Genomic DNA, 48,745 nt, shown 5'->3' on the forward strand with positions numbered 1-48,745 from the left:
TTATTTTTCCATTGTTGAAAGTAGTGAAAAGCAATCCAGTAGAATTGGGAACTAGAATTGGGACTTATTTAGTCGAAAATTTAGCTGAAGTAGACCGTTTTAATGTGGTTTCGGGTTTTTTGAATATTGTTATTTCAGATGACTATTATTTGAATTTTTTCGGAGGTATAAAGGATGATGTTTCGTTTGGTTTCGTTACTCCAGATCCAGAAGCTAAGGCGGTGATGGTTGAATATTCTTCACCAAATACTAATAAACCATTGCATTTAGGTCATGTCCGTAATAATCTTTTGGGATACTCAGTGGCGGAAATCATTAAAGCTTCGGGTAAAAAAGTATATAAAACTCAAATCATTAATGATAGAGGAATTCATATTTGTAAATCGATGTTGGCATGGCAAAAATTCGGAAACGGACAAACACCGGAATCAACGGGTTTAAAAGGAGACAAATTAGTTGGAAATTTTTATGTCGCTTTTGATAAAGCATACAAAGAAGAAATAGCGCAGTTAATGAGCGCGGGCAAAACAGAAGAAGAAGCCAAAAAACAAGCGCCAATCATTATGGAAGCGCAGGAAATGTTGCTGAAATGGGAAGCTGGTGATGCGGAAGTGATTGATCTTTGGAAAACCATGAATCAATGGGTTTATAACGGTTTTGACAGCACCTATAAAAATCTTGGTGTTGATTTCGATTGTTTTTATTACGAAAGTAATACCTATTTATTGGGGAAAGATGTGGTGCAGATTGGTTTAGAAAAAGGAGTATTCGAAAAAGACCCTGACGGTTCCGTTTGGATTGATTTGACGGATGAAGGTTTAGACCGCAAAATTGTACTTCGTTCTGACGGTACGGCGGTGTACATGACTCAGGATATTGGCACAGCGATACAACGTGTAAAAGATTATCCGGATGTAGGCGGAATGGTTTATACGGTTGGTAACGAACAGGATTATCACTTTAAAGTATTGTTTCTTATTCTTAAAAAACTAGGTTTTGACTGGTCTGAAAATCTATTTCATTTGTCGTACGGAATGGTGGATTTGCCTTCCGGGAAAATGAAAAGTCGTGAAGGAACGGTTGTCGATGCTGATGATCTGATGCAGGAAATGACAGCTACAGCCCAAAAAATTGCAGAGGATTTAGGAAAATTAGATACCTATTCTGCTGAAGAAAAAGCAAAATTATACAAAACCATAGGTCTGGGTGCTTTGAAATATTATATTTTGAAAGTAGATCCTAAAAAAAGAATCCTTTTTAATCCCGAAGAATCAGTTGATTTTGCAGGAAATACAGGTCCGTTTATTCAATATACCTACGCCAGAATTCAGTCGATTATTCGTAAAGCTAATTTTGATTTTTCAAATAAATCAAAAATGGCAACGCTTCATGAAAAGGAAAAAGAGTTAGTAAAACAACTGGAACTTTTCCCGGAGGTTATTCAAAATGCAGCACAGCATCACAGTCCTGCGTTGATTGCTAATTTTACCTATGATTTGGTTCGGGAATACAATTCATTTTATCAGGCGGTTCCTATTTTGGGCGAAGAGGATTCAGAAAAGAAAATTTTCAGGGTTCAGTTGTCTAAAAAAGTGGCAGACACTATTGCATCAGCTTTCAGGTTACTTGGGATTAGTGTTCCGGAAAGAATGTAAAAGCAAATATAAAACGACTTCAAATAGAAGTCGTTTTTTTTTTGTTAAAACAAACCTCAAAATGAGATGTCAATATTCTAAATATCTAATTGCCTAATTATCTAATTAGTTTATCTTTGCATTTCAAAATAAATCAATACTATGTTCGACAATTTAAGCGATAAACTAGACAAAGCCTTTCACATACTTAAAGGTCACGGAAAAATCACCGAAATAAATGTAGCCGAAACTTTAAAAGAAGTTCGTAGAGCCTTGCTTGACGCTGATGTCAACTTTAAAATTGCCAAAGATTTTACCACCAAAGTAAAAGAAAAAGCACTTGGACAAGATGTATTGACTACGTTGCAGCCAGGTCAGCTTTTGGTGAAATTAGTTAAAGATGAACTGACGGAATTAATGGGTGGTGATGTTGCCGGAATCAATCTTTCCGGAAATCCAACAGTTATTTTGATGGCTGGTTTACAAGGATCAGGGAAAACTACTTTCTCAGGAAAGCTGGCAAATTATCTTCTTACAAAAAAGAATAAGAAACCACTATTGGTTGCATGTGATATATATCGTCCGGCGGCAATTCAGCAATTATATGTTGTTGGAGATTCCATAGGAGTTGAGGTGTATTCGGAACCCGAAAATAAAAATCCGGTAGAAATTGCTCAAAATGCAATCAAACATGCGAAAGCAAACGGATTCAATGTAGTAATTGTCGATACAGCGGGTCGTTTGGCAGTTGACGAGGAAATGATGAACGAGATCGAACGCGTTCATAAAGCCATTGAGCCGCAAGAAACGTTATTTGTTGTAGATGCTATGACTGGTCAGGATGCCGTTAATACAGCAAAAACCTTCAACGAAAGATTAAATTTTGATGGTGTTATCTTAACCAAATTAGATGGAGATACGCGCGGTGGAGCGGCAATTTCGATAAAATCGGTTGTTAATAAACCAATTAAATTCGTAGGTACAGGCGAAAAAATGGACGCAATTGATGTGTTCTATCCTATTCGTATGGCCGAAAGAATTTTGGGAATGGGAGACGTTGTGTCTTTGGTAGAAAGAGCACAAGAGCAATTTGATGAAGAAGAAGCACGTAAAATTCAAAAGAAAATTGCCAAAAACGAATTCGGTTTTGATGATTTCCTTTCTCAAATACAACAAGTGAAGAAAATGGGTAATATGAAAGACTTGGTTGGAATGATACCAGGTGCTTCCAAAGCCATGAAAGATGTTGAAATTGAAGACGATGCTTTCAAACATATTGAAGCCATTATTCACTCGATGACTCCAATCGAAAGAAGTAAACCGGCACTTATCGATGTAAAAAGAAAAGCCCGAATTGCAAAAGGTTCCGGTACCAAAATTGAGCAGGTCAATCAATTGATGAAACAGTTTGAGCAAATGAGCAAGATGATGAAAATGATGCAGGGACCTGGAGGTAAAAATTTGATGAAGATGATGGGCGGAATGAAAAGTATGCCAGGAATGAAATAAAATAAGTCAAAAGTCGAAAGTCTTAAAGTTGTAATGACTTTAAGATTTTCTGCTTTAATACATTAAATTAAATAACAATGCAACTACTAGACGGAAAAAAAACAGCCGAAGACATTAAGAGTGAAATCGCTGCTGAGGTTCAAAAAATAAAAAACAATGGTGGCAAAGTACCTCATTTAGCAGCAGTTATTGTAGGGAATGACGGGGCAAGTTTAACCTATGTAGGCAGTAAAGTAAAAGCTTGCGAAAGGGTGGGTTTTGAATCGACTTTAGTAAAAATGCCAAGTACAACCACTGAAATCGAGTTGTTGAAAAAAATTAAGGAACTGAATGAAAACGATGATATCGATGGTTTTATCGTTCAGTTACCGCTGCCAGAGCAAATAGACGAGCAAAAAGTATTAATGGCTGTGGATCCAAGCAAAGATGTTGACGGATTTCATCCTGAAAATTTCGGAAAAATGGCTTTAGACATGAGCACTTTTATTCCGGCTACGCCTTTTGGAATTTTAGAATTGTTAGAACGTTACGAAGTAGAAACCAAAGGAAAACATACAGTAGTGATCGGCCGCAGTCATATCGTGGGAAGACCCATGAGTATTTTAATGGGAAGAAAAGGTTTTCCGGGAAACTCAACAGTTACATTAACACACAGTTATACTAAAAATATTGAAGAAATTACAATTCAGGCTGATATTATTATAACAGCTTTAGGTGTTCCCAATTACCTGAAGGCAAATATGGTGAAAGATGGTGTTGTGGTGATTGATGTCGGAATCACGAGAGTTGCTGATGAATCAACAGACAAGGGCTACGTTATTACCGGCGATGTCGATTTTGAAGAAGTAAGTAAAAAAGCTTCTTACATTACTCCGGTTCCGGGTGGAGTAGGACCTATGACTATTGCGATGCTGTTAAAAAATACACTATTGGCTAGAGAAATGAAAATAAATAAGTAGAGAGAAAAATAATTTTGAATGGAAGCCTTAAATGTAAGTTTAAGGCTTTTTTTTATTGTAAAAACTGTATAAAATTCCGATGGGTCCAACATTAAAGTGCGGTTGGACTGGGATGAACGTTCCCCACAATTCACAAGGTAATTGCTATGGAATCTGGATTGTGATTTCTGTTTGCTTTTTATTACCAGCTTTTAGTGTTTTTTGTTCAAAAAAAAACGATGGTTTTGATACTTTATACTTTGGACAAATAATATTTATTAAAAATAATTCATTTTCTATTTTGAAATTTAAAAATATTAAATAACTTTGTAACTCAAAGTACTTTATATATGAGTCAAAAACTTCAAGAAGATTTATCGCATATTCGTTCCATGATGGAGCGCTCTTCCAGATTTATTTCGTTAAGTGGCCTTTCAGGAGTTTTTGCGGGGTTATTTGCTTTAGCAGGATCAATTTATGCGTATCAATTGTTTAAAAATAATGATATTGAATATTTTGACGATACGCAAAAGATATACAGCTCTGATTTAATTATCGAATTAGTTTTCATTGCTTTTGCAATTTTAATTTTAGCATTGGGATCGGGTGTGTTTTTTACTTTGAGAAAAAGTAAAAAGTTTGATTTGCCGGTTTGGACTAATACCACTAAAAAAATGTTACTGAATCTAGCGATTCCTTTATTGGTTGGAGGCGTGTTTTGCATGGCACTCTTATATCACCATTTATTTGCTCTAATTGCTCCTGTTACTTTGTTATTTTATGGTTTAGCACTTATTAATGCAGGGAAATATACTTTTTCGGATATTAGATATTTAGGTGCATGTGAGATTATTTTAGGATGTATTTCCCTTTTTTATCTTGGTTTTGGACTCGTTTTTTGGGCAATAGGATTCGGAATTTTGCATATCCTGTACGGAATAATTGTGTTCAAAAAATACAAATAGAAATGGGAATCATTGACAAATTAAATAAAGATTTCGAAAGTCGGGTCAGATTAGGCATTATGTCTGTTCTGATGGTAAACGACTGGATTGATTTTACTGAAATGAAATCTTTATTGAATATCACTGATGGAAATTTAGCAAGTCATTCTTCGGCGTTAGAAAAATCTGGATACATAGAAGTAAAAAAAGAATTTGTTGGTAAAAAACCAAAAACGTCGTATCGAGTTACCAATATTGGCAGAACTGCTTTTATTTCCCACTTGAATAGTCTTGAAAAATTAATCAAATCGAAATAACCCTTTTTTTTAACTTTATACTTTGAAATACAAAGTACTTTTAAATTATTAATTATGAAAAAACTACATTTTATTTTAGTCAGCAGTTTGGTTTTTACACTGCTTTTTTACAACCAAGATTTGGGTCTCAATTGGGCCATTTTCGGGATGATGCAAACCGCCTTAATATGTTATTTCTTTCAAGAGAAAATTACCAGTAGGGCACATCTGATTTTAGTTGTTACATCGGTTCTGTCATGCTTTGCATTTGCTTGGTACGGAGATTTTCCATCTTTTTTTGCCATGGTTTTGTCGATTATCTTTTTACAATTCAAAACCCAGGAACCAAAACTTAAATTGTTACAAGCTCTTCCTTTAGTATTAATGAACGGTATCGCTTCGTTAGGTCGTATATTGATGTTTAGTCAATATCTTCCGAAGCGAAAAGTCAACAGCGGTTTTGCTAAAAAATTGATTGCTTATTTCGTTATTCCAGTTGTTTTTCTTGGGTTGTTTTTAACTGTATATTCTTTTGGAAGCGATCATTTTTCGTCTTTGTTTACCGGTTATTATTTAGATATTGATGCGTGGCAAGCATTTGTACTTACCGCTTTAGGATTTTTCATTTCATTCACTTTTTGGAATTATTGGATTCCTGAGGTTTGTTATGAAAAGAATAATTTACTGGACAATGACTTTAAGGATGAAGCCAAAACGCAAAATCAAAATTCATTTTCGTTTTTGGATATTGATTTTGAAAGAAGAAGTGGCGAGATTACGTTGTTTCTTTTAAATACATTGCTTTTGATTTTCATTGCAACTTATAACTACGAACAGTTTTTTGAAGTGGTCAAAAAATCTAACTTAAGTTCTGATACACACGAAAGAGTAACTGCTGTTATTTTTTCAATCATAATGGCGGTTGGTGTTATTTTATTCTATTTTAAAGGAGGGTTTAATTTTGATGAAAAAGCTAAAAATCTTAAAAAATTAGCTAAGATTTGGATTCTTTTAAACGGAATTTTAATACTGTCTGCCATCATCAAAAACTCAGAATATGTTTCGTTTTTCGGATTGACTTATAAAAGGTTAGGTGTTTATGCTTTCTTGATTCTGGCCATAATTGGATTGGTTATTTCTTTTATAAAAATTACCAAGCAAAAAACGAATGCTTTTCTTTTCAATCAAATGATTTGGTATTTCTACGGAACAATTTTACTATGCAGTTTTGTTAACTGGGGAAATCTGATTACCAATTATAATATTTCTGTAAATAAAGGGGTGGAGCCTAAATTTTTATCCGGACTAAATTTTAATGATGAAGTACTCAGAGACTATTTTTTAAAAAATAAATTAGATGGTCAATACAGTGAAATTTCAAGAGATCAGCAGATTAGTCGAATGCAAGCAAAGTCCTTTTTGTCAAAAGCTTTGTATTATGAATTTTTACCTGGTAAATAAAAGCAAAATCCCATTCATTTCTGAATGGGATTTGTATTTTTCAATAATCGCCTCTTCCTTTAAATCTGGGATCATCTCTCTTGATGAATTCGGTTTTTCTTTTTGGCGCTTCCGTTTTGGGTAAACTGGCTTCTTCTGTTTTACTGGAAGGTTCGATCAATTCGTTTAATTCTTTGATTTCTGCATCAGTCAAATCACGATAACGTCCCACAGGAATATCCAGCGAAATATTAATAATTCGGATGCGTTTTAGCGCTGTAACATCATACCCTAAATATTCTGTCATTCGACGGATTTGACGGTTTAAACCTTGCGTCAAGATAATTTTGAAAGTAAATTTGCTGATTTGTTCCACCTTACATTTTCGGGTAATAGTGTCTAAAATTGGGATTCCATTTCCCATTCTTTCGATAAAACGATCGGTGATGGGTTTGTTTACGGTTACCGTATATTCTTTTTCATGATTGTTTCGGGCTCTTAATATTTTATTGACGATATCGCCGTCATTAGTCATGAAAATCAATCCTTCACTGGCTTTGTCCAATCGTCCGATAGGGAAAATACGTTTAGGATAATTGATGTAATCTACAATATTATTACGAACATCAAGGTTAGTAGTACATTCGATTCCAACGGGTTTGTAGAAAGCAAGATAAACGGGTTTCTCATTTTTCTCACGGATTAATTTACCGTCAATACGCACTTCGTCATTTGGGGAAACTTTTGTGCCCAATTCCGGAACAATTCCATTGATGGTTACTCGACCTTCTTCAATGATTTTATCAGCTTCGCGGCGGGAACAATACCCAGTTTCTCCTATGAATTTATTGAGGCGTTTTAGATTTTCTTCCATACTGCAAAAGTAATGAATTTGTTTGTTAGATTTTAGACTTCTTAGATTTTTGGATTGTGGGAAAGGTTATTTTTGATGTATTGCATTAAGTCTTCTTGGATTTAATACGCAAGTTTATATCATCTAAGAATTCTGAAAATTTAAGGCGTCTATTATTCTTCAAATAAAAAATGAGATACTTTTTTATACAACTCATCGTCATGCATGCTATGGCCTAAGCCTTTGGTCTCAATGAAAATCACATTTTTCCAAGCTCCTGCAATTTTTTTTCCTTCTTCAAATAGAACCACGGAGTCGTCAATATCATGAGCAATTAATCCTTTTATATTTAGTTTTGAAGCAAATGTTTTACCAGAAAACTGCTCGAGACTTAGTTTGAAATTATTAAGATAGTACGCCTCTAAAGATTTAGAGATTTTTACATTTAAGCTTAATAATGTAATGTAGTTGTTCAGGATAATTTTGAAATCACTTGGCGCTCCCAAAATCACCATTTTTTTTACCGCATCATTTTGATAAACGGATTGATAATACAAACAGGTTTTCCCACCTATAGAATGACCGATGAGATATTGTGGTTTGAATTTTTGCACAGCAACATGAATAAATTCTGCGTATTGCGGAATGTTGAATTCTTTTCCGCTAGACAATCCATGTGCAGGACCGTCAATAGCAATGATAGTGCTTCCTGATTTTTTTAGATATGGCAATAAATTTTCCCAGCGAGAAGCATTGCTTTCCCAGCCGTGAACCAGAAGTATTACGGTATTATTTCCTTTCCAAGTATAGGTGTGAAAGGAATTTTTTTCAAGTTGAAACATTTCGGACTGTGCTTCCTGCAGGATTATCGGAAGTTTATTTTTAGATAATTTCCCTTCTCGGGGTTCACTAAAAAAACCATACGCCAGTTGCGATGCTTTTTTTGGAAATACAAAACTCAAAAGGTTAATATATAAACCAATTGATTTAGTGAATATAAAAAATATTGTTTTTTTCATAAAAAAAAAGTCCCGATTTGTATCGGGACTTAAATGTAATTAGAATTTAGAAAACAATTGTTCCATTTTCTCTTTTTCTTCGTCGGCCAATGAACTGTCGACTAATATTCTTCCGGAATGTTCATCAGTAATGATTTTCTTTCTGGAAGCAATTTCTACTTGTGTCTGTGGTGGAATAGTGAAAAATGATCCTGCAGAAGCTCCTCTTTCGATAGAAACTACAGCTAAACCATTGCGAACGCTACTTCTGATTCTTGTGTAAGCTTTCAATAATCTTTCTTCAATTAAAGCTTGGAATTCTGCTGATTTCTCAGATAAGAACGCTTCTTCTTTAGCAGTTTCAGCCATGATAGCGTCTAACTCAGATTTTTTGTGCTTTAAGTGATTTGATTTTGCTTCTAATCTTTCTTTAGAACTTGAAATTACTTCTTTCTTGTGTTCGATAGAAGCTTTCATTTCTTTAATTTGTTTTTCTGACAATTGAATTTCTAATTCTTGAAATTCAATTTCTTTAGTCAACGAATTAAATTCTCTGTTGTTACGAACAGTTTCTTGTTGCTTAGTATATTTTTTGATAGCTTCTTTGTGCTCATCAATTGCATTCTTTTTTGATTTGATTAGATCCTCGATAACTTCAAGTTCTCCTTTCAATTTTTCTGAACGTGTGCTTAAACCAGCCACTTCATCTTCTAAATCTTCTACTTCTAAAGGAAGTTCTCCTCTTACGTTTCTGATTTCGTCAATTCTAGAGTCAATAAGTTGTAAATCGTAAATTGCTCTTAACTTGTCCTCAACACTTAATTCTTTCGTATTCGCCATATTCTATAAGTACTTAACTGGATTTGAATTTTCTTCTGATAAAATAACTGCAAAATTAAGGATTTTTTTCCGAAGATACTCAACAATATAATTTTTTGTATAACGTTCACTCTCAAAATGTCCAATATCGGCTAAAAGTAACTTGTTTTCGGCTTCATAAAACTGATGGTATTTCAAATCGGCAGTCAAGTAAGCATCGGCTCCCGCCTGAATCGCATTTTTTATTGCAAAACTTCCAGCTCCGCCAAGAACTGCTACTTTTTTTATTTCTTTTCCTATAAAGTTCGAATGTCGAATCCCGCCACATTGCATTTTTTCTTTGGCAAAAAGCAAAAACTCTTTTTCATTCATGGGATTTTTCAATTCGCCAATCATTCCCAGACCAATATTTTGATGTTGGTTTTGCAACTCATAAATTTCATGAGCCACTTCTTCATAAGCGTGGCTTTTGAATAATGCTTTCAGGATTTTGTTTTGCAAATGTTTTTCGAAAGTGACTTCGATTTTGATTTCGTCGCCTTGCACAAATTCAAATCGTTCTCCAATTTGTGGATTGCTATGCTCATTTCCCATGTAGGTTCCAATTCCTTTCGAATTAAAACTGCAATTTTCATAGTTGCCAATGGTTCCCGCGCCAGCATCAAATAGTGCATTTCGCACTTCTTCTGCGTTTTCAGGAATGGTAAAAGTCACTAATTTCCGAATGAAGTTTTGCTTCGGAATTAGGATTTTAGTATTTACTAATCCTAATGCGTCGCTGAATATTTTATTCACGCCTTCCTGATGGTTGTCCAAAGCGGTGTGAACGGCGTAAATTGCAATGTCATTTTTTATGGCTTTAATAACTGCGCGTTCCACGTAGTTTTTTCCGGTAATTTTTTTCAAACCAGAAAATAATATCGGATGAAAACAAACCACTAGATTACAATTTTTTGCAATCGCTTCGTCTATTATATTTTCTAAAGCATCATGACAAACCAAAATTCCAGTGGCTTCCATATCTTGGTCTCCAACCAATAATCCGACATTGTCAAAATCTTCAGCATAGGCAAGTGGCGCCATTTCTTCGAGTACAGAAATTATTTCTTTGATTTTCATGTTTTTTTAGTTTAAAGTCTAAGGTTTAAAGTTTAATGTTGATCAACTTTAAACATTAAACAAAAGAAACAAAATTTTAAATCAAAGATAATTTATTCTACTTTCGTAAAATGAATTTACTTCGAAAATTACTGTCTCCGTTTGCCATTTTATATGGTCTCATAGCGAGTATTCGTAATTTTCTTTTCGATAAAGGAGTTTTGAAATCCTACTCTTTTGATTTGCCAATTATTGCTGTCGGGAATCTGAGCGTTGGCGGAACCGGAAAAACGCCCCAAATCGAATATTTGATTCGGTTGCTTTCTGATAAATATAAAATTGCCACGTTAAGCAGAGGTTATAAAAGGCAATCTAAAGGTTTTATTTTGGCCGATGCCAATTCAAATGCCGCAACTATTGGAGACGAACCATTTCAATTTTTTCAGAAATTCCCATCGATACAAGTTGCAGTTGATGCCGACAGAAAAAACGGGATAGAACAATTGCTTTCGCAAACAGAAAAACCAGAAATTATCTTACTTGATGACGCTTTTCAACATCGAAAAGTAAAAGCAGGTTTTTATATTTTGTTGACATCCTACGGCGATTTGTATTCGGATGATTTTATGTTGCCAACCGGAAATTTGCGCGAAAGCAGTAGCGGTGCAGAAAGAGCGAATATAATTATAGTAACCAAATGTCCTTTTAATCTTTCATTTGAGGAACAGGACGACATTAAAAATCGATTAAATCTTTCGAAAAATCAAGATTTATACTTTACATTTATAGCATACGATGATTGTATTTATGGTGAAATTCGTAATGTAAAGGTTGAAGAAATTCAACATGCTGCTAAAGTATTGGTGGCAGGAATTGCAAAACCGGAATCATTTTTTTCCTATTTACAAAACCCAAATGATGTTTGTTTGTCTTTTCCAGACCATCATAATTTTACCGATAAAGACATTTTAGAAATTAAAAGTTTAGCTCAAAACAACATTATTATCACTACCGAAAAAGATTTTGCGCGGTTAAAGGGAAGTTTGCCTAATAATCAACTTTTCTATTTGCCAATACAAAGCTCTTTCGTTTCGGGAAGTAAAAATTTTGATAAAACAATTATAGATTATGTGGGAACAAGTACAAGAAACAGTTAGTTATATTCAAGAAAAAATTAATTTCACACCAGAATACGGTGTAATTTTAGGTTCAGGATTAGGGAGTTTTACGGACGAAATGAAAGTAGAATATACGTTGCCTTATCATGAAATTCCAAATTTCCCGGTTTCGACAGTGCAAGGTCACAAAGGCGCATTAGTTTTTGGAACAATAGGAGCTAAGAGAGTTGTTGCTATGCAAGGACGTTTTCATTTTTATGAAGGTTATTCGATGACAGAAGTAACTTTTCCGGTGCGAGTGATGAAGTTTTTGGGTGTCGAGAAATTAGTAGTTTCAAATGCATCAGGCGGTGTAAATTCAAGTTACAAAGTAGGATCTGTTGTGATGATTACAGATCACATCAATATGACTCCTGAACATCCTTTGCGTGGAAAAAATGACGAACGTTTTGGACCTCGTTTTGTAAATATGAGCGAACCGTATTCGAGAAAAATGATTGCGAAAGCTACTGAATTAGCTAAAGAATTGAACATCGAGGTTCATGAAGGAATTTATCTTGGTTTACAAGGTCCAACTTTTGAAACTTTAGCTGAATACAAAATGGTGAAAATTTTGGGCGCCGATTGTGTGGGAATGTCAACCGTTCCCGAAGTTATTGTAGCGCGTCACATGGATTTGGAAACATTTGGAATTTCAGTAATTACCGATATGGGTAACGAAGAAAGTATTGGAACAATCTCTCATGACGAGGTTTTAGAGGCCGCTAAAGAAGCAGAGCCAAAAGTGCGAAGCCTGATCAAAGAATTGATTTTGAAGTATTAGTTTTTAAATATATTCTGCAATGACGGTGTAAAATTCCTCTGGTATGAACGGTTTAGTAATTACATCGTTCATGCCAAATGATAATAACATGTCGCGGTTTTCATCCAATGAAATTGCGGTAAGCGCTATAATTGGTGTTATGTTATCAAATGTTCTGATCTCTTGTGTAGCAATTGTTCCGTTTATGCCCGGTAAATGTACATCCATCAAAATGAGATCAAATGTGTTACTTTTTGCTATTTCAATTGCATCTTCACCGCTATCGATTATAGTACAATAAATGCCTTTTTTCTCCAACATTTTTTTGGAAATCATTTGATTGATTTTATTATCCTCTACTAAAAGAATTTTTTTATTTACTAATTTTGAATCGTAGTTCACTTTTGGTTTAATTTCAAGTTCCAAGGGCTCTGAACTCACCAAGAACTGAAGTTTAAATGAAAACGTTGAGCCTTCTCCTACAATACTTTTTAGTTTTATTTGACCGCCTAAGATCTCAATTAATTTTTTTACAATAGTCAATCCTAGGCCAGTTCCTCCGTATTTGCGATTGACTTCGATGGAGCCTTGAGAAAAACTATCAAAGACGCTCAGTAACTTGTCCTCGGATATTCCTATTCCGGTGTCTGTGACCTCAAAATATAAAGTTGCTTTTTCATCTGTTACTTTTTTCAAATTGGCAATCACTGTGACGGCACCATCCGATGTGAATTTCAACGCATTGTTGATCAGATTTAATATAATCTGCGATAATTTTGTAGGGTCACCAATCAAGTAATCTGGAATAGTTTCGTCAATTTCGAGTTTGAAACTGTTGTTATTCGCTGAAGCCAATTCCTTTAATGAGTTCTGAATATTTCGTAATAATTTTTTAAGATGAAAACGAGTATATTCTATTTCAACTTTTTCTGAATCAATTTTATTAATTTCTAATATCTCATTGATGAATTTTGTTAAATATTCTGCCGAAAATTGCAACGAAGAGAGATAATCCATTTGTGTTTTCTTTGGCTTTTCTTCAAGTAATAAATGGGTAATCCCATTAATAGCGTTTAATGGAGTTCGCAATTCGTGACTTACTGTAGATAAAAATTCAGATCTTGCTTTTGACGCTTTTTCTGCTTTATCTTTTGCTATTTCTAATTCATTATTTTTTTCTTTCAGCAACAAATTAGATTGATTTCTGATGATATTATTTTTGTACAATGACAAACTTAACAATGATAAAATTGAAATTAAGGCAATGGCAAAAACACTGATTAGTTTAGAAAATTTATTGGCCTTTTCCTGTTCTTTACTGTCATAATTGGTTTGGGCAATTTCTTTTAACCGCTGCGAATCTTTGAATTTTTTATAGTCATCAATCCCCAGTTTTTCGTTGTCTAAAATGCTGATTCTTTCTTTAAGGTTGAGATGCTGCTTCAAATACGAATAGGCAGTGTTTTTATCTAACATTTTTTCATAAACAGAACTTAGCGCCAATAAAATATTTGATTTTTGAACTAGATTTTCATTTTTGCTGTTTAATTCTAATGCTTTAGTAAAATAATTTAATGCTAAATTATTTCTGTTTTTCAGTGCTTCAATATTACCCATATGATAAAGCGCCTCCGTTTTCGTATTTAACAAAGCAGGGTTGTCCTCTTTTGCAATGATAATTTTGTAGATGGATGATGCTAGCTCAAATTTATTCTTTGATTGGTAAATGAGCGCTTTTTGCAAATTGAACAACTCTGCATTATCCGGAATTTTTAAGCTGTTATTGATGGTTTTCGCTCTTTCAAAATAAATGGCTGCGCGGTCAAAATTTCCTTTTTCCATGTAGCATAAACCAATGTGATAGTATGTTAGAGCATGATCTTTGCTGCTTTCAAAATTGGAAAATATTGCAGCAGTTTTTAGAAAAGTTTCGATGGCATCATCGTACTTTCGTATGTCAAAATAAATTTTACCAAGGTTGAAGGTTTGCAGTGCCTGGTCTTTACTGTTCTTGATTTTTATCGCATAAAGTATTGCTTGCTGAGTGTGCAACAGTGCGTCTTTGTAGTTGTTGTTTTGAATTTCCGAGTTGCTTAAACTGCTGTAATAAGCAATGCTGTCTGTTTTCTCATTGGGCTGAGAATACAGTAACATATTAAAAAAAAGTACGTAAACGAAAAAATATTTCATTTGTTACCGATTTTTTTAGTGGTGTTGTTTCATATTTGTCAAAAGAATTAAATCAATTATTCTTGAGGAATATCCTATTTCATTATCGTACCAACCCACCACTTTCACCATTTTATCGATGACAGAAGTTAGCTGTGCGTCAAATATACATGAATTTTTATTGCCAATTACATCAACTGAAACAATTGGATCTTCGGTATAATCTAAAATTCCTTTTAAAGTAGTTTGTGCTGCCGCTTTAAAAGCCGCGTTTATTTCATTTATCGTAACGGCACGCTTAACATTGAACGTAATGTCAGTCAACGATCCATCAGGCACCGGAACACGAATACCGCAACCGCCTATTTTTCCTTCAAACTCGGGGAATATTTTTGTCAATGCTTTTGCAGCACCGGTGGTTGTAGGAACGATAGATTGACTGGCACCGCGAGCCCTGCGTAAGTCTTTGTGTGGTTGATCGTGTAAACTTTGGTCTGTCGTGTAGGAGTGAATTGTGGTGATATAAGCCTGTTCTATCCCACAAAGTTCATTGATTACTTTGATCATTGGTGCAGCATTATTCGTCGTGCAACTGGCATTTGAAATAATAGTTTCCGTACCGTCAAGAATAAAATCATTAACTCCGAGCACAACCGTTTTTATGGTGTCAACTTCCGAAGGTGCGGAAAGAATTACTTTTTTGGCGCCAGCAATAATATGGGAGTTTAGTTCTTCAAAAGTTTTGTGTTTTCCAGTAGATTCCACTACATAATCAATGTCTAGAATTTTCCAGTCCAGGTTTGAAATATTTTTTTCGTGAAAAAATAAAAAATGCTTTCCATCAACTACAATTCCATTCTCATCATCGCTTACTGCAAAAGGTAGAACACCGTGAATACTATCGTATTTTACTAAATGGGCCATTGTTTTTTTGTCGGCGATATCATTTATGGCTACCACTTCTATCAAGGGATGGTTTAAAAGTAATCGGAATAAATTCCTGCCAATTCTTCCAAAACCATTTATTGCAATTCTTGTTTTCAAATGTATTAGTTTAATCATTTATTTGGTTAACCGACTAACCGATTAAACAAATTACCTATTTATAATATATGTTTTTGTGCTTTGTAAGAGGAACGAACTAATGGTCCGCTTTCAACGTGGCGGAAACCTAATTCCAAACCAAATTGCTCATATTTAGCAAACTGTTCAGGGGTTATAAATTCTTTTACTGGCAAGTGTTTTTTACTTGGTTGCAAGTATTGACCTATTGTTACAATATCAACATTAACTTCACGCAAATCTCTCATGGTTTGGTAAACTTCTTCTTCTTGTTCACCTAAACCAAGCATAATTCCCGACTTAGTTCTGTTAATTCCTTTTTCTTTCAAATAACGCAAGACTTCCAGACTTCGGTCGTATTTTGCCTGAATTCGTACTTCACGTGTCAATCGGCGAACGGTTTCCACATTATGCGAAACCACTTCAGGATTTGCTTCCACAATTCTATCAATATTTCTTTCAATACCTTGAAAGTCCGGAATCAACGTTTCCAATGTCGTATTAGGGTTCATCCTGCGGATGGCTTTAACGGTTTCGATCCAAATTATTGATCCACCATCTTTCAAATCATCTCTGTCAACGCTTGTAACAACCGCATGTTTGATATTCATAATTTTGATAGAACGTGCCACTTTTTCCGGTTCATCCCAATCGACGGTTTCCGGTCTTCCAGTTTTTACACCGCAAAAACCGCAAGAACGGGTACATATATTTCCTAAAATCATGAATGTAGCTGTTCCTTCGCCCCAGCATTCGCCCATATTTGGGCAACTCCCGGAAGTGCAAATCGTGTTCAAACTATATTTATCAACTAAGCTGCGAAGCTCTGTATATTTTTGGCCAATTGGGAGTTTTACCTTCAACCATTTCGGCTTTCCTACAGGTAAAGTATTTTCTAAAACAGTTTCCATATATCAATTTTCAGAGCACAAAGATAAGGAATGTAGTTTATTTGTTGATTCGTTTATTTGTTTATTTGAGGAAAGAATAACAGATGTTGAAGGAGCACAATATTGGTGTTTTACGAGAGAATATCAAAAAAATAGAATACCTGAAAAGAAAAGCTCCAAAATTAATTGAAGCTTTTTTTAAAATTAATTCATCTGTACCGTGATTGGAAGATTATACGCGGTTCGCACTGCTCTTCCGTCCATCATTCCCGGTGACCATTTTGTTTTTAGTGATTTCAAAACTCTTATAGCTTCTTTGGCTAATCCGTAACCTGGATCTCTTTTTACCTGAATGTCAGTCATACTGCCGTCTCTTTCAATTACAAAAGAAACATAGACCCGTATTGGGCTGTTGCTTTCTATTTCTTGTTTTTCGAAATTATTGCCCACATAGCGGTAGAACTTATTAATTCCGCCGGGAAACTCAGGGAGTTTATCTAATGAAGCGCTGTTGACTATCGTATTCCCTGTGTCAACAACTGTTGTGATTTCAGTTCCTGTTGCGGGAGATGAAGTCGGATTTATACCCACAACTCCAGTTCCTTCTGTGATTGTATTTGTTACATTAGTGATGTCCGCATTTTTTGCAATGTCCTGAATGGCTTGTGAAGCCTGAACAATCACTGGATTTACCAAATTGGCACTTTTTACGAGAACTTCAGCATTGGTGGTTTTTACCTCAGGAAGAGCTTTTTTTGGCTCAGTTCGATTCGGGATTATTTCAGTAAGCTGCACTATTGTATTTGTAAATTCAGGAATGGCTATGGTTACAGTTTTTTCGGGATAAAGATAATTATTGATTATTGGAATACTTAGAGCTCCAAATAGAAATAATACACCGATAAAAAGGGCCGTTACTGCCGTTTTAGTGCTCTGCTGACGCAACTGATAAGCACCATATTCTTTGTTTCGGTCTTGGAAAACAATATTAATCCAGCTAGTTTCGTAAATGCTTAGTTTTGACATAATTTATGGATTTAGAGGTTAAGTACAATTAAATCATAAGCGAAGTATGTTTTTACTGATAAAACAAAAAAGAGAAATTTTATTTTATAAATTTAACAATAATTTTTGATAATTATTACTTTAATTTTATTTATTTAACTTATCTATTGTTTAATTAATTGCTATACAGATTTTAGGTTGTAATATTCGCAAAAAAAAAACGCATTCAAACTAAGGAATGCGCTTTGTTGTCTATCAAAATTGATTTACTATTTTGTTTGAGAATGCTATCTTCTGTTTTGAATAATTTCTGCCAGAAGTTTTTTGGCGCGAAGTAATTTAATTTTCACGTTGCTCAACGGTTCGTCAATTTTATTGGCGATTTCCTGATAACTCATTTCCTGAAAGTAACGCAGTTGAATGACTTCTTGGTAATGCGGTTTCAGTTCTTTGATGAATTGCAGCAATTGAGATAGATTTTGCTCGGTAATCAATTCATCTTCCGCAGATGGAGTAGTGTCGGCAATATTATAAGCTTGTAAGTCTTCTTTCTCCGTAATCTCAACAAAAAGACTTGATTTTTTTTTTCGCAACAAATCGATATGTACGTTTTTTGCAATAGCAATAAGCCAGGTGTTGAACTGGAACTCGGAATTGTAAGTGGCTATTTTGTCAAAAGCTTTCGAGAACGTTTCTATGGTAATGTCCTCAGCATTAGTTTCGTTTTCGGTGCGTTTCAGCATGAAACTGTAAACTTCATTCCAGTAGTGATTCAATAGAAAAGTAAAGGCAACTTGATCGCCTTGTTTTGCTTTTTCTATTTGTTTGTTTATTTCCAATGGACGGGTTTTGAGAATGTATTGGTCATAAAGATATTGATTTGTGTGACTATAAGTACTATTTCGACTATAGGAAACCATAATTTTATGTCATTTTCTTTTAATTTGCCTGCTGAAAAGCCAACAACTGTCCAAGCAACAAGATATCGAAGTGCAATTAAACTCACGACGGCGATCCAGTTAAATTGGAAAGCTAGTAGAATTATTGGCAATAAAATAAACAGAAATTGCGAACAGTAAAAAATCCCCAACTGCATTTTGTCAAAAGGTTTATAATAATTTGCCGTTGCAACATGCCTTCTTTTTTGTAAAATCCAATCTTTGTATCTGGTTTTTGGTTTCGAAATTGTGAAACTTTCAGGCGTGTAAGCGATCGTTGTATTTTTTGCAACTGCAGCTTGATTCACAAACAAATCATCATCGCCTGACCGAATTTGCATGTGGTCGATGAAGCCATTTACATTGAAAAACATTTCTTTTTTATATGCCAAATTTCTTCCTACACCCATATAAGGATGTCCGATTTTTGCCCATGAAAAATATTGAATTGCTGTAAGCAATGTTTCATAACGGATTATTTTATTCAGAAATGAATTTGGTATTTTTTCATATTTACCGTAACCCAAAACGATCGTTTTTTGCATCGTAAATTGAGAACTCATTGCTGTTATCCAATCCTTAGAAGTTGGATAACAATCAGCATCGGTGAATAATAAATACTCTTTTTTGGCCGCTTTTATGCCTAAAGTCAATGCGTATTTTTTATTTCCCCAAAAAGCTTCATTGTTCTCCACTTTTACCAAACGAATGTTTGGATATTGCTTTTCAAATCCTTCAAAAATAGCTAAAGTGGTATCGCTTGACGCATCATCAATTAGCACGATCTCAAAATCCGGGTAGTTTTGTTCTGCAAGTAGCGGAATAAAGTTTACTACATTTTCTGCTTCGTTTTTGGCGCAAACGATCACAGAAATCGGAATTTTTTTCGGTGTTATCGTTTGAACTTTTGCGAAAGCAAATTTCCCGAAAACACCTAAATAATATAAAATTTGAACGGCAACAATAAAAATAAAAAAGTAAAAAATTAGTATAAGCATCAGAGTTTAGTGAGTTTTTAATTCCGATTCCGAAGTTTCGGGACAGTATAGCGCAAAGGTATGAATACAATTATGAATTGTAAATTATAAATTATAAAATTTGATAGAATTTAGAATGGACATTTTTTCATCTCCTTTGCGATAGCGATGGACTGATTGTTATTGGTTTTTTCTAATTCAGAAATAATGTTTTGATGATTTTTTTCGTCCCTATTTTGAGACAGTTTTTTTGTGGCCTGGATTTCGGTTATTTCAATTTCAAATGCGACAATACCGCGACTTTGCATCATGGTTACTTTTGATAAATCTTCTACGCGAACTGGATTCTCAGAATTTTGCTCATACTTGTCCACGAGTTTTTTTAAAGATTGGATCACTGCCTCGCCTTCGATAATTTTGATTTTTCCATACACATGAACGGCAATGTAGTTCCATGTTGGTACATTTTCATGATCGTACCAAGAAGAAGAAACATAGGAATGCGGTCCGGAAAAAACAGCTAAAATTTGGTCGTTATCCGTAAAACCTTTCCACTGCAGGTTTTCTTTGGAAATATGTCCCCACAAAATATCGTTGCCATTTTCATTTGTGTCCAGTTCCAATGGAATATGTGTTGCCCATAATTTCCCATTGGTTTGGTTGATTAAAATACCAAAACTATTTTCTTGCAGAAATTTTCTGATTTCTTTTTGATTCTCGTTTTTGTAGATTTCGGGAGTGTACATTTTTAATTTAAAAATTAGGTTTTAGGAGTTGTAAAATATTATTTAGGTGTTGACAATCTGAAAGCAATAGGTAATTCCGTTTTTTCTAGCGCTGAACATTGCCACGGAACTGCAAGCTGAAATCTATATCACGTTCACTTCAGCCTCGATATGGATACCAAACGTTTTAAAAATAGTCTGTTGGATATTCTTTGAAACATTCAAAATGTCCTGACCCGTCGCATTGCCATAATTCACTAAAACCAATGCCTGATTGATATGAATTCCGGCATCACCAAAACGTTTTCCTTTGAATCCGGCTTGTTCAATTAACCAGCCAGCGGGAACTTTCACTTCGGTTTCAGAAACATTATAGTATTTCATTTCAGGAAATTGTTGATGAATTTTTTCGAAATCGGATTTCAACAAAATTGGATTTTTAAAGAAACTACCGCTGTTTCCCAACTCTTTTGGATCGGGTAATTTGCTCTGTCGAATCGCAATCACGGCATTACTGACTTCCTTTAAAGTTGGATTGCTAATATTATTTTTTTCTAATTCACTCGTAATATCTCCGTATGAAGTATTGATTTTATGGTTCTTTTTGGTCAATTTAAAAACAACCGATGTGATAATATATTGGTCTTTTGCTTCGTTTTTGAAAATACTTTCTCGGTATCCAAAATGACATTCCTCTTTTAAAAACGTTTTTACCTCCTGATTTTCAATCGTAATGGCTTCGCAGGATACGAAAGTATCTTTGATCTCCGTTCCGTATGCACCAATATTTTGAACTGGTGTTGTGCCAACATTTCCCGGAATGAGTGACATGTTTTCCAGTCCGCCAAAATTTTGGTCGATCGTCCATAGCACAAATGCATGCCAGCTTTCACCAGCCTGACTTTCTACCCAGACAAATTCTTCATTTTCTTCAATAATTTTCTTGCCTTTCAAATCGATATGAATCACAAGAGCATCAATATCTTTTGTCAAAAGCATATTGCTGCCGCCGCCCAAAATAAATTTTCTATATGATTTATGTTCTTTTAAAATAGTTTTCAACTCGGCGTTAGAATGAACGGCGACAAATTGTTTTGCTTTAGCTTCAATGCCAAATGTATTGTATTTTTTTAAAGAGAAATTATGTAGTATTTCCATAAAAGAAAGTGCTTTTTTATCATTTAATCCAGCTTCAAAAGTACTGATTAAAATTTACTTGTAGATCCGCTTAACGAGATCCATTCGCATTGATTAAATCGTGGTATTTGCTGGCGATGATTTTCATGTTAGTACTGTAATCAGCATTTTGTTCAACAAACTCTCTGTTTTTCAAAACTGCGTTTTCTCGATATTCCCTATTTTTAAATGCCCAGATTAATTCCTCTGCGAGCATTTCAAAATCATCTACGGAAACCAATTGTCCATTTTTTTGGTGTTTAATCCAGCTTTGGTTTCCTCCAATATCGCTAACAATTGGATAGCAATTTGTTGCCATCGCTTCAAATAAAGATGCCGAAACTCCTTCTGTAATTGGCATACTGATATAGATGTTCGCTTGTTGCAATAGTTTTGGTAATTCAGTATTTGGGATTCTACCTGTAAAGTGAACTTTATTTTCGATGCTTAATATTTTTGCTAAATGCTTCAAGTATAATAGTTGTGACCCATCGCCAATAATTGTCAGTTCGAAATCTATTCCCTTCTCATTTAAGATTCCAAACGATTGTAGAATAATAGCATGACGGTATTCCGGCAATAAAGAACGCGTCACGATTGCACAAATTTTTTCGGGATTTGCATTGTTTTCATTCCCAAATTTCACCAAATTAATTCCTTTTGGTAAAACCAAAACTTTAGTCATATCGACCTTGGCCTGAATCATAGAAATAGTCATCACAGGACCCCAAGCGTGAATTAAATCGGCTTTTTTGAAAGCATATTTTTGAATCAGTTTTTTTAAAGGAACCGAAAATGATTTTTCCGGCCACAAATCCGTTCGGCCTTGCTGCGCAATGGCCACAGGTTTTATTCCTGATAATGCGGCAAGAAAACCGTAACTGGTAGTTCTTTCGGCGATAACCATATCCGGGTGATATGTTTTTGTTAATTTTCTAATTTTAGACAATGCGAATGCAAATTCCAAAATTCGTAGCACACGGTTTTTGAAACCAATACTGGGTGTTTTTAATTCCCAGGTAATTATTTCAAAATAACCAAATTCCCTGAGACCGTTCATCCAAGTGATCGCATCGGCTCTGTAGGATTCGCCAAGAAAAAGTATTTTCTTTTTTTGCATCGGTTTAAATTGGAATTACTCGGAAGTTAAAGCACGATTTATAAAATCATTCAGAGGCTTTAGTACGATTAATTTTTTACTGATTGCGGCGACAAAGTCCTTTTTTGTGGCTTCTGAAATATCAATTCTTACAGAAGATTCAAAGCTTTTTAATTTTAATAATTCAATCGCCGGATGTTCTTTTTCGTATCCTCGAGGTGGGTTTTTGAGCGTATTTTTTTCATTACGATCAAAATCTTTAAATTCTTTTTTGAAATTTTTTTCGTCCAGGATTGCTTCTAAATCATCGTGAAAAAAAGCAATTTCTTTTCGCATTTTTTTTAAATCCTCCGCTTCGGGACAATATAATCCTCCAGCAATAAAACTGGATCCTTTTTCTAAATGAATATAATATCCGGAACGATTCTGACCTTTGGCTCCCGAAGAAAGCCAGATGCCTAAATGTGATTTGTAAGGAGTTTTGTCCTTGGAAAATCGGATGTCACGATTGATTCTGAATGTGCAATTTTTGACTTCAAGCATTTCCAGAGAGGCATCCAGCGGTTTCATCACGTTTAATAAATCAGCAACTAATTGCTGGTAATCCGTTTTGAATGTTTCATAACGTTTTTTATTTTCCAAAAACCAATCTCTATTGTTATTGGCCTTTAAATCATCCAGAAATTGTAAGGTGTCTTTTGAAAGCATCGTGAAGCTATTATAGTTGTTTTTTCAAATCGACTTCACTAATAAAGCCAGAATGTTTCCATTTCAATTCTTTATTTTCATACAATAATAAGGTAGGAAGTTCGCTGATTTTCATTTCTGTCATCAACGTTTTGTTTTTGTCAGCATCCAGTCGAATAATCACAACAGAATCAGTCATTTCTTTTGTCATTTTTGAAAGGTACGGTTCCATTTTTTTGCAAGGAGCACACCATTCCGCATAAAAATCAATTAGAACTTTTTTGTCTGAAATTAGTAATTTGTTGTATTCCGCAACGGAAAGGCCAATTGTTTTGTTACTTGGATTAGACAATCCTGCAGCGTCCCATTTTAATATTCCGCCTTGCAATTGATAAATCGTTGTAAAACCTAATTCTTCCAATTTTTCAGCTGCTTTTTGACTTCTCGCGCCACTTTTGCAATACACAAAAACAGGTTTTGATTTATCTAATTTTTCTGCGCCTGCAACAAAATTGTCACCCAGCCAATTTACATTTCCGGCATTATCTATATGTCCTGCTGTAAATTCTTCCGGCGTGCGTACATCAAGGATTTGCGGATTTGGAGTTGCTGCAATTTTTTCAGCGAAAGCCTGAGCTTCAATAGTTTCAATAGTTTCTGTTTTTTTTGAAGTTTGTCCGTTACAGGATAAAATGACAAAAGAAACGATTGTAAGTAATATGGGGTGAAATCTCATAGTGATCTTATTTAGATTAGAATTTGCTAAATTAGGTATTTTTTGAATTTTTGAATCTTTTTAAATACTAATAAAAAGTTATAAATTGAAAATTTTATAAGTTTGATGCGTTGATTTTACAATGGCTTCGGTGCGTTCGGGATGAGTATCTGAAATGAAGAGTTGTCCAAAAATATCGCTGTTGACCATTTCTATTATTTTGCCAACGCGACTTTCGTCCAATTTGTCAAAGATGTCATCAAAAAGTAAAAGAGGTTTAACGCCGCTTTGTTTTTTAAGAAATTCGAACTGCGCTAATTTTAGTGCAATTAGAAACGATTTCTGTTGTCCCTGCGATCCAAATTTTTTAATAGGATGCTGGTCTATTTCAAATGCCAAATCGTCTTTATGAGTGCCAACACTGGTGTAATGTAAAATTCGATCTTTATTGATGTTTTCCTGCAAAAGTGTCAGTAAATCTTTTTCAAATAAATGACTTTCATACACGAGTTGAACGGTTTCCTGTGAACCCGTTATAGCTTGATGATGCACGTTAAAAATAGGAAGAAAGGCCTCGATAAATTCTTTCCTTTTTTCGAAAATATATGTTCCAAAGCCATTGAGTTGCTCATTATATATAGAAAGTGTATCGTTGTCAAAAACATGATTCAATGCAAAATATTTTAACAAAGCATTGCGCTGACTCATTACTTTTTGGTACTGAATAAGTTGCTGTAAATAATGGGAATCCAGTTGCGAAATGACGCTGTCCATGAATTTCCTCCTAGTTTCGCTGCCTTCCACAATTAAATCCCGATCCGCGGGAGAAATAATAACTAAAGGAATAAAGCCAATATGGTCCGAAAATTTATCGTACGCTTTACTGTTGCGTTTTAATATTTTCTTCAGTCCTTTTTTTAGACTGCAAACAATTTGTTCCGTCCTTCCGTTTTTTTCAAATTCGCCATCAATCACAAAAAATTCTTCGCCATGTTTAATGTTTTGAACCGCTAACGGATTGAAGTAGCTTTTTCCGTATGCTAAATGGTAAATTGCATCGAGTACATTGGTTTTTCCGATGCCATTTTTGCCTACAAAACAATTTATTTTGCTGTCAAAATCGAAAGTTACTTCGGAAAAATTCTTATAATTGAATAACGAGATTTTTTTTAAATACATCTGTAAGGCTTGCTGGTATTGAGAACTTTGGTGTTTTTGGAACGGTTTTTCAAAGTGGGTGCAAATTATTGAAAAATATCGATAAAAATGGCTTTTCATGCTTTTCAATCGGAATTATTTTGTCTTTGGAAAGAAAGAGCCTCTCATAATATTTTTTTTGAATATAAAAGCATATTTTTTGTGTCGGTTTGAATAAAAATTTTATTTTTGCGGCTCACTAAATTAAAAATAAATGGCGACTTACAATAAAAGAGGATATAAAGTACCAAAAGAAAAGGAAGTTAAAGACGATGCAGTTGAAGCAGTAATTATTGATGAGAAAGACAGCACAACTGCTGAGGTGTTCTCAAAATTAGATGAATCAGCTACAATAACGGAGACCTGGGTAGCTAAAAATCAAAAAATCATTATTGGATTAGTTGCCGTTGCCGCTGTGGTTACCATAGGTTATTTAGCGTATCAACGCTTTATTGCCGCACCAAGAGAAGACGAGGCCGCCAATGAAATGTTTGTTGCGCAACAAAATTTTCAAAAAGCAACGGAAGGAGTAGCAAGTGATTCTTTATATAAGCTGTCATTGAATGGTTCTGAAGGGAAATTTGGATTTTTGAAAATAGCCGATGAATATTCTGGAACTGATGCCGGAAATTTAGCGAATTATTACGCGGGTGTTGCTTATTTGAATACAGGAAAATATACGGAGGCTATTGACTATTTAAATAAATTTAAGTCAGACGACATTGTTTTAAGTGCTTTGGCAAAAGGAGCAATCGGAGATGCTTATTCTCAAAAAAATCAGCCGAAAGAAGCTTTAGAAAATTACGTGAAAGCTGCTGGAACAAATAAAAATGATTTCACAACGCCACGTTTCTTATTAAAAGCTGGAAAAACGGCTTTGGCATTAGGAAATAAAGCTGATGCTTTGAAATATTTTACAGATATTAAAGAGAATTATGAAGGAACTCCAGAAGGTGTTTCTGTTGATGTTTTGATAGGATTAGCACAATAGTGAAAAATGATTTAAGATTACTGATTTGAGAATGTAGTTTTTTTGATTTCAAAATCCTATCTTTAATATCTGAATTGAAACTCTAAGATCAAAAATTTAAAATCAAATGGCTACCGAAAATAAAAATTTATCCGAGTACGATAAAAATGCTGTCCCGGATGCGAAAAAATTTCGTTTTGGAATTGTAGTTGCTGAATGGAACGAGACCATCACTGAGGGACTTTTTGAAGGTGCAATTACAGCATTGTTAGAAAATGACGTTCCCTCTGCAAACATTATTCGTTGGAATGTTCCGGGAAGCTTTGAGCTTATTTACGGCTCGAAGAAAATGTTGCAAACTCAAAATGTAGATGCAGTAATTGCGATAGGCTGTGTAATTCAAGGTCAGACGAAACATTTTGATTTTGTGTGTGAAGCGGTTTCTCAAGGGATAAAAGACTTAAATGTACAAACTGATATTCCTGTGATATTTTGTGTTCTTACGGATAATACCATGCAACAATCTATCGATAGAAGTGGAGGAATCCATGGAAATAAAGGTACTGAAGCTGCCATTGCTGCTATAAAAATGGCTTTTATTCGTCAGCAATCGTCATTTTCACATCAAATAGGGAATCACCACTTATTGACTGCAGGCTCTATTCAACTAGAAGAGGGATCGCCCTTAGAGTTGAAAGAATAAACAGCAATACTGTTTTTTAAAATAAAATAAAAACCTACTTTTTTTGAGTAGGTTTTTTTTTGCGGTTTCAGTCAATACTCAAAACTGTACTGTTTTAAATAAAACACTTCATAAAAAAAACCTGAATAAACAGGTTTTTTTAAATTACAAATCATTGTTGTCCTATGAAAACTTTTTAAAATTGATTATACCTGATAGATTTAGTCCTTATGGGACATTTCTTAGCGGCATGTCTATTTTATTCACTACCACTATTTTGCTCCTAACGGAGCATTCCTCAATGAGGTTATATTTTGGTAGTAAGATAGTTCGAAATATGAAATTTGTCCCGTAAGGACTATACTTATTTAAACCGTACAATAATGATTACAATTCATTAACTGATAAGACTATTTTTCATCTGCATGCGCAGCTTCAATATTAATGTCAGCCAAAGCAATTTCTGTTAGAGTGACATCAGCCTTTTTCTCTTCTTCCAGAGTTCTAGCCAGCAGTATTGCTGCTTTATTCTCGCCCAAGGTCACTGCATATGCTCTCAAAGTACCATAAGTTGCTATTTCATAATGTTCTACTTTTTGTGCGGCGGCAATCATTGCAGCATCGCGTACAACTCCTATTTCCGTTTCTGCCATAATCCCGTCGGCTTCTTTTAGAAGACCTTCCATTGCATCACATTTTTTTCCAACAGCTTTTAGATCTAAAGATTCAAATATTTTTTCTAAACGAGCAATATGCTCCTCTGTTTCTTTAAGATGATGTTCAAAAGCATGTATTAGTTTTGAAGAGGTAGCGTTTTTTGCCATTTTAGGTAAGGCTTTCGTCAATGCATGCTCAGCCCATAAGATGTCTTTCAATCCGTCTTCAAAAAAATCTCTTAATCCTTGCGCTGCATTTGGTTTAGCTTTTACAGCTCCTTTTTTGGTTTCCACTTTTTGGTTTTCTTCTTTTTCTTTGGTCGTTTTCATAGTGCTTGTTTTTTAAATATTGCTATATGTTGATTAACAAATTTAAGTCTTAAATCTGTATATCATTTGTAAAATTTTATTAAATAATTTCAAAATTCATACGTTAGAGCCTTATTATGAAATAGTTATATGCTTATGTTCCTCAATATAATTATTTGTTTTTTAAGGCTGTTTCACTGTCTAAACGAATTGGTTTACAACACTGTAGAGAACAGGAGTAAGTTTGCTGGAAATAATTGGTCAACTATCAAATAAAAATTGATCGTTGGTTTATGAAGTTTTCTGTTTTAAAAAGCATATTAGTAATAAAACCCACTAGAATTTTATTAAATTTGTATTTCTTGGTTTTGTAAAAAACTATTGTCACCCTGAACGCAGTTGAAGGGTTAAACTTTAACCTAAATTTTTTAATGTCGAGTATAATTCAATTACTTCCTGATCATGTCGCCAATCAAATTGCTGCTGGAGAAGTCGTTCAACGTCCAGCCTCAGTAGTCAAAGAATTGCTTGAAAACGCAGTTGATGCTCGAGCAACAGACATCAAATTAATTCTTAAAGATGCCGGGAAGGCTTTGGTGCAGGTTATTGACAATGGTTTAGGAATGAGCGTCACTGATGCACGCTTGTGTTTTGAACGTCATGCGACATCCAAAATTCGCCAAGCCGAAGATTTATTTTCGTTGCACACCAAAGGGTTTCGTGGAGAAGCATTAGCATCTATAGCGGCGATTGCTCATGTAGAAATGAAGACCAAACAGGATCAGGAGGAGCTGGGAACGCACATTATCATTGAAGGCAGTAAATTTGTATCTCAGGATGTAGCGGTTTTACCTACTGGTACTTCATTTGCTGTCAAAAGTTTATTTTTTAATATTCCCGCGCGACGCAATTTTCTGAAGTCAGATACGGTGGAATACCGTCATATTATTGATGAATTTCAACGTGTCGCTTTGGCACATTCCAATATACATTTTACATTTTATCACAATGGCAGCGAAATGTTCAATTTGCCGCCTTCAACTTTGAGACAACGCATTGTCACTATTTTTTCAGGTAAAACCAATGAGAAATTAGTGCCGGTTCAGGAAGAAACAGAAATAGTGACGATTCAGGGATTTGTCAGCAAACCAGAATTTGCCAAAAAAAATCGAGGGGAACAGTTTTTCTTCGTCAATGACCGTTTTATAAAAAGTGGTTACCTGCACCATGCGGTTATGGCTGCTTATGATGGAATCTTGAAAGACGGCGCGCAGCCCAGTTATTTTCTATATTTAACAGTGCCGCCAAACACAATTGATATCAATATTCATCCTACTAAAACAGAGATTAAATTTGATGATGAACATGCGTTGTATGCTATTTTGAGAGCTTCGATAAAACACAGTTTGGGTCAGTTTAATGTGGCTCCAGTTTTGGATTTTGACCGGGATTCTAATTTAGACACGCCGTATCATTATAAAGATTTAGTGGGAGCTACGCCAACGATACAGGTTGATGGGAATTTTAACCCGTTTTCTGAAGATACACCCAGCAAGCAGTTTTCCAGTTACAGAAAACCGGAACCAACGGCGAATTGGGAGAGTTTATACGTAGGTTTAAAACAAGATACGGATGAAATAGGACACCTAACTTTCGAAAATGAAGAAGTAACTTCGTCTTTATTCAGTGATGAAGAAGTAGAGCATTCCGTTCATAAAACCTATCAAATCCATAAAAAATACATCGTTTCATCAATCAAATCAGGAATGGTTATTGTTGATCAGCAGCGGGCACATCAGCGTGTTTTGTATGAGCAGCTTTTGGTAAACATGACTGTTCATCAGGCTTCCAGTCAGCAGTTATTATTTCCTCTTAATTTGTTTTTTTCGTCAAGCGAAATGGAACTCATCTCAGATTTACAGCTATCGTTGCGGAATACCGGATTTGTTTTTGAAGAAAATAATACAGATCACATCGTCATTTCAGGAATTCCAGTGAATGTAACCGAGAGTGAAGTTTCATTGGTTTTAGAACAGTTATTAAGCGATTTGCAAGATGGTATCCCTGAAAGTAGTTTCAGTCAGAACGATACCATTGCGAAATCGATGGCCAAAAGTCTGGCGGTAAAAACAGGAACGCACCTTACAGAAAAAGAGCAGGAAAATTTGGTGAACGGTCTTTTTGCCTGTAAAGACCCTAATGTTTCCCCATTTCAAAAACCCACTTTCATTACCATGCGTGTGGAAGATATAGATAAAAAATTTGCATTATGAGAAACGTTACTGAAACGGTTAAGCAATTAATCATTATTAATATTTTATTTTTTGTTGGTACATTGGCTTTAGGTGATATAGCCTATAAATATTTGGCGTTATATTTTCCTGAAAACCCTAGTTTTCAACTTTGGCAGCCTGTTTCTCATATGTTTATGCATGGAGGATTTATGCATATTTTATTTAATATGTTTGCACTGTTTTCTTTTGGATCTGCTTTAGAGCAAATGTGGGGAGGTAAGAAATTCTTGTTTTTCTATATTTCATGCGGATTAGGTTCCGCCCTATTGCACACCGGCGTGAATTATTATCATTTTCAGGAGGGTTTGAATACGCTGATCGCAAACGGATTTCCTGAGCAAGAAATTTTGCAAATTTTGAATGAAGGTAAAATCAACACAAAATGGCAGGAAATTATGACAGTGTCCGATTTTCAAAGTTTCACTAGCGCATACATGGGAACAGCTGTTGGCGCTTCAGGAGCAATTTATGGGGTGATTGTAGCTTTTGCTTTTATGTTTCCTAATGCTGAATTGGCTCTGATGTTTATTCCTGTTCCAATAAAAGCAAAATACTTTGTTCCCGGTTTAGTATTAGTAGATTTGTATTTAGGTATTTCAGGAAAGTCTATATTTGGAGGCGGAGGAATAGCCCATTTTGCTCATGTTGGTGGTGCGTTGTTTGGTTTTATTATTATGTGGTATTGGAAAAAAAATCAGTTTAATGAGAATCGTTGGAATTAAAGCAGTAAACGCTACACACTTTATTGCGAACAAAAAACAAGACCATATAAAAAATACGTTATGAATATCATTGATGACCTTAAATTGCAGTACAGTACGGGAGGAATAGTAATCAAGCTGCTCTTCTTGAATGTGTTTTGCTTTTTGGTCTCCTTACTATTTTTTTTTCAGTTTAAGACCGGTGCATTTGATTTTCCAACATGGATTGCTCTTTCTTCTGAGCCCTCTACCTTTATATTTACACCGTGGACCTTTCTGACCTATGCTTTTTTTCACGATGGATTTTGGCATTTGTTTTTTAATATGGTTGTGCTGAATTTTTCAAGCAATTTGTTTTTAATATTTTTTACTCCCAAACAATATTTAGGGTTGTATATTTTGAGCGCTATCTTTGCCGGAATCGCCTTTGTTTTAGGATATTATTTTTTGGATTTAAGCTCTTCAATTGTCGGCGCTTCGGCTGCAATTATGGCAATTTTGGTAGCGACAACAACCTATCGCCCGCTGATGGAAATTCGGTTATTGTTTATCGGTAACGTTAAGTTGTGGCATATTTCGGCGGTAATCATTATCCTTGATTTAATGCAATTTCGTCTAGGAAATACCGGAGGCCATATTTCTCACCTTTCTGGAGCTTTTTTTGGATTTATATTCATGAAGATGCTTCAAAATGGAACTGATTTAAGTATCTTAGTAACTCGTTGCTTAGACTTTCTTGTAAATCTATTCAAGAAAAAAGATAAAAAACCATTCAAAAAAGTACACAAAAATTTCAGTCGCCCTATTGAAAAAAGTGTCTCTTCAAGAATAATCGTGAAAGACAAATCGCAGCAGCAGATTGATGAAATACTAGATAAGATCAGTCAGTCGGGTTATGACAGCTTAACCAAAGAAGAAAAAGAATTTTTGTTCAAAGCGGGGAAATAATCACTTAACGGTTTGTTGAAATTAAAACACATAAAAAAATGAAAAATCTTTCATGGTTTAACAAAGGCATGTTTTTTTTGAATATACTGCTCGTTCTACTGACTTTTATTGCCTATTTGTTGCCTTTTTTAGCACCAAAATCCTTCCCGATTTTGTCTGTTTTAACACTTTTCATGCCTCTTTTCTTTTTATTGAATGCATTGTTTTTTATTTATTGGGCCATACAATTCAAAAAGCAATTAATAGTTTCGGGACTGGTTTTACTGCTGGGAATTACATTTATAAACAAATTTTACAAATTTTCTCAAAAGGATTTTTCAAAAGAGGAGAAGGATTTTACTGTAATGAGTTATAACGTCCGTTTGTTTAATGTTTTCAAATGGATTGACAGAGATGATGTTCCTACAGATATTTTAACGTTTATAAATGACAAAAATCCTGATATTCTTTGCATTCAGGAATATTCCACTTCCGCAAATATTGATTTGAAGATCTATCCGCACCGCTACATTTTTACCGGCGGTGATCAGATAAAAACCGGTCAGGCTATTTTTTCAAAATTTCCGATAATAGATCAAGGGAATATTGTTTTTCCAAATTCAAGCAATAATGTGGTTTTTGCTGATATAAAAAAAGGAAAAGATATTATCAGAGTTTACAATATGCATTTGCAATCGATCAAGATTTCACCGGATGTTAACGAAATTGATGAAAATATCGATGCTATCAATCAACAGAAATCGCAAAAGCTTATCATTCGGATTAGTAAAGCATTCAAACAGCAGCAGCAACAGGCGGAATTGTTCAAGGAACATAAAATGAAATCGATTTATCCAACTATCATTTGTGGAGATATGAATAACAGCGCTTTTTCCTATGTGTACAGAAATATAAAAGGAAAAATGAAAGACAGTTTTGAAGAAGCGGGAACAGGTTTTGGAGAGACCTACAAATTCAGGTACTATCCAGCCAGAATCGATTATATTTTTGCAGATGAAAAAATGAAGGTGAAAAAATTTGAAAATTTCCCTGCATTTTTTAATTCAGACCACTTTCCTATCATGGCGAGATTGACGCTGGAGTAAAAGTGATTCGGTAGCTATTTGATGATTAATTCCTGTTTTTTTAAATAATCCATTGCATATTTTCCTTCATTGAACAATAAATCCAGAACACTTAGATTATTGATAAAGCCGTGTTTATCATCAAAAACCTGAGTGTACCTTTCAAAAGCAGAGGGATCTTTTTTTCCGTTTACTAAATATCTAAAGTCTTTATAATCATTTGCATCCACTTCGTGAAAATATTCTTTCGTCGTGGTATACTCCAATTTCATTCGCAAACATCTGGTTATAATTTCCAATGTTTCAAAATTTAAATCCAATAAAAAATTGTGTTTTTTTTCAAAGATAAGACGCAGGTCATCTTCAAAAAATTCAAAAAAAGGTGAGCTTCTGTAAGCTGCTTCCAAGGATTTAAAATGTTGTTTTTGCCAGTCAAAATCAGTTTCTATCTGGATATCTTTTGTTTTTTGGTGACTTTCTTTAGAATGTTTTACAGGAATATTCAACATTTGAATTCCGTTTGGACTGTAAATATAAGTACGGTTGCGATTGGTTTGTTTCTGGAAATTATCATCAATTTCAAACGTAATATTCTCTGATTGTGCTATTGCAGCAAAATGACTAATCGATGGAAAATAAGTGGGATGGAGGAGAATGTTCATTTATTTCTTAGTTTAAAGTTTAAAGTTTAAGGTTGTTATTTGACTTCAAACCATAAACTTTAAACATTTTTTGTTTAAGCATTTCTCTCTTTTCTTTTTTTCCAAAAATATTCTCCTACGAAGAAAATTACGAGTCCAAGAAGAAATAATTTAAAATACGATTGTGGTTGTCCTTCACCACTTACGGTTGTGAAAACCCTGTCCCAACGTATTTTATTTAATCCTTTTCCATTAGGATCGATACTCAGCCAGATAAAAATGGGCTTTCCTACAACATGGTTTTGAGGTACAAATCCCCAATAGCGGCTGTCTTCAGAGTTATGACGGTTATCTCCCATCATCCAGTAATAATTTTGTTTAAAGGTGTAAGTAGTAGCTATTGCGCCATTTATTCTAATCTCTGAGCCATTAACTTGTAATTCATTGTTTTCATAATCCGTAATGATACCTTTGTAAAAAGGTAATGACTCGGCAGTTAAGGCAACCGTTTTGCCTTCTTCCGGAATGTAAACAGGTCCGTAATTGTCACGATTCCATTTATTGATATGGGGAAAAACACCATTGTCAACATCTTTCGATATTTGTCTGATGACAGCAGTAATACCCGGTGTGTTTTTTAGGCGTTCGGCACCCACTTGGGTTAAGGCGCTGAAGAATAAAGTGTCTCTGCTATTTTCATTTATGAAGCCTGAAGGATCCGTAATATCCAGATCTTTGAATAAATATTCAAAATCAATTGGTGTTTTTCCGTCTAATGCAACTTTATAGGAGAACTGTGGTTTTGCTCTTTCGGGCAACTGCAGTATTTTGCCATCGATATAAACGATTCCATCTTTTATAGATAAATTATCTCCAGGAATACCAACACATCTTTTTACATAATTTGATTTCTTATCAACGGGTTTGTAGGCACGTCTTTTTGACGTATCAAAAAATCTGTAAACGGTATCGACCGGCCAGTTAAACACTACTATATCGCTTCGATCTATATTCTGAATTCCAGGCAATCTCATGTAGGGCAATTGCGGCCATGTCAGATACGATTTGCTTTTTGTCAAAGGAATCGAGTCATGAACCATTGGTAAAGCAACGGTTGTCATGGGAACTCTGGCGCCATAATTCATTTTGCTGACAAATAAAAAGTCACCTACCAACAATGATTTTTCGAGTGAAGATGTTGGGATTGTGAACGGTTGAATGAAATATGTATGAACAATGGTTGCTACGACAATTGCAAAAAGTAGCGAGCTAACAGTGTCAGCAGCTTTGTTTTCTGGACTCAGACTTCTATCGGCAACATAGTCTAATTTTTGGGTATAGTTCACATAATAAATGTAAAACCCAAGTGTTATCAATACTAAAAAAGTATCTAAACCAGATCGTTTTCCAAAACTTCGCAGCGTTTCGACCCAGATAACGGGAAACATGATCAGATTGATAATAGGAATAAATAATAAGATGGTCCACCAAGTAGGGCGTCCTATTATTTTCATCAAAACTATTGCGTTGTAAACGGGGATTGCAGCTTCCCACCGTTTCCTTCCGGCAGCTTCATATAATTTCCAGGTTCCTAAAAAGTGAACTATTTGGACAAGAAGAAAAAATATAAACCATTGATATACTGACATATTTTTTTGTTTAAAGTTTAATGTTTAAGGTTTTCTCATTAGAAATTTGCTTAAACAGGCGAATAATTTTATTTTAATTCTAAAACATCTTTCATTGTGAAAATTCCTTGTTTGCCAATAATCCATTCTGCAGCGATTACGGCACCAATTGCGAATCCCTCACGATTATGAGCGGTATGTTTGATTTCTATCGCATCCACAGCTGAATTATAAGTCACTATATGGGTTCCCGGGACAGTTCCACTTCTTTTGGCTTCAATATGAATTTGGTTTGCTTCAGGATTTTTCAAAGTCCAGTTGTTGTACTTACTGTTTTCAATAATTCCGTTTGCTAATGAAATCGCGGTACCGCTTGGCTCGTCTAATTTCTGGGTATGATGAATTTCTTCCATTTCTACTTTGTAACTTTCAAATTTTGACATGATTTTAGCCAAATATTCATTAAGTTCAAAAAAAACATTTACTCCTAAGCTAAAGTTAGAACTGGAAATCAACGCTCCATTTTTTTCATAACAAAGAGCCGCCACTTCATCGTAGTTTTCCAGCCAGCCTGTTGTTCCTGAAATTACGGGTATGTTAGCATTAAAACAACTGGAAATATTACTCACCGCCGCAGTGGGAACGCTGAAATCAATGGCCACATCAGCATTCGAAAGACCTTCAAAGGTAGAATTTTCATCTTTTTTCAAAACGATTTCGTGACCTCTTTCAATTGCAATTCTTTCAATTACCTGGCCCATCTTTCCGTATCCTAATAGTGCAATTTTCATCTTTTATTTTTTAAATTTTGAGTACTGAACGATTCCTGCAAGCAATAATGCTATTAGAGTTCCAGCAAAGAATCCAGCGAAGAAATCATTCATTCGAATAGAATCAAGCGCTCTAATTTCGGAATAATTTACTAATGTGATTAACAACAAAACTGTAGTGATAATAAAAAAATATTTTTTTCCTATTTTATGAAGTAATGACATAATGAGTTATTTTCAAGCTGGATAATTAAGGTCTAGAAATTATAATTTAATGTTAGACCTACATTTGTTTTAAATGTTACATCGTTTGGATAAAGAACAGGTTTAACAGATAAATTCTCGTCTACGTTAAACTGCAATAAGGCTGCATCCACATTAGCATCAAGAATGTTTAACGCATAAAGAGCCAAAGTTACCAAAGCTGACAGATCCCGATTACGCTGGTAGAATTTCTGTCCTGCAATTAATCGGTCGTTATCCAAAAAAGCTAAATCGTCTGTGGTAAGCCCTTCTAATCTGCTTTTGTAGGCATCTCTATACCGATGGTATTTTTTATTATTGTCGAGGTAAAAATAAACGCTGGTTCCAATGGCGCCATATACAATCGGGATTTTCCAGTATTTTTTGTTGTAAGCCTGACCCAAACCCGGTAAAATTGCCGAATAAAAAGCTGCTTTTGCCGGTGTCAAAGGATCGATGTCATTCGATTTTAAAGTATCTGTAGCGATCAACACTGTTTCTTTTTCCGTTTGAGCAAAAACAGTAGTATTTCCCATTATAAAAAGAAAAAGAGCTATGGAAAGGATTTTAAACACTACTCGTTAATTAATTTAATTATTCTGTTGAAATCTTCTTCAGAATGAAATGGAATAGTGATTTTTCCTTTTCCGTTGCCGGCCACTTTCACATCTACTTTGGTTCCAAAATAATTTGTAAAAGTACTTTTTTGGGAATCCGCGATTTCGAATGAAGCTGCCTTCGCTTTTCCGACAGGTTTTGGTTTTAGACTTTCCTGATAATTTTTAACCAAAGCTTCCGTATCCCGAACCGATAGATTTTGACTGACAATTTTTTGATAAATATCAGTTTGAATATCCTGATCTTCAATATTGATTATTGCACGACCATGACCCATACTGATGAAACCATCACGAATTCCGGTTTGAATTATAGGATCTAGTTTCAAAAGTCTCAGATAATTAGCAATTGTAGAACGTTTTTTTCCTACTCGCTCGCTCATTTGTTCCTGAGTCAGTTGAATTTCGTCAATCAAACGCTGGTACGAAAGTGCAATTTCAATTGGATCTAAATCATGGCGCTGGATGTTTTCCACCAAGGCCATAACCAATGATTCGTTGTCATTTGCAATCCTTATGTAAGCAGGAACCGTTTTCAACCCTACAAGAGTCGAGGCGCGAAGACGACGTTCCCCCGAAATTAACTGGTATTTATTGAAGTCTAATTTACGCACAGTAATTGGCTGAATAACGCCTAATTCTTTGATAGAAGTCGCTAATTCTCGCAATGATTCCTCATTGAAATTGCTTCTGGGCTGAAACGGATTTATTTCAATCGCCTCAATTTCCAGCTCAATAATATTTCCTACAACCTTATCGGCATTTTTATCGTCAACAGATTTTATATCGTTTTCCGGATCTTTCAATAATGCGGATAATCCTCTTCCTAAGGCTTGTTTTTTAAGTGCTTTTGCCATAAACCTATTTACTGTTTTTCTTTATAACTTCTTGAGCCAGGTGCAGGTAATTGGTAGCGCCTTTGCTTGTCGCGTCGTAGTTTATGATGCTTTCGCCAAAACTTGGTGCTTCGCTCAATTTTACATTTCTCTGAATAATAGTCTCAAAAACCATGTCGTTAAAATGTTTCTGAACTTCTTCAACCACTTGATTTGACAAACGCAAGCGGGAGTCAAACATGGTCAATAATAATCCTTCGATATCTAAATCTGGATTGTGAATTTTTTGTATACTTTTTATGGTGTTCAGCAATTTCCCTAAACCTTCCAATGCAAAATATTCACACTGAATTGGAATAATAACCGAGTCAGCAGCGGTCAAAGCATTCAAGGTAAGTAGTCCCAGCGATGGTGCGCAATCAATGATGATATAATCGTAGTCATCTTTGACGCTTTCCAATGCTTTTTTGAGCATATATTCCCTGTTCTCTTTATCGACTAATTCGATTTCAATGGCAACAAGATCGATATGTGATGGAATAACATCGACATTTATCGCGGAACATTTTATGATAGCCTCTTTTGGAGTATTGCTGTGTTCGAGAATTTGATAAGTACCAATTTCAACCGCTTCAACATCAATGCCTAATCCTGAAGAGGCATTGGCCTGCGGATCAGCGTCAATAAGTAATACTTTCTTTTCTAAAACTCCCAGTGAAGCTGCAAGATTGACAGATGTTGTCGTCTTTCCAACTCCCCCTTTTTGATTAGCAATCGCGATGATTTTGCCCATTTATTTTTCTAAATTTTGAACCGTAAAAATACAATTATTTATGGTTTCTAAAAATCTATTTTGTTAACATTTGTTAAAGCTTGATTCCTTGCCATTTGACAGATTTTCATTTTTAAAACGAATCCGATTTTCTGGAGCTGTTCCGGCTGTGCGCTTCAAGTTCTTGCACTACTCCCTTTTTTCTAAAGCCCTAAAAGGAGCTTCCTCCGGTCGCTCTTTTATGGCAAGAAAATAAGGGAGTAATGCTGCGAAGCTTTTCGCTTCCATCCGGGCTAGGGAAATTGACATTTGTAACACGATCGGGAATTGTATTTTGATGCGGTTTTCTGAGGGAAATAAATTTATTTCTTATTTCAGAAATAGTTTTGCATAAGCCAAAAATAGTGCTATATTTGCCACCGCTTTCGGGGTGTAGCGTAGCTCGGTTATCGCGCCTGCTTTGGGAGCAGGAGGCCGCAGGTTCGAATCCTGCCACCCCGACAATAACGCCTCTTAAAGGCAGTCAAAACCCCTTAAATCCTATGATTTAAGGGGTTTTTCTTTTTATTCAACTCCAAAATATTCAAGTTATATCAAAGAAAATGGGACCTATTCGGCTACCCCTTTTCTTTTTTTACCTTTAGGTCCCAAAAAAATATTTAAAATTCTATTAATCAGTCAATTGTACTTAAATTTTAACATTTGATGCTTCTCGAAGTATGCGTTTTTTTAACCAAAAATTCGGCAGTATTGGGACCCATTTAATGTGCAAATGATCTGAACATTAAATTTTTGAAATATGAAAGCAGCTACTACAACATTCGGGGTACTATTTTACCTAAAGACACAAAAAACCTCCATGCAAGGCAAGGCGCCAATCTGCGCCAGAGTCACTGTAAATGGAAAACGGACCGAGATTTCTGTAAAGCGTTCGGTGAACGCAAATGAATGGGATGACAGAAAAGGTATGGCGAAGGGAAACCGTAAGGAAACTGTGGAACTCAACATGTTCCTAAACCAGTTCAAGGCAAAAATCATAAATACGTATCAGCAGATGATACTTAGTGATGCTGTGATAGACGGCCCTGCAATACGCGACAGGGTGTTAGGCACAGATCACCTAGCTCCAACTTTAGTATCACTGGTAGAATATCACAATGAACAGCAACTACATAAACTTGCTCCCGGCACTATGAAGAATTACTATACAACCCAGCGGTATATTGAGAAATTCCTCAGGGAGAAATACTATAGGAATGATATCGTGCTTTCACAACTTACTTATAAATTTATTTTGGACTTTGAGCGCTACCTTTTTAATTATGTTCCTAAAGACCATCAAAAGCCGCTTAATAATAACGGTATCATGAAGCATATCGAAAGACTGCGTAAAATGATAAATATGGCAGTTAAGCTAGATTGGCTATCTAAAGATCCCTTTGCCAGTTTTAAAAAGCATTTTGACAAAGTGGAGCGAGAGTGCCTGAACGATAAAGAGCTCACAGCATTGGCAAACAAACATTTTGCTATCGAACGTCTTAGGCATGTTAGGGATATGTTTATGTTTAGCTGCTATACGGGTCTTTCATATGTTGAACTCGCTGAACTCTCCCCAACGAATATTGTCACAGGCATAGATGGTGGGCTGTGGATATCAACAATCAGGGCAAAGACAGATACAGGTGTTCGTGTACCGCTATTACCTCAAGCAACAGAACTTATTGAAAAATACCGTGATAATCCAAGGGCTCAAAATAACGGTACGGTTTTTCCTGTAATTTCAAATCAGCGAATGAATGGTTATCTTAAAGAGATAGCAGATATATGTGGCATCACAAAGATATTAACATTTCACATAGCGCGACATACCTTTGCAACTACCGTTACTCTGAGCAACGGTGTACCAATTGAGAGTGTATCAAAGATGCTTGGACATACAAGTATTCGTACCACTCAAATCTATGCTAAGGTAGTTGAACAAAAACTCAGCGAGGATATGCGCAAACTTGAACAGCGGATGTCTACAATCGTGTCCTAGATATCCCGAATGCTATAAGTTTTTTTATGGGTTCGAACCCCTCATCGCCCAAAAAAAGTAATTTGAACCTATAATAAAAGGCCCTAGCATTATTCCTTTCTTTAATACACAATTAATCAATAATATATTAGTTTTTTTTATCTACTTATTAGGATTGATGGGAATCATCATTCTCTTGACCATATAGTTCTTTTAATGTCAGGGAAACCATAATTTCTATCATGAATTTTACAAATCGATCTTCTTTCTCGCGCTCTATATCATCATAAAGTTTTGACACAGAATGTCCGTCAGTACTATTTTCTTCTCGATTATCGCTCATGTTAGCACCTCCTTTCTTTAGTGGTTGGTTATTTTAGTCTATGGTAGAAATTTATTTCAAAACTAATTTAAATTATTGATTTTAAACACCTTAAAAGTTTATGAAAAAGTTTTCTTATTGTGAAACTAAAAATATCGGAATTATAGCTTTGGAGAATAGTTGAGATTATATTGTTAATATACATTATCAAGAAGGTTTTTGATCTTTAAGTATAAAGAAATGCCACCGCGTTCAGAATGTTCGTTAACTAAACTGGAGTAAAGCATCTGTCCGCCTTTTGTGTACTATATAAAAATTGTATTTTTCTGGTAATAGAGAGCCATAATGAGCCAAACGTGGACAGTTTTACTTTTTTAATTTCCTCATGAGTTTATTTTGTAATGGTTTGTAAAAACTGCCAAAATCTGAGTTAGATATTATTCAATGTAAAAGAGAGAATTATGAATGTAGATCTTATTACCAAGGATGACCTTGATAGATTTAAAAAAGAATTGTTAGAAGAAATCCGAAGATATCAGCAGTATCCTCGTAAACAAGGCCAGGAAGCGCGAGTATGGCTCAAGAGTTACGAGGTTCGAAAACTCTTAAGTATTTCAGCTGGTACCCTGCAAAACCTTAGAATAAACGGCACTCTTCCTTATAATAAGATTGGAGGGCTAATGTACTACCGCTATGACGACATCCAAAAACTGATGGATGGATCGGCGAATGCTAGGTGATTTTTTTTAGATTCGAGTACCCAGATTACAAAAAGTTATAAAAACAAAGACAATCCCTCCTTATCCTCGGGACAGTCTTTGTTTTAAAAAATAGTTGGTACAGCCAATTTGATGAATCACTCCTTTGTCGTGAATCAACAAAAAGGCTGGCGATTAAAATTGATAGTATGCACTACCTTTTTTTGCGTCTGGCTTTCTTTTTCATTTGGTTGACAAATAATTCTTCATTATAGTCTTCTGCTTTTCCATTGGATAATAACCCTCCAAAGACTTCAATAAGGTTGTTTTCTTCGTGGCTATAGGACATATTTTCCTTAAGCAAAAAGTCAAACAGCTTGTGTGATTGTTTGACATCTTCATTTATAGTCGCATTGTTCTTTGAAGCACCATTTCCCTGTACAGGCTGCTCCATTTTATTGCCATTATTCCACCAGTAATTGAATACGTTAGCCGAAAGGTTTTTGCCTAATTGCGAACCATTCCACACGGATTTCGAACTATGGTCAACAAAAGTTATTCCATAAACTCTGCCTTCGGTATTTCGTCTTACAACGGTATTAATACCCCGTTCCAACAACCTTTTTTTGAATTCTTTTTCATCCGATGCCGTCTGCAAGCACATCTCAATGGTTGTCTTAAGCAAAGCTTTGGATGGCTCATTTTTCAACAATTCTTTGGACTGGGCATAGCGTTGTTGAAGGTGAACATATCCTGCCTGTTTACCGAAAAGCGAAGCTTTAAAAACATTGCTTGCTTTTTCTCCCTTTTCATTTAATGCAAAATATACCAGTCCTTGTTTTGGGATTCCATTAAATTCGCCCTTGACTTCTTCGGCGGTAATATTGAAAAGGGAAAGCAGGGCATTGTAGGTGCCGAAACCCTCAAATTTATAGTTCTTTGGTAAATGACGGATTACCGAAGCCATCTGGCTCTTTATGTCACCAGCCTTATAATCAACGGGTTTGAATATTTGATTTTGTGGATTTTGCTTTTTCTCGATAGCCGATATCAGGCAGTATTGTTTTTCCAATTCCCGACAGACATTCATCGAATGTCTTTTTTCAAATTTATCCGATATTTTCCTGCCATCTTCATCCACACAAACTGATACGATATGAATATGGGTCCGCTCAATATCTGTATGCTTGAATACCACAAAAGGCTGTTCAGCGTAACCCATTTTCTGCATATACTTTTGCGCTAGCTTTTCAAATTGTTCATCACTTACTTTATCCTTCGGATCAGGATTGAGAGAGATATGTAATATTGGTTTTTCAGTCTTTCGATTGGCCAGCAGGTACGGTTCAAAAGAACGCAACAGTTGACTAGTGGCGTAAATGCCATCAGGAGTTTCAATTATCTTATTGGTATACAAAACCTGCCCATTTTCCTTTTCCACTTTGAGCTGATTGTATGCCAATGCGCCATACAGATTGTTTCCTCTTCCTATCTTAGCTATCATTTTTTCAGGTGTTTTGCTTCAAAATCTTTAGTTAGTAGAATGATTTTTTGACACAATACCGCCATTTCTGCTGTCTGTTTTTCCAATTTATAGAGATAGGCTGCGGCTTTTTTTTCAGAAAAATTGCGGTACAGTATTTTTACCACTTGGTTATAATTGGTTCCTACAGCCCTGAACTGTCCGAATAGGGTGGTCAGGCGCATATAGTAATCCTTGGTTGCCTTGTCAACCGTTACGATTGTAATGCCTTTTTGGAAGACACATGCCGTAATAAAATGGGCCATTACATCCATTCGTGAAGCTTCGTAGAGAGAAAGGAATCGTGTATTTTCCTCAGCACTAAGGCTTATAGAATAGCGGTGAACGGCGGGATCTTTCTTGGGATGCCTGCCTCCTTTATGCGGTGTGGTTTTGCCGTTGCTTTCCATTACCGTTATTACTGGTTTCGTTTAAACAATTTAAAAACCAATATACTTTATCATTAGTAATGACCTCTAAATATTGGTGGATGTGGAAGCATTTGGCTTATTATTTCCGCATGTTGATTTTCACCTTAAGGACAACTTCCGTCAAACAAAGCCACGACAGGACCCTTTCTAAGAGTGCCTCGCTTTCGGGATTAATTTCATGAGAAACGTGAAATTATGCTCTACAAAGAAACAGTTAGCAAGGAGATGTGGGAACTTCTCCAAAGGCTTATGAAAGATGAAAAATTGAAAGGCCTCAGCCTTGTTGGAGGTACGGCTCTTAGCCTTATGATAGACCATCGGCTAAGAATAGATATTGACCTGTTTACAATTAGAGATTTTGATGAACAGGCAATGCTTTCCCATCTCAAAGATCAACATCAGGTAAAAATCAGAAAGATCCTTGAAAACACTGTGCTTTTAGATTTAGGTCAAGTTAAGGTAGATATTATCTCTCACTGGTATCCGTGGCAGGAAACAATCCAGACTGAAAAAGCTGTACGCCTGTTATCTTTATATTTTAGGTGCTACTTTATGAAAAATTTTATAAAAAAGACTATTTAACTTTTATAACAACTTTCCCTCTTGATCTACCAGTTTCAATATAGGATAATGCTTCGTTAGTTTGCTCAAATGTAAACACTTTGTCAATAACTGGTTTCATAATTCCTGCTTCTATTAATTTTGTTATTTCTCCTAATTGTTTTCCTTCTGCTCTCATAAACAAGAATTTAAAAGACATATTCAATTTCTTTGCTTTTTTTCTTGCGCTTAAACTCAAAAGGTTAATAACAAATTTTAAATACCAAGGTAAACCAATTGCATTAGCAAATTCAGGTGTAGGAGGACCCACAAGAGAAATTAATTGTCCGCCAGGTTTTAGAATTCGTAATGATTTTTCAAGAATTTTAGCATCCCTATTGCTGTGCAATACTAAATCATAATCCTCTAACTTGGTTTCAAAATCTTCTATTTTGTAATCAATAATTAAATCTGCACCAAGGCTTTTTACTAAATCAATATTTTTTGAACTTGTAGTTGTTGCTACAAAAGCGCCTAAATGTTTAGCTAGTTGAATAGCAAATGTACCAACACCACCAGACCCAGCTTGAATGAAAACTTTTTGACCTTTTTTTACATTACCAATTTCTACAAGAGCTTGCCAAGATGTTAAACCAACTAATGGAATGGAAGCAGCTTCATCCATTGAAAGATTTTTTGGTTTTAATGCTACATCTTTTTCATCAATAGAAATGAATTCGGCAAAAGTACCAATTTGATAATCAGGTGGACGGGAATAAACTTCATCGCCAACTTTGAATTTACTAACTTTTGAACCTATTTTTGTTACAACACCAGCCACATCGTGACCATTTATAAATGGTGGTTTGTATGGTAGAAACAATTTGAATTCACCATTTCTGATAAGTGAATCCAATAAATTGACTCCTGCCGAATGTACTTCTACCAATACATCATTTTCATTTACAATTGGTTCAGCCCAATCTGTTAAATTCAATGTTTCTTTTTTACCGTATTTTTTTACTACAAATGCTTTCATTTTTTTATTTTTATTTTGTTAAAAATGGAATTGCTTTTTTTAGAAATTCTTCATGAAATTGAAAAACTCCACCATGACCTGAATTTGGATAAATGATTACAGGTTCGGCATTTGGAAGACGTTTTGCCAAATCATAAGAATTAGTCGTTGGTACCATTCTATCTACATCGCCATTGACAACTAAAACTGGATGCTTAAAAACACTTAAATCAGCAGGTTTGTCATTTCCCCAAATTTTAATAGCTTTCAATTGCTTGCCTAACACGCTTAATTTTACTTTTTTATCACGATTTTCGGTTCTTTCTTTTAATCGTTTTAAGAAATCACTTGCAGCTTCTTTGCCTACTTTATTTTGAGCAAAAAACAAATAAAATTTAGGATCTCTGAATGTAAAGATACCTTTAAAAATATCTTTGTAAGTTAAACTAACGACATCACTAACACCTGTTCCACCTCTTGGTCCTGTTCCTGCAAGAATAATTTTACGAGCTAAAGTTGGTTCTATTAATAGTAATTCTTGTGTAATAAAACCACCCATAGAAAACGCCATTATATCAACTTGTTTGTATCCCAAAGCATGAATAAAAGCTATTGCATCTTTTGCCATATCGGGAATACTTGTTCCTTGTTTTCCTGTTGTAGCACCTACGCCACGATAGTCAAAAGAAATAATATGTCTATTTGAAGCAATTGAATCCATAATTCTTGGATCGCAATTATCAAGATTTGCCGCAAGGTGATTAAAGTAAATAACAGGAATATCACCTTGCTTACCATAAGAACGATAAGCAAATTTTATTTCGTTCGCTTCTACAAATTGCGTTGGAACAGTTGTATATGTGTAATTTACATTTTGTGCATTTGCTTTTAACATAACTAAATTAATTAACATTAGTAGGATAAATATTTTTTTCATTTTATTATTTATTTAGTTGTTTAAGTATGTTATTTTCTAAAATTCCGTAGGCAAAGTGTTGTAAATTGATTAGTAACGATAAACCTTTTCCAACTAAATTTCTAAATTTTGGATTTTCAGTTTCAACTATCTGGAGAACTTTATCTGCAACCATTACAGGATTTTCACCTTGTGCTACGATAAAATCAGCATATTTTTTAGTTTTATTGCGCAATGAATTATAATCTTCAATTTTATTAGAGTTAGTTGAAGAATTTTTAACAATATTTGTTGTGAAAGAACCAGGTTCAATCATTGCAACACGAATATTAAACTCATGTAGTTCGTATCTTAATGCTTTATAATATCCTTCCAAAGCATGTTTAGAAGCAGCGTAATAAGATGTACTTGGAAAAGCAACAAGACCTGTGATTGAACCAACAGTAATTATTTTACCCGATTTTTGATTTCTAAAATGTGGTAAAATGGCATTTGTTACTTTTATTGTCCCCCAAAAGTTGGTTTCAAATTGTTTTCTACCCAATTCAATTGGTGTTTCTTCTGCGATACCAGTAACTAAATAACCTGCATTATTTATTAGTACATCTAATTTATCGATTTCTTTGTAAAGTTTTTCAGGTAATGCAGTTATGGATTGCTCTAAATCAAGATCTAATGCTATCATTTTGAAAGGAACTGCTGATTGCACTTTTTCAGGATTTCGACTTGTACCAATTACATTATAACCTTTTTTGTGCAGTTCGTTGGCTATTAGCAATCCAAAACCTGATGATGCTCCTGTTACTAAAATATTTTTCTTCATTTTCTTCGTATTTAAAAAATTATATTTATTTTTGCTTTTGCTTGCAAAATGCAAGTGCAAATATATAAAACAACTTTTAATTCGCAAGTGCTTTGTGAATTGTTTTTAAAAATATTTTTTATTTATGATACAACCTAGATCAGAATGTCCGTTAAGTTATTCCTTAGATGTTTTTGGAGATAAATGGTCATTACTAATTATAAGAGACTTGATGTTCACTAACAAATGCACCTACAATGATTTTATAAAATCGGATGAAGGAATTGCAACTAATATTTTAGCTGCGAGATTAAAATCGCTTGAAGAAAATGGAATTATTGATAAATTAGAACATCCGGATAGTAAAGCAAAAAAATTATATAAGCTCACACAAAAAGGGATAGAATTATTACCTATAATTGTGGAGATTTATATTTGGACTGATAAATACTTTGCAATGTCAGCAGATTTAAAAGCAACAATTAAAGAAGCAAAAAAAGATAAAGAGAAATTTATAAAACAAATAACAAAAGAACTGAAAGCTAAATCATAAGAAAAAGTAGCAGCTAACATAAATGCTACAAAGGATTTGGGTAATTGACTTGATGGGAAGTTGGTTTTGTATTTGAAATGATTTGGCAAATCCGAATAATAGACTTAATTTAGGTTCAAACCCGCTGTAGTGTTATAGCGGTATCTATGCTATGAAGCTTCATGCAATTTTCCAAAACGGAACAAGGATAAAAGACTTTGTTGACATGTATTTTCTTTTGGAACACCATTCCCTTAAAACCTATTTAGAAACTTCCCAAAACAAATAAAATGGAAATCCGAGACTGGCTGTTCTTACATTGATTGATCATAGGAATGTAGACAAAGAAGAAAAAGTCAAACTCCTGAAAGGCAAAGAAAACAATTGGAACAAAATAACCCAGCGACTAAAAAAAGCAGTTTTCAATCCTACTATTTTATTTTCTGAATCAAAAAATCAAATTCCTCCACCCAATAAAGGACGTGGATTTAGACGCTAAGCGTTTGAATAAGAAGTTAAAAAATCGTACATTTATTTCATGGCACGAGTTAAAAAAAATAAGGCAATCCCAAATCTAAACCCAGTATTTTTTTGGGATTTCGACATAGATACAATGGACTTTGAGAGAGCCTATAAAACTATTATTGCCCGTATAGTAGAGCGTGGAGGAAAAGAAGAAATCGATGAAATTGTTCGTTTCTACGGCTTTGAAAAGGTGGTGAAAGCGATTCGTGACGAAATTTATTTTCTTCCAAATTATGCCATTGACAAGGCTTTAAAATTGTTTCCTGAACTTAAAAAGGAAGAGATGTACTGCTATCTTAACCGTAAAGATAAACCCTACAGCTGGATTTAGTGAATCCCTAAATCCCTAAACGGGTTTTTCTTGGTTTGTTTAATTCCTCATCTTTGCTTTGTTCCATCTTAACGCCAATATTAACTGGCAGGTTTGTACGCTGTCTCAATGATTCTTTTTCGTTTGGAGTTAAATTGTTCCTGCTATCATTGTTTACATAACGAAAAACCGTTTTTACAGACCCCATTATATCCAAAGGTTTTTCAGGCTTCTGTACTGGCTTTTTTTCACTTTCCTTAATTTTAATAACCAATAGTTTATCTAACAGTCTGTTTAGCCCTGTTTTTGTTGGGTTTTTAAACTGTTTGATAAAATTAGAGAAGAAATTGCTTAACATGTTTCCACCCCTGTCTACCTGTATAAATGGAATTTTCTTTCTATCATCCTTTTTTTTAATTGTCCTCTTTTTTTCCTCTTCAGGTTTTGGAGTTAATAGTGGTTTTTTCTTTTTTTTCGGTGCTTTATCTTTATGCTTATCTTTTTTCATGATATTTTATTTTCAGGCAAAAGGTAATTATCAGACTTATACATTCTTCATTTCGGCATTTTAAGTCTTTGATTGGCATAGCATTTCAGACTTTCTACGGGTTGAACTTTATATTTTACCCAAAGAAATAATAAAAAGAAAACCAAGGTAGGACGTGCTGGATGAGCCTGTCCAAAAGACTACGGCATAATGGTTTGCTCGTTCCTCACAAACCACCCTTCGGGACTTATTCCGTTTCCTTTTGTCCTGTCTGCATCCCGTCCTTTGAAATTGCTTTCTTTTTCTTTTTTCCGATTTTCTGTTTTCTTTGGAAAAGATATTTTTATTGGTTTTGTGAGGCTCAATTATCTTTTCAAGGTTTGTCTGAAATAAAATCGCAAAGTT

52 protein-coding genes and 1 tRNA gene (1 of these 53 only partly in view) are annotated in these 48,745 nt (G+C 34.7%); 21 read left to right on the top strand and 32 right to left on the bottom strand.

What is annotated here, in order from left to right; translation table 11 throughout:
• From argS to E0F89_RS10825, 6 genes are all read left to right on the top strand, one after another.
• Positions 1-1,655: the 3' portion of an arginine--tRNA ligase gene (gene argS / locus E0F89_RS10800; protein WP_131909786.1), read on the top strand. The gene continues 124 nt to the left of window position 1, outside the view; the window shows 1,655 of its 1,779 coding nt (coding positions 125-1,779); its start codon lies off the left edge, out of view; the stop codon is at positions 1,653-1,655.
• A gap of 141 nt (positions 1,656-1,796) precedes the next feature.
• Positions 1,797-3,143 (top strand): signal recognition particle protein, encoded by a 1,347-nt coding sequence (gene ffh / locus E0F89_RS10805; RefSeq protein WP_131909787.1) that lies wholly within the window; start codon positions 1,797-1,799, stop codon positions 3,141-3,143.
• A gap of 77 nt (positions 3,144-3,220) precedes the next feature.
• Entirely contained in the window at positions 3,221-4,102 is an 882-nt protein-coding gene (locus E0F89_RS10810) for a bifunctional 5,10-methylenetetrahydrofolate dehydrogenase/5,10-methenyltetrahydrofolate cyclohydrolase (protein ID WP_131909788.1), read from the top strand.
• 329 nt (positions 4,103-4,431) lie between these two features.
• Positions 4,432-5,046 carry a hypothetical protein gene (locus E0F89_RS10815; RefSeq protein ID WP_131909789.1) on the top strand — a complete coding sequence of 205 codons (615 nt, stop codon included), beginning with the start codon at positions 4,432-4,434 and terminating at the stop codon, positions 5,044-5,046.
• Between the two features lie 2 nt (positions 5,047-5,048).
• On the top strand, positions 5,049-5,342 hold the full coding sequence (locus E0F89_RS10820; protein ID WP_113666426.1) for a winged helix-turn-helix domain-containing protein: 294 nt from the start codon (positions 5,049-5,051) through the stop codon (positions 5,340-5,342).
• 54 nt (positions 5,343-5,396) lie between these two features.
• Positions 5,397-6,782 (top strand): DUF4153 domain-containing protein, encoded by a 1,386-nt coding sequence (locus E0F89_RS10825; RefSeq protein ID WP_131909790.1) that lies wholly within the window; start codon positions 5,397-5,399, stop codon positions 6,780-6,782.
• Between the two features lie 40 nt (positions 6,783-6,822).
• On the opposite strand, the gene rluF is transcribed toward E0F89_RS10825, so the two are convergent.
• The 4 genes from rluF to E0F89_RS10845 all read right to left on the bottom strand — a co-directional run bounded on the left by rluF (position 6,823) and on the right by E0F89_RS10845 (position 10,550).
• On the bottom strand, positions 6,823-7,635 hold the full coding sequence (gene rluF / locus E0F89_RS10830; RefSeq protein WP_131909791.1) for a 23S rRNA pseudouridine(2604) synthase RluF: 813 nt from the start codon (positions 7,633-7,635) through the stop codon (positions 6,823-6,825).
• Positions 7,636-7,787: 152 nt separating this feature from the next.
• Positions 7,788-8,633 carry an alpha/beta fold hydrolase gene (locus E0F89_RS10835; protein ID WP_131909792.1) on the bottom strand — a complete coding sequence of 282 codons (846 nt, stop codon included), beginning with the start codon at positions 8,631-8,633 and terminating at the stop codon, positions 7,788-7,790.
• Between the two features lie 39 nt (positions 8,634-8,672).
• A complete protein-coding gene (locus E0F89_RS10840; protein WP_091171710.1) occupies positions 8,673-9,452 on the bottom strand; it encodes a zinc ribbon domain-containing protein in 780 nt (259 codons plus the stop codon).
• 3 nt (positions 9,453-9,455) lie between these two features.
• Positions 9,456-10,550 (bottom strand): Nif3-like dinuclear metal center hexameric protein, encoded by a 1,095-nt coding sequence (locus tag E0F89_RS10845; RefSeq protein WP_131909793.1) that lies wholly within the window; start codon positions 10,548-10,550, stop codon positions 9,456-9,458.
• Between the two features lie 110 nt (positions 10,551-10,660).
• Here E0F89_RS10845 and lpxK point away from each other — a divergent pair, with 110 nt between their 5' ends.
• On the top strand, positions 10,661-11,686 hold the full coding sequence (gene lpxK / locus E0F89_RS10850; protein WP_131909794.1) for a tetraacyldisaccharide 4'-kinase: 1,026 nt from the start codon (positions 10,661-10,663) through the stop codon (positions 11,684-11,686).
• Positions 11,658-12,470, top strand: coding sequence for a purine-nucleoside phosphorylase (locus E0F89_RS10855; protein ID WP_131909795.1), 813 nt, complete (start codon positions 11,658-11,660; stop codon positions 12,468-12,470). Before lpxK ends, E0F89_RS10855 begins: the two co-directional genes overlap by 29 nt.
• Before the next feature lie 3 nt (positions 12,471-12,473).
• Here E0F89_RS10855 and E0F89_RS10860 read toward each other — a convergent pair whose 3' ends face one another.
• The 12 genes from E0F89_RS10860 to recF all read right to left on the bottom strand — a co-directional run bounded on the left by E0F89_RS10860 (position 12,474) and on the right by recF (position 25,071).
• Positions 12,474-14,639 (bottom strand): tetratricopeptide repeat-containing hybrid sensor histidine kinase/response regulator, encoded by a 2,166-nt coding sequence (locus E0F89_RS10860; RefSeq protein ID WP_131909796.1) that lies wholly within the window; start codon positions 14,637-14,639, stop codon positions 12,474-12,476.
• 15 nt (positions 14,640-14,654) lie between these two features.
• Entirely contained in the window at positions 14,655-15,662 is a 1,008-nt protein-coding gene (gene gap, locus E0F89_RS10865; protein ID WP_131909838.1) for a type I glyceraldehyde-3-phosphate dehydrogenase, read from the bottom strand.
• Positions 15,663-15,721: 59 nt separating this feature from the next.
• The gene (lipA, locus tag E0F89_RS10870; protein ID WP_131909797.1) at positions 15,722-16,591 is read right to left on the bottom strand and encodes a lipoyl synthase; all 870 of its coding nucleotides are present in this window, start codon (positions 16,589-16,591) and stop codon (positions 15,722-15,724) included.
• 183 nt (positions 16,592-16,774) lie between these two features.
• Positions 16,775-17,596: an energy transducer TonB gene (locus E0F89_RS10875; RefSeq protein WP_131909798.1), complete on the bottom strand. Its 822-nt coding sequence runs from the start codon at positions 17,594-17,596 to the stop codon at positions 16,775-16,777.
• Positions 17,597-17,862: 266 nt separating this feature from the next.
• Positions 17,863-18,414, bottom strand: a complete 552-nt coding sequence (locus tag E0F89_RS10880) for an RNA polymerase sigma factor (protein WP_131909799.1) — start codon at positions 18,412-18,414, stop codon at positions 17,863-17,865.
• Positions 18,405-19,511 (bottom strand): glycosyltransferase, encoded by a 1,107-nt coding sequence (locus E0F89_RS10885; RefSeq protein WP_131909800.1) that lies wholly within the window; start codon positions 19,509-19,511, stop codon positions 18,405-18,407. Before E0F89_RS10885 ends, E0F89_RS10880 begins: the two co-directional genes overlap by 10 nt.
• 110 nt (positions 19,512-19,621) lie before the next feature.
• Positions 19,622-20,236: an FMN-binding negative transcriptional regulator gene (locus E0F89_RS10890; protein ID WP_131909801.1), complete on the bottom strand. Its 615-nt coding sequence runs from the start codon at positions 20,234-20,236 to the stop codon at positions 19,622-19,624.
• 123 nt (positions 20,237-20,359) lie between these two features.
• Entirely contained in the window at positions 20,360-21,373 is a 1,014-nt protein-coding gene (gene murB / locus E0F89_RS10895; RefSeq protein ID WP_131909802.1) for a UDP-N-acetylmuramate dehydrogenase, read from the bottom strand.
• A gap of 70 nt (positions 21,374-21,443) precedes the next feature.
• Entirely contained in the window at positions 21,444-22,511 is a 1,068-nt protein-coding gene (locus tag E0F89_RS10900) for a glycosyltransferase (protein WP_131909803.1), read from the bottom strand.
• Positions 22,512-22,526: 15 nt separating this feature from the next.
• Positions 22,527-23,198: a DUF2461 domain-containing protein gene (locus E0F89_RS10905; protein WP_131909804.1), complete on the bottom strand. Its 672-nt coding sequence runs from the start codon at positions 23,196-23,198 to the stop codon at positions 22,527-22,529.
• Positions 23,199-23,208: 10 nt separating this feature from the next.
• Positions 23,209-23,913, bottom strand: a complete 705-nt coding sequence (locus E0F89_RS10910; RefSeq protein WP_131909805.1) for a thioredoxin domain-containing protein — start codon at positions 23,911-23,913, stop codon at positions 23,209-23,211.
• 78 nt (positions 23,914-23,991) lie between these two features.
• Positions 23,992-25,071 carry a DNA replication/repair protein RecF gene (gene recF / locus E0F89_RS10915; RefSeq protein ID WP_131909839.1) on the bottom strand — a complete coding sequence of 360 codons (1,080 nt, stop codon included), beginning with the start codon at positions 25,069-25,071 and terminating at the stop codon, positions 23,992-23,994.
• A gap of 232 nt (positions 25,072-25,303) precedes the next feature.
• On the opposite strand from recF, the gene E0F89_RS10920 reads away from it, so the two are divergent.
• Positions 25,304-26,080 (top strand): tetratricopeptide repeat protein, encoded by a 777-nt coding sequence (locus E0F89_RS10920; protein WP_131909806.1) that lies wholly within the window; start codon positions 25,304-25,306, stop codon positions 26,078-26,080.
• Between the two features lie 106 nt (positions 26,081-26,186).
• Entirely contained in the window at positions 26,187-26,762 is a 576-nt protein-coding gene (gene ribH, locus E0F89_RS10925; protein ID WP_131909807.1) for a 6,7-dimethyl-8-ribityllumazine synthase, read from the top strand.
• A 389-nt stretch (positions 26,763-27,151) separates the two neighbouring features.
• On the opposite strand, the gene E0F89_RS10930 is transcribed toward ribH, so the two are convergent.
• Positions 27,152-27,727 carry a YciE/YciF ferroxidase family protein gene (locus E0F89_RS10930; protein ID WP_131909808.1) on the bottom strand — a complete coding sequence of 192 codons (576 nt, stop codon included), beginning with the start codon at positions 27,725-27,727 and terminating at the stop codon, positions 27,152-27,154.
• Between the two features lie 410 nt (positions 27,728-28,137).
• Between E0F89_RS10930 and mutL the strand changes: the two genes are divergently transcribed.
• Genes mutL through E0F89_RS10950 form a run of 4 tightly spaced genes read left to right on the top strand, consistent with a single transcriptional unit; the run spans position 28,138 to position 32,734 of the window.
• Complete coding sequence (gene mutL / locus E0F89_RS10935; protein WP_131909809.1) at positions 28,138-29,979, top strand: DNA mismatch repair endonuclease MutL; 1,842 nt, start codon at positions 28,138-28,140, stop codon at positions 29,977-29,979.
• Positions 29,976-30,722: a rhomboid family intramembrane serine protease gene (locus E0F89_RS10940; RefSeq protein ID WP_131909810.1), complete on the top strand. Its 747-nt coding sequence runs from the start codon at positions 29,976-29,978 to the stop codon at positions 30,720-30,722. Before mutL ends, E0F89_RS10940 begins: the two co-directional genes overlap by 4 nt.
• Before the next feature lie 60 nt (positions 30,723-30,782).
• Positions 30,783-31,649 carry a rhomboid family intramembrane serine protease gene (locus tag E0F89_RS10945; protein ID WP_131909811.1) on the top strand — a complete coding sequence of 289 codons (867 nt, stop codon included), beginning with the start codon at positions 30,783-30,785 and terminating at the stop codon, positions 31,647-31,649.
• A 38-nt stretch (positions 31,650-31,687) separates the two neighbouring features.
• Positions 31,688-32,734: an endonuclease/exonuclease/phosphatase family protein gene (locus E0F89_RS10950; protein WP_131909812.1), complete on the top strand. Its 1,047-nt coding sequence runs from the start codon at positions 31,688-31,690 to the stop codon at positions 32,732-32,734.
• 14 nt (positions 32,735-32,748) lie between these two features.
• On the opposite strand, the gene E0F89_RS10955 is transcribed toward E0F89_RS10950, so the two are convergent.
• From E0F89_RS10955 to E0F89_RS10985, 7 genes are all read right to left on the bottom strand, one after another.
• A complete protein-coding gene (locus tag E0F89_RS10955; RefSeq protein WP_131909813.1) occupies positions 32,749-33,375 on the bottom strand; it encodes a WbqC family protein in 627 nt (208 codons plus the stop codon).
• A gap of 74 nt (positions 33,376-33,449) precedes the next feature.
• Positions 33,450-35,003, bottom strand: coding sequence for a signal peptidase I (lepB, locus tag E0F89_RS10960; protein WP_131909814.1), 1,554 nt, complete (start codon positions 35,001-35,003; stop codon positions 33,450-33,452).
• 68 nt (positions 35,004-35,071) lie between these two features.
• Positions 35,072-35,773, bottom strand: a complete 702-nt coding sequence (dapB, locus tag E0F89_RS10965; RefSeq protein ID WP_131909815.1) for a 4-hydroxy-tetrahydrodipicolinate reductase — start codon at positions 35,771-35,773, stop codon at positions 35,072-35,074.
• A gap of 3 nt (positions 35,774-35,776) precedes the next feature.
• A complete protein-coding gene (locus tag E0F89_RS10970) occupies positions 35,777-35,977 on the bottom strand; it encodes a hypothetical protein (RefSeq protein ID WP_131909816.1) in 201 nt (66 codons plus the stop codon).
• A gap of 32 nt (positions 35,978-36,009) precedes the next feature.
• Positions 36,010-36,531, bottom strand: coding sequence for a DUF5683 domain-containing protein (locus tag E0F89_RS10975; RefSeq protein WP_131909817.1), 522 nt, complete (start codon positions 36,529-36,531; stop codon positions 36,010-36,012).
• Between the two features lie 38 nt (positions 36,532-36,569).
• Positions 36,570-37,469, bottom strand: a complete 900-nt coding sequence (locus E0F89_RS10980; RefSeq protein ID WP_131909818.1) for a ParB/RepB/Spo0J family partition protein — start codon at positions 37,467-37,469, stop codon at positions 36,570-36,572.
• 4 nt (positions 37,470-37,473) lie between these two features.
• Positions 37,474-38,241 (bottom strand): ParA family protein, encoded by a 768-nt coding sequence (locus tag E0F89_RS10985; protein ID WP_131909819.1) that lies wholly within the window; start codon positions 38,239-38,241, stop codon positions 37,474-37,476.
• Between the two features lie 405 nt (positions 38,242-38,646).
• Between E0F89_RS10985 and E0F89_RS10990 the strand changes: the two genes are divergently transcribed.
• Positions 38,647-38,721 (top strand) — tRNA-Pro (locus tag E0F89_RS10990).
• Between the two features lie 298 nt (positions 38,722-39,019).
• Positions 39,020-40,258, top strand: a complete 1,239-nt coding sequence (locus tag E0F89_RS10995; protein ID WP_131909820.1) for a site-specific integrase — start codon at positions 39,020-39,022, stop codon at positions 40,256-40,258.
• Between the two features lie 148 nt (positions 40,259-40,406).
• Here the strand turns inward: E0F89_RS10995 and E0F89_RS17120 are convergent, their stop codons facing one another.
• The gene (locus tag E0F89_RS17120) at positions 40,407-40,580 is read right to left on the bottom strand and encodes a hypothetical protein (RefSeq protein WP_165930013.1); all 174 of its coding nucleotides are present in this window, start codon (positions 40,578-40,580) and stop codon (positions 40,407-40,409) included.
• 440 nt (positions 40,581-41,020) lie between these two features.
• Between E0F89_RS17120 and E0F89_RS11000 the strand changes: the two genes are divergently transcribed.
• Complete coding sequence (locus tag E0F89_RS11000; protein ID WP_131909821.1) at positions 41,021-41,299, top strand: helix-turn-helix domain-containing protein; 279 nt, start codon at positions 41,021-41,023, stop codon at positions 41,297-41,299.
• A 172-nt stretch (positions 41,300-41,471) separates the two neighbouring features.
• On the opposite strand, the gene mobB is transcribed toward E0F89_RS11000, so the two are convergent.
• A complete protein-coding gene (gene mobB, locus E0F89_RS11005) occupies positions 41,472-42,761 on the bottom strand; it encodes a conjugal transfer protein MobB (RefSeq protein ID WP_131909822.1) in 1,290 nt (429 codons plus the stop codon).
• Positions 42,758-43,189, bottom strand: coding sequence for a conjugal transfer protein MobA (gene mobA, locus E0F89_RS11010; protein WP_131909823.1), 432 nt, complete (start codon positions 43,187-43,189; stop codon positions 42,758-42,760). Before mobA ends, mobB begins: the two co-directional genes overlap by 4 nt.
• 216 nt (positions 43,190-43,405) lie before the next feature.
• On the opposite strand from mobA, the gene E0F89_RS11015 reads away from it, so the two are divergent.
• Positions 43,406-43,792 carry a nucleotidyl transferase AbiEii/AbiGii toxin family protein gene (locus E0F89_RS11015; protein WP_131909824.1) on the top strand — a complete coding sequence of 129 codons (387 nt, stop codon included), beginning with the start codon at positions 43,406-43,408 and terminating at the stop codon, positions 43,790-43,792.
• Here the strand turns inward: E0F89_RS11015 and E0F89_RS11020 are convergent.
• Genes E0F89_RS11020 through E0F89_RS11030 form a run of 3 tightly spaced genes read right to left on the bottom strand, consistent with a single transcriptional unit; the run spans position 43,785 to position 46,507 of the window.
• On the bottom strand, positions 43,785-44,789 hold the full coding sequence (locus E0F89_RS11020) for an NADP-dependent oxidoreductase (RefSeq protein WP_131909825.1): 1,005 nt from the start codon (positions 44,787-44,789) through the stop codon (positions 43,785-43,787). The two genes, E0F89_RS11015 and E0F89_RS11020, sit on opposite strands and share 8 nt — an antisense overlap.
• Positions 44,790-44,799: 10 nt before the next feature.
• Complete coding sequence (locus tag E0F89_RS11025) at positions 44,800-45,705, bottom strand: alpha/beta fold hydrolase (RefSeq protein WP_243699509.1); 906 nt, start codon at positions 45,703-45,705, stop codon at positions 44,800-44,802.
• Positions 45,706-45,709: 4 nt separating this feature from the next.
• Positions 45,710-46,507 carry an SDR family oxidoreductase gene (locus E0F89_RS11030; RefSeq protein WP_131909826.1) on the bottom strand — a complete coding sequence of 266 codons (798 nt, stop codon included), beginning with the start codon at positions 46,505-46,507 and terminating at the stop codon, positions 45,710-45,712.
• Positions 46,508-46,631: 124 nt separating this feature from the next.
• Here E0F89_RS11030 and E0F89_RS11035 point away from each other — a divergent pair, with 124 nt between their 5' ends.
• The 3 genes from E0F89_RS11035 to E0F89_RS11045 all read left to right on the top strand — a co-directional run bounded on the left by E0F89_RS11035 (position 46,632) and on the right by E0F89_RS11045 (position 47,874).
• Positions 46,632-47,039 (top strand): winged helix-turn-helix transcriptional regulator, encoded by a 408-nt coding sequence (locus tag E0F89_RS11035; RefSeq protein ID WP_131909827.1) that lies wholly within the window; start codon positions 46,632-46,634, stop codon positions 47,037-47,039.
• 151 nt (positions 47,040-47,190) lie between these two features.
• Positions 47,191-47,307: a hypothetical protein gene (locus tag E0F89_RS17555; RefSeq protein WP_131909828.1), complete on the top strand. Its 117-nt coding sequence runs from the start codon at positions 47,191-47,193 to the stop codon at positions 47,305-47,307.
• A 249-nt stretch (positions 47,308-47,556) separates the two neighbouring features.
• Positions 47,557-47,874 (top strand): DUF6922 domain-containing protein, encoded by a 318-nt coding sequence (locus tag E0F89_RS11045; protein ID WP_131909829.1) that lies wholly within the window; start codon positions 47,557-47,559, stop codon positions 47,872-47,874.
• A gap of 7 nt (positions 47,875-47,881) precedes the next feature.
• Here the strand turns inward: E0F89_RS11045 and E0F89_RS11050 are convergent, their stop codons facing one another.
• Positions 47,882-48,361: a hypothetical protein gene (locus tag E0F89_RS11050; RefSeq protein ID WP_131909830.1), complete on the bottom strand. Its 480-nt coding sequence runs from the start codon at positions 48,359-48,361 to the stop codon at positions 47,882-47,884.
• Positions 48,362-48,540: 179 nt separating this feature from the next.
• Positions 48,541-48,705, bottom strand: a complete 165-nt coding sequence (locus E0F89_RS17125) for a hypothetical protein (RefSeq protein WP_165930014.1) — start codon at positions 48,703-48,705, stop codon at positions 48,541-48,543.
• Positions 48,706-48,745: the final 40 nt, after the last annotated feature.

Source organism: Flavobacterium caseinilyticum (assembly GCF_004349085.1).
GTDB classification, from domain to species: Bacteria; Bacteroidota; Bacteroidia; order Flavobacteriales; family Flavobacteriaceae; genus Flavobacterium; species Flavobacterium caseinilyticum.

What these genes read in the sequence shown, in the direction of transcription:
- ffh (WP_131909787.1), top strand. Translation starts at nt 1,797, where the DNA reads ATGTTCGACAATTTAAGCGATAAACTAGACAAAGCCTTTCACATACTT.
- E0F89_RS10810 (WP_131909788.1), top strand. Translation starts at nt 3,221, where the DNA reads ATGCAACTACTAGACGGAAAAAAAACAGCCGAAGACATTAAGAGTGAA.
- E0F89_RS10815 (WP_131909789.1), top strand. Translation starts at nt 4,432, where the DNA reads ATGAGTCAAAAACTTCAAGAAGATTTATCGCATATTCGTTCCATGATG.
- E0F89_RS10820 (WP_113666426.1), top strand. Translation starts at nt 5,049, where the DNA reads ATGGGAATCATTGACAAATTAAATAAAGATTTCGAAAGTCGGGTCAGA.
- E0F89_RS10825 (WP_131909790.1), top strand. Translation starts at nt 5,397, where the DNA reads ATGAAAAAACTACATTTTATTTTAGTCAGCAGTTTGGTTTTTACACTG.
- rluF (WP_131909791.1), bottom strand. Translation starts at nt 7,635, where the DNA reads ATGGAAGAAAATCTAAAACGCCTCAATAAATTCATAGGAGAAACTGGG.
- E0F89_RS10835 (WP_131909792.1), bottom strand. Translation starts at nt 8,633, where the DNA reads ATGAAAAAAACAATATTTTTTATATTCACTAAATCAATTGGTTTATAT.
- E0F89_RS10840 (WP_091171710.1), bottom strand. Translation starts at nt 9,452, where the DNA reads ATGGCGAATACGAAAGAATTAAGTGTTGAGGACAAGTTAAGAGCAATT.
- E0F89_RS10845 (WP_131909793.1), bottom strand. Translation starts at nt 10,550, where the DNA reads ATGAAAATCAAAGAAATAATTTCTGTACTCGAAGAAATGGCGCCACTT.
- lpxK (WP_131909794.1), top strand. Translation starts at nt 10,661, where the DNA reads ATGAATTTACTTCGAAAATTACTGTCTCCGTTTGCCATTTTATATGGT.
- E0F89_RS10855 (WP_131909795.1), top strand. Translation starts at nt 11,658, where the DNA reads ATGTGGGAACAAGTACAAGAAACAGTTAGTTATATTCAAGAAAAAATT.
- E0F89_RS10860 (WP_131909796.1), bottom strand. Translation starts at nt 14,639, where the DNA reads ATGAAATATTTTTTCGTTTACGTACTTTTTTTTAATATGTTACTGTAT.
- lipA (WP_131909797.1), bottom strand. Translation starts at nt 16,591, where the DNA reads ATGGAAACTGTTTTAGAAAATACTTTACCTGTAGGAAAGCCGAAATGG.
- E0F89_RS10875 (WP_131909798.1), bottom strand. Translation starts at nt 17,596, where the DNA reads ATGTCAAAACTAAGCATTTACGAAACTAGCTGGATTAATATTGTTTTC.
- E0F89_RS10885 (WP_131909800.1), bottom strand. Translation starts at nt 19,511, where the DNA reads ATGCTTATACTAATTTTTTACTTTTTTATTTTTATTGTTGCCGTTCAA.
- E0F89_RS10890 (WP_131909801.1), bottom strand. Translation starts at nt 20,236, where the DNA reads ATGTACACTCCCGAAATCTACAAAAACGAGAATCAAAAAGAAATCAGA.
- murB (WP_131909802.1), bottom strand. Translation starts at nt 21,373, where the DNA reads ATGGAAATACTACATAATTTCTCTTTAAAAAAATACAATACATTTGGC.
- E0F89_RS10900 (WP_131909803.1), bottom strand. Translation starts at nt 22,511, where the DNA reads ATGCAAAAAAAGAAAATACTTTTTCTTGGCGAATCCTACAGAGCCGAT.
- E0F89_RS10905 (WP_131909804.1), bottom strand. Translation starts at nt 23,198, where the DNA reads ATGCTTTCAAAAGACACCTTACAATTTCTGGATGATTTAAAGGCCAAT.
- E0F89_RS10910 (WP_131909805.1), bottom strand. Translation starts at nt 23,913, where the DNA reads ATGAGATTTCACCCCATATTACTTACAATCGTTTCTTTTGTCATTTTA.
- recF (WP_131909839.1), bottom strand. Translation starts at nt 25,071, where the DNA reads ATGTATTTAAAAAAAATCTCGTTATTCAATTATAAGAATTTTTCCGAA.
- E0F89_RS10920 (WP_131909806.1), top strand. Translation starts at nt 25,304, where the DNA reads ATGGCGACTTACAATAAAAGAGGATATAAAGTACCAAAAGAAAAGGAA.
- ribH (WP_131909807.1), top strand. Translation starts at nt 26,187, where the DNA reads ATGGCTACCGAAAATAAAAATTTATCCGAGTACGATAAAAATGCTGTC.
- E0F89_RS10930 (WP_131909808.1), bottom strand. Translation starts at nt 27,727, where the DNA reads ATGAAAACGACCAAAGAAAAAGAAGAAAACCAAAAAGTGGAAACCAAA.
- mutL (WP_131909809.1), top strand. Translation starts at nt 28,138, where the DNA reads ATGTCGAGTATAATTCAATTACTTCCTGATCATGTCGCCAATCAAATT.
- E0F89_RS10940 (WP_131909810.1), top strand. Translation starts at nt 29,976, where the DNA reads ATGAGAAACGTTACTGAAACGGTTAAGCAATTAATCATTATTAATATT.
- E0F89_RS10945 (WP_131909811.1), top strand. Translation starts at nt 30,783, where the DNA reads ATGAATATCATTGATGACCTTAAATTGCAGTACAGTACGGGAGGAATA.
- E0F89_RS10950 (WP_131909812.1), top strand. Translation starts at nt 31,688, where the DNA reads ATGAAAAATCTTTCATGGTTTAACAAAGGCATGTTTTTTTTGAATATA.
- E0F89_RS10955 (WP_131909813.1), bottom strand. Translation starts at nt 33,375, where the DNA reads ATGAACATTCTCCTCCATCCCACTTATTTTCCATCGATTAGTCATTTT.
- lepB (WP_131909814.1), bottom strand. Translation starts at nt 35,003, where the DNA reads ATGTCAGTATATCAATGGTTTATATTTTTTCTTCTTGTCCAAATAGTT.
- dapB (WP_131909815.1), bottom strand. Translation starts at nt 35,773, where the DNA reads ATGAAAATTGCACTATTAGGATACGGAAAGATGGGCCAGGTAATTGAA.
- E0F89_RS10970 (WP_131909816.1), bottom strand. Translation starts at nt 35,977, where the DNA reads ATGTCATTACTTCATAAAATAGGAAAAAAATATTTTTTTATTATCACT.
- E0F89_RS10975 (WP_131909817.1), bottom strand. Translation starts at nt 36,531, where the DNA reads ATGGGAAATACTACTGTTTTTGCTCAAACGGAAAAAGAAACAGTGTTG.
- E0F89_RS10980 (WP_131909818.1), bottom strand. Translation starts at nt 37,469, where the DNA reads ATGGCAAAAGCACTTAAAAAACAAGCCTTAGGAAGAGGATTATCCGCA.
- E0F89_RS10985 (WP_131909819.1), bottom strand. Translation starts at nt 38,241, where the DNA reads ATGGGCAAAATCATCGCGATTGCTAATCAAAAAGGGGGAGTTGGAAAG.
- E0F89_RS10995 (WP_131909820.1), top strand. Translation starts at nt 39,020, where the DNA reads ATGAAAGCAGCTACTACAACATTCGGGGTACTATTTTACCTAAAGACA.
- E0F89_RS17120 (WP_165930013.1), bottom strand. Translation starts at nt 40,580, where the DNA reads ATGAGCGATAATCGAGAAGAAAATAGTACTGACGGACATTCTGTGTCA.
- E0F89_RS11000 (WP_131909821.1), top strand. Translation starts at nt 41,021, where the DNA reads ATGAATGTAGATCTTATTACCAAGGATGACCTTGATAGATTTAAAAAA.
- mobB (WP_131909822.1), bottom strand. Translation starts at nt 42,761, where the DNA reads ATGATAGCTAAGATAGGAAGAGGAAACAATCTGTATGGCGCATTGGCA.
- mobA (WP_131909823.1), bottom strand. Translation starts at nt 43,189, where the DNA reads ATGGAAAGCAACGGCAAAACCACACCGCATAAAGGAGGCAGGCATCCC.
- E0F89_RS11015 (WP_131909824.1), top strand. Translation starts at nt 43,406, where the DNA reads ATGCTCTACAAAGAAACAGTTAGCAAGGAGATGTGGGAACTTCTCCAA.
- E0F89_RS11020 (WP_131909825.1), bottom strand. Translation starts at nt 44,789, where the DNA reads ATGAAAGCATTTGTAGTAAAAAAATACGGTAAAAAAGAAACATTGAAT.
- E0F89_RS11025 (WP_243699509.1), bottom strand. Translation starts at nt 45,705, where the DNA reads ATGAAAAAAATATTTATCCTACTAATGTTAATTAATTTAGTTATGTTA.
- E0F89_RS11030 (WP_131909826.1), bottom strand. Translation starts at nt 46,507, where the DNA reads ATGAAGAAAAATATTTTAGTAACAGGAGCATCATCAGGTTTTGGATTG.
- E0F89_RS11035 (WP_131909827.1), top strand. Translation starts at nt 46,632, where the DNA reads ATGATACAACCTAGATCAGAATGTCCGTTAAGTTATTCCTTAGATGTT.
- E0F89_RS17555 (WP_131909828.1), top strand. Translation starts at nt 47,191, where the DNA reads ATGAAGCTTCATGCAATTTTCCAAAACGGAACAAGGATAAAAGACTTT.
- E0F89_RS11045 (WP_131909829.1), top strand. Translation starts at nt 47,557, where the DNA reads ATGGCACGAGTTAAAAAAAATAAGGCAATCCCAAATCTAAACCCAGTA.
- E0F89_RS11050 (WP_131909830.1), bottom strand. Translation starts at nt 48,361, where the DNA reads ATGAAAAAAGATAAGCATAAAGATAAAGCACCGAAAAAAAAGAAAAAA.